The 57,671-nt window shown below is 68.2% G+C and carries 50 protein-coding genes and 1 pseudogene (1 of these 51 running past the window's edge); 19 read left to right on the top strand and 32 right to left on the bottom strand.

The features are described from left to right. Positions 1-283: 283 nt before the first annotated feature. Genes CA982_RS08590 through CA982_RS08625 form a run of 8 tightly spaced genes read right to left on the bottom strand, consistent with a single transcriptional unit; the run spans position 284 to position 9,058 of the window. A complete protein-coding gene (locus CA982_RS08590) occupies positions 284-1,285 on the bottom strand; it encodes a 2-hydroxyacid dehydrogenase (protein ID WP_086534927.1) in 1,002 nt (333 codons plus the stop codon). A 6-nt stretch (positions 1,286-1,291) separates the two neighbouring features. Beyond that, positions 1,292-2,650, bottom strand: a complete 1,359-nt coding sequence (locus tag CA982_RS08595) for an enolase C-terminal domain-like protein (protein WP_086534928.1) — start codon at positions 2,648-2,650, stop codon at positions 1,292-1,294. A 20-nt stretch (positions 2,651-2,670) separates the two neighbouring features. After that, a complete protein-coding gene (locus tag CA982_RS08600) occupies positions 2,671-3,390 on the bottom strand; it encodes a sulfite exporter TauE/SafE family protein (protein WP_086534929.1) in 720 nt (239 codons plus the stop codon). Positions 3,391-3,421: 31 nt separating this feature from the next. Beyond that, positions 3,422-4,501 carry an ABC transporter ATP-binding protein gene (locus CA982_RS08605; protein ID WP_244176180.1) on the bottom strand — a complete coding sequence of 360 codons (1,080 nt, stop codon included), beginning with the start codon at positions 4,499-4,501 and terminating at the stop codon, positions 3,422-3,424. After that, complete coding sequence (locus tag CA982_RS08610) at positions 4,494-5,513, bottom strand: ABC transporter ATP-binding protein (RefSeq protein WP_086534930.1); 1,020 nt, start codon at positions 5,511-5,513, stop codon at positions 4,494-4,496. The genes CA982_RS08605 and CA982_RS08610 overlap by 8 nt, the downstream gene beginning before the upstream one ends. Beyond that, positions 5,510-6,508, bottom strand: coding sequence for an ABC transporter permease (locus CA982_RS08615; protein ID WP_086534931.1), 999 nt, complete (start codon positions 6,506-6,508; stop codon positions 5,510-5,512). Before CA982_RS08615 ends, CA982_RS08610 begins: the two co-directional genes overlap by 4 nt. Before the next feature lie 31 nt (positions 6,509-6,539). Then, a complete protein-coding gene (locus CA982_RS08620; protein WP_086534932.1) occupies positions 6,540-7,466 on the bottom strand; it encodes an ABC transporter permease in 927 nt (308 codons plus the stop codon). A gap of 17 nt (positions 7,467-7,483) precedes the next feature. After that, positions 7,484-9,058 (bottom strand): ABC transporter substrate-binding protein, encoded by a 1,575-nt coding sequence (locus tag CA982_RS08625; RefSeq protein ID WP_086534933.1) that lies wholly within the window; start codon positions 9,056-9,058, stop codon positions 7,484-7,486. 370 nt (positions 9,059-9,428) lie between these two features. Between CA982_RS08625 and CA982_RS08630 the strand changes: the two genes are divergently transcribed. Then, a complete protein-coding gene (locus CA982_RS08630) occupies positions 9,429-10,466 on the top strand; it encodes a 2-hydroxyacid dehydrogenase (RefSeq protein WP_086534934.1) in 1,038 nt (345 codons plus the stop codon). Next, the gene (locus CA982_RS08635) at positions 10,466-10,861 is read left to right on the top strand and encodes a universal stress protein (protein ID WP_086534935.1); all 396 of its coding nucleotides are present in this window, start codon (positions 10,466-10,468) and stop codon (positions 10,859-10,861) included. The genes CA982_RS08630 and CA982_RS08635 overlap by 1 nt, the downstream gene beginning before the upstream one ends. 122 nt (positions 10,862-10,983) lie before the next feature. Here the strand turns inward: CA982_RS08635 and CA982_RS08640 are convergent, their stop codons facing one another. The 4 genes from CA982_RS08640 to CA982_RS08655 all read right to left on the bottom strand — a co-directional run bounded on the left by CA982_RS08640 (position 10,984) and on the right by CA982_RS08655 (position 15,908). Beyond that, positions 10,984-11,877 (bottom strand): LysR family transcriptional regulator, encoded by an 894-nt coding sequence (locus CA982_RS08640; RefSeq protein WP_086534936.1) that lies wholly within the window; start codon positions 11,875-11,877, stop codon positions 10,984-10,986. Positions 11,878-11,992: 115 nt separating this feature from the next. Further along, complete coding sequence (locus CA982_RS08645; protein ID WP_244176181.1) at positions 11,993-13,333, bottom strand: glucarate dehydratase family protein; 1,341 nt, start codon at positions 13,331-13,333, stop codon at positions 11,993-11,995. Positions 13,334-13,339: 6 nt separating this feature from the next. After that, complete coding sequence (locus tag CA982_RS08650; RefSeq protein ID WP_086534937.1) at positions 13,340-14,272, bottom strand: 5-dehydro-4-deoxyglucarate dehydratase; 933 nt, start codon at positions 14,270-14,272, stop codon at positions 13,340-13,342. A gap of 25 nt (positions 14,273-14,297) precedes the next feature. Then, on the bottom strand, positions 14,298-15,908 hold the full coding sequence (locus CA982_RS08655; RefSeq protein WP_086534938.1) for an aldehyde dehydrogenase (NADP(+)): 1,611 nt from the start codon (positions 15,906-15,908) through the stop codon (positions 14,298-14,300). A gap of 419 nt (positions 15,909-16,327) precedes the next feature. Here CA982_RS08655 and CA982_RS08660 point away from each other — a divergent pair, with 419 nt between their 5' ends. The 6 genes and pseudogenes from CA982_RS08660 (at position 16,328) to CA982_RS08685 (ending at position 20,740) form a co-directional block, all read left to right on the top strand. Next, entirely contained in the window at positions 16,328-16,927 is a 600-nt protein-coding gene (locus CA982_RS08660) for a DUF8020 domain-containing protein (RefSeq protein ID WP_086534939.1), read from the top strand. Between the two features lie 319 nt (positions 16,928-17,246). Further along, positions 17,247-18,482, top strand: coding sequence for an alkane 1-monooxygenase (locus tag CA982_RS08665; RefSeq protein WP_086534940.1), 1,236 nt, complete (start codon positions 17,247-17,249; stop codon positions 18,480-18,482). Then, positions 18,479-18,628, top strand: a pseudogene (locus CA982_RS08670) (rubredoxin); the annotation flags it as partial. The gene CA982_RS08665 and the pseudogene CA982_RS08670, both read left to right, overlap by 4 nt. Before the next feature lie 131 nt (positions 18,629-18,759). Next, a complete protein-coding gene (locus CA982_RS08675) occupies positions 18,760-18,939 on the top strand; it encodes a rubredoxin (protein WP_058251790.1) in 180 nt (59 codons plus the stop codon). Then, the gene (locus CA982_RS08680; protein ID WP_086534941.1) at positions 18,936-20,141 is read left to right on the top strand and encodes an NAD(P)/FAD-dependent oxidoreductase; all 1,206 of its coding nucleotides are present in this window, start codon (positions 18,936-18,938) and stop codon (positions 20,139-20,141) included. Before CA982_RS08675 ends, CA982_RS08680 begins: the two co-directional genes overlap by 4 nt. After that, positions 20,138-20,740 carry a TetR family transcriptional regulator gene (locus CA982_RS08685; RefSeq protein ID WP_086534942.1) on the top strand — a complete coding sequence of 201 codons (603 nt, stop codon included), beginning with the start codon at positions 20,138-20,140 and terminating at the stop codon, positions 20,738-20,740. The genes CA982_RS08680 and CA982_RS08685 overlap by 4 nt, the downstream gene beginning before the upstream one ends. Before the next feature lie 3 nt (positions 20,741-20,743). On the opposite strand, the gene CA982_RS08690 is transcribed toward CA982_RS08685, so the two are convergent. Next, complete coding sequence (locus CA982_RS08690) at positions 20,744-22,228, bottom strand: phospholipase D-like domain-containing protein (protein WP_086535070.1); 1,485 nt, start codon at positions 22,226-22,228, stop codon at positions 20,744-20,746. A gap of 106 nt (positions 22,229-22,334) precedes the next feature. Between CA982_RS08690 and CA982_RS08695 the strand changes: the two genes are divergently transcribed. The 7 genes from CA982_RS08695 to CA982_RS08725 all read left to right on the top strand — a co-directional run bounded on the left by CA982_RS08695 (position 22,335) and on the right by CA982_RS08725 (position 29,968). Continuing rightward, a complete protein-coding gene (locus CA982_RS08695; protein ID WP_244176182.1) occupies positions 22,335-22,994 on the top strand; it encodes a CHAP domain-containing protein in 660 nt (219 codons plus the stop codon). Between the two features lie 5 nt (positions 22,995-22,999). Then, a complete protein-coding gene (locus CA982_RS08700; RefSeq protein WP_086535071.1) occupies positions 23,000-23,632 on the top strand; it encodes a DUF2461 domain-containing protein in 633 nt (210 codons plus the stop codon). A 165-nt stretch (positions 23,633-23,797) separates the two neighbouring features. Continuing rightward, positions 23,798-25,213, top strand: a complete 1,416-nt coding sequence (locus CA982_RS08705; RefSeq protein ID WP_086534944.1) for an FAD-binding oxidoreductase — start codon at positions 23,798-23,800, stop codon at positions 25,211-25,213. A 34-nt stretch (positions 25,214-25,247) separates the two neighbouring features. After that, positions 25,248-26,243: an antibiotic biosynthesis monooxygenase gene (locus CA982_RS08710; protein ID WP_086534945.1), complete on the top strand. Its 996-nt coding sequence runs from the start codon at positions 25,248-25,250 to the stop codon at positions 26,241-26,243. A 10-nt stretch (positions 26,244-26,253) separates the two neighbouring features. Next, complete coding sequence (locus CA982_RS08715; protein ID WP_086534946.1) at positions 26,254-27,507, top strand: multidrug effflux MFS transporter; 1,254 nt, start codon at positions 26,254-26,256, stop codon at positions 27,505-27,507. Positions 27,508-27,551: 44 nt separating this feature from the next. After that, positions 27,552-28,949, top strand: a complete 1,398-nt coding sequence (locus tag CA982_RS08720) for an amidohydrolase family protein (protein WP_086534947.1) — start codon at positions 27,552-27,554, stop codon at positions 28,947-28,949. An 89-nt stretch (positions 28,950-29,038) separates the two neighbouring features. After that, complete coding sequence (locus CA982_RS08725) at positions 29,039-29,968, top strand: antibiotic biosynthesis monooxygenase (protein WP_086534948.1); 930 nt, start codon at positions 29,039-29,041, stop codon at positions 29,966-29,968. Positions 29,969-29,976: 8 nt separating this feature from the next. Here the strand turns inward: CA982_RS08725 and CA982_RS08730 are convergent, their stop codons facing one another. After that, the gene (locus CA982_RS08730; RefSeq protein ID WP_086534949.1) at positions 29,977-30,384 is read right to left on the bottom strand and encodes a YchJ family protein; all 408 of its coding nucleotides are present in this window, start codon (positions 30,382-30,384) and stop codon (positions 29,977-29,979) included. A 94-nt stretch (positions 30,385-30,478) separates the two neighbouring features. Here CA982_RS08730 and CA982_RS08735 point away from each other — a divergent pair, with 94 nt between their 5' ends. Further along, the gene (locus tag CA982_RS08735; RefSeq protein WP_086534950.1) at positions 30,479-30,706 is read left to right on the top strand and encodes a dodecin; all 228 of its coding nucleotides are present in this window, start codon (positions 30,479-30,481) and stop codon (positions 30,704-30,706) included. 17 nt (positions 30,707-30,723) lie between these two features. On the opposite strand, the gene CA982_RS08740 is transcribed toward CA982_RS08735, so the two are convergent. After that, complete coding sequence (locus CA982_RS08740; RefSeq protein WP_244176184.1) at positions 30,724-31,614, bottom strand: alpha/beta fold hydrolase; 891 nt, start codon at positions 31,612-31,614, stop codon at positions 30,724-30,726. Between the two features lie 95 nt (positions 31,615-31,709). Here CA982_RS08740 and CA982_RS08745 point away from each other — a divergent pair, with 95 nt between their 5' ends. The 3 genes from CA982_RS08745 to eutC all read left to right on the top strand — a co-directional run bounded on the left by CA982_RS08745 (position 31,710) and on the right by eutC (position 34,665). After that, complete coding sequence (locus CA982_RS08745) at positions 31,710-32,324, top strand: TetR/AcrR family transcriptional regulator (RefSeq protein ID WP_086534952.1); 615 nt, start codon at positions 31,710-31,712, stop codon at positions 32,322-32,324. A 128-nt stretch (positions 32,325-32,452) separates the two neighbouring features. Then, complete coding sequence (locus tag CA982_RS08750) at positions 32,453-33,862, top strand: ethanolamine ammonia-lyase subunit EutB (RefSeq protein WP_086534953.1); 1,410 nt, start codon at positions 32,453-32,455, stop codon at positions 33,860-33,862. Then, positions 33,859-34,665 carry an ethanolamine ammonia-lyase subunit EutC gene (eutC, locus tag CA982_RS08755; RefSeq protein ID WP_086534954.1) on the top strand — a complete coding sequence of 269 codons (807 nt, stop codon included), beginning with the start codon at positions 33,859-33,861 and terminating at the stop codon, positions 34,663-34,665. The genes CA982_RS08750 and eutC overlap by 4 nt, the downstream gene beginning before the upstream one ends. A 394-nt stretch (positions 34,666-35,059) precedes the next feature. Here eutC and CA982_RS08760 read toward each other — a convergent pair whose 3' ends face one another. The 17 genes from CA982_RS08760 to hisI all read right to left on the bottom strand — a co-directional run. After that, positions 35,060-35,374 carry an SHOCT domain-containing protein gene (locus CA982_RS08760; protein WP_086534955.1) on the bottom strand — a complete coding sequence of 105 codons (315 nt, stop codon included), beginning with the start codon at positions 35,372-35,374 and terminating at the stop codon, positions 35,060-35,062. A gap of 46 nt (positions 35,375-35,420) precedes the next feature. After that, complete coding sequence (locus tag CA982_RS08765; protein ID WP_086534956.1) at positions 35,421-35,882, bottom strand: DUF6325 family protein; 462 nt, start codon at positions 35,880-35,882, stop codon at positions 35,421-35,423. Between the two features lie 47 nt (positions 35,883-35,929). Beyond that, entirely contained in the window at positions 35,930-37,759 is a 1,830-nt protein-coding gene (locus CA982_RS08770; protein WP_086534957.1) for an AMP-dependent synthetase/ligase, read from the bottom strand. Positions 37,760-37,867: 108 nt separating this feature from the next. After that, a complete protein-coding gene (locus CA982_RS08775; RefSeq protein WP_086534958.1) occupies positions 37,868-39,853 on the bottom strand; it encodes an ABC transporter ATP-binding protein/permease in 1,986 nt (661 codons plus the stop codon). Between the two features lie 221 nt (positions 39,854-40,074). Beyond that, positions 40,075-40,560: a hypothetical protein gene (locus CA982_RS08780; protein ID WP_086534959.1), complete on the bottom strand. Its 486-nt coding sequence runs from the start codon at positions 40,558-40,560 to the stop codon at positions 40,075-40,077. 48 nt (positions 40,561-40,608) lie between these two features. After that, positions 40,609-41,487, bottom strand: coding sequence for an acyl-CoA thioesterase (locus CA982_RS08785; RefSeq protein ID WP_086534960.1), 879 nt, complete (start codon positions 41,485-41,487; stop codon positions 40,609-40,611). A 78-nt stretch (positions 41,488-41,565) separates the two neighbouring features. After that, positions 41,566-42,990, bottom strand: coding sequence for a pyruvate kinase (pyk, locus tag CA982_RS08790; RefSeq protein ID WP_086534961.1), 1,425 nt, complete (start codon positions 42,988-42,990; stop codon positions 41,566-41,568). Between the two features lie 169 nt (positions 42,991-43,159). After that, complete coding sequence (locus CA982_RS08795) at positions 43,160-44,665, bottom strand: glutamate synthase subunit beta (protein WP_086534962.1); 1,506 nt, start codon at positions 44,663-44,665, stop codon at positions 43,160-43,162. Continuing rightward, positions 44,658-49,229 (bottom strand): glutamate synthase large subunit, encoded by a 4,572-nt coding sequence (gene gltB / locus CA982_RS08800; protein ID WP_086534963.1) that lies wholly within the window; start codon positions 49,227-49,229, stop codon positions 44,658-44,660. The genes CA982_RS08795 and gltB overlap by 8 nt, the downstream gene beginning before the upstream one ends. 439 nt (positions 49,230-49,668) lie before the next feature. After that, positions 49,669-51,447 (bottom strand): prolipoprotein diacylglyceryl transferase, encoded by a 1,779-nt coding sequence (gene lgt / locus CA982_RS08805; protein ID WP_086534964.1) that lies wholly within the window; start codon positions 51,445-51,447, stop codon positions 49,669-49,671. Positions 51,448-51,526: 79 nt separating this feature from the next. Beyond that, complete coding sequence (gene trpA / locus CA982_RS08810; RefSeq protein ID WP_086534965.1) at positions 51,527-52,336, bottom strand: tryptophan synthase subunit alpha; 810 nt, start codon at positions 52,334-52,336, stop codon at positions 51,527-51,529. Further along, positions 52,333-53,679, bottom strand: coding sequence for a tryptophan synthase subunit beta (trpB, locus tag CA982_RS08815; protein ID WP_086534966.1), 1,347 nt, complete (start codon positions 53,677-53,679; stop codon positions 52,333-52,335). The genes trpA and trpB overlap by 4 nt, the downstream gene beginning before the upstream one ends. Before the next feature lie 62 nt (positions 53,680-53,741). Next, the gene (trpC, locus tag CA982_RS08820; protein ID WP_004019826.1) at positions 53,742-54,560 is read right to left on the bottom strand and encodes an indole-3-glycerol phosphate synthase TrpC; all 819 of its coding nucleotides are present in this window, start codon (positions 54,558-54,560) and stop codon (positions 53,742-53,744) included. 163 nt (positions 54,561-54,723) lie between these two features. After that, positions 54,724-55,524 carry a TIGR02234 family membrane protein gene (locus CA982_RS08825; protein ID WP_086534967.1) on the bottom strand — a complete coding sequence of 267 codons (801 nt, stop codon included), beginning with the start codon at positions 55,522-55,524 and terminating at the stop codon, positions 54,724-54,726. Next, positions 55,521-57,095 (bottom strand): anthranilate synthase component I, encoded by a 1,575-nt coding sequence (locus CA982_RS08830; RefSeq protein WP_086534968.1) that lies wholly within the window; start codon positions 57,093-57,095, stop codon positions 55,521-55,523. Before CA982_RS08830 ends, CA982_RS08825 begins: the two co-directional genes overlap by 4 nt. After that, positions 57,092-57,271 carry a tautomerase family protein gene (locus tag CA982_RS08835; protein ID WP_005196179.1) on the bottom strand — a complete coding sequence of 60 codons (180 nt, stop codon included), beginning with the start codon at positions 57,269-57,271 and terminating at the stop codon, positions 57,092-57,094. The genes CA982_RS08830 and CA982_RS08835 overlap by 4 nt, the downstream gene beginning before the upstream one ends. A gap of 76 nt (positions 57,272-57,347) precedes the next feature. After that, on the bottom strand, positions 57,348-57,671 hold the 3' portion of the coding sequence (gene hisI / locus CA982_RS08840) for a phosphoribosyl-AMP cyclohydrolase (protein WP_086534969.1). It continues 78 nt past the right edge of the window; the window shows 324 of its 402 coding nt (coding positions 79-402); its start codon lies off the right edge, out of view; its stop codon occupies positions 57,348-57,350.

Genomic DNA, 57,671 nt, shown 5'->3' on the forward strand with positions numbered 1-57,671 from the left:
GAGCGAGCTTGCGACGTCACCCCGCCCCCTGAGGAGCGAGCTTGCGAGCGTCACGAAGGGTCTTGGTGAGAGGCGTGGCAGACCCTTCGTGACGCGCCCTCCGCAAGCTCCGGACGCTCCTCAGGGAGCAGTGGGACCGCGGCCCTCCGCAAGCTCCGGACGCTCCTCAGGGAACGGTCGGTGACGCGGCGCCTCCGCAAGCTCCGGACGCTCCTCAGGGACCAACCGGGCCACCGCTTGCACTCCTGATTTCACGAGCAGAGGAAATCTGCCCTCGTCGCGATCAGGGTGGTGTGACCACGCGCAGGATGTCTCGCCCGGCCAGCAGCCGGGAGATGTTGTCGGTGACGTCGCGCACCCGGCCGACGAAGGTGTCGCGTGTGACCCCCGAGATGTGCGGGGTCATCAGGACATTCGGCAGCTCGGCGAACGGCAGGTCCGACGGTGCCGCCTCGTCACCCGCGGTCGGATAGCGGTACCAGACGTCGATCGCGGCCCCGCCGATCACTCCGTCGCGCAATGCCTCGAACAGATCCTGTTCGACCACGAGCGGGCCGCGGCCCACGTTCACCAGCACACCCGACGGCCCGAGCCTGCGCAGGTGTGCGGCATCGATCATGCCGGTGGTGCTCGGCGTCAGCGGCGCGGAGACGACCACGACGTCGGACTCCGTCATCAGGCGGCCGAGATCGGCGGTGTCACCGTGCCATTCGAGTCCGGAATCGTCGGCCACCCGGCCGGACCCAGTCACCGCACAGGCCCGCGCGCCGAATGCGCCCAGCAGGTCCGCGGTCCGCCGGCCGATGTGGCCGAAACCGACGTAACCGACCATGGCCCCGCGGAGGGTCTGGGGTTGCGGCACGCCGTCGCGATAGACCGCCGACGCCCACACCCCCTGCCGCAGAGCCGCGTGCTGGACGAGCAGGTCTCGGCGCACCGCCACCACCGCGGCGGCAATGTACTCGGCGATCGAGTCCTCGTGGTGAAATGTGTTGGCCACCAGGGTGTGCTTGGGGAGATCGTCGAAACTCACCTTGTCGGTACCGGCACCGCCGGTGAGCACCAGCCGCAGCCGCGAACCCGCGCGAGCCATCGACGGGGTCACCCGACCGCCGATGTAGACATCGGCGTCGGACAGATCCGCCACGAGCGCGGCCTCGTCGAAGACCGCGTGCCAGGAGGTGTCCACGCCGACCGGCAAGAGGCTCTCCAACAACTCGCGGTGAGGTGCGAAGTTGCGTTCGCCCACCACGACCTTCAGACCATGATTGCGCGATTCCGCCACGACGTCTCAGCTCCGCACGAGTGCGGGCCGTTTGCTGTCGAAGGTCCAGTCCGGGATCAGGAACTGCATTCCGATCGCGTCGTCCCGGGCGCCGAGCCCTTCGGTGCGGTACAGCTGGTGGGCGGCGTCCACCTGCTCCATGTCGAGTTCGACGCCGAGTCCTGGCCGGTCGGGAATCGTGAGGTGACCGTCGACGATCTCGTACGGCTCGGTCGTGAGGCGCTGTCCGTCCTGCCAGATCCAGTGGGTGTCGATCGCGGTGATCTCGCCCGGCGCGGCAGCGGCCACATGCGTGAACATGGCCAGCGACACGTCGAAGTGGTTGTTGGAGTGCGAACCCCACGTGAGCCCCCAGGCATCACACAGTTGCGCGACGCGCACCGAGCCGGCCATGGTCCAGAAGTGCGGGTCGGCCAGCGGGATGTCGACCGCGTTCGTCCGGATCGTGTGTCCCAGTTCGCGCCAGTCGGTGGCGATCATGTTGGTCGCCGTCGGCAGCCCGGTCGCGCGTTTGAACTCGGCCATCACCTCACGACCGGAGAACCGTCCCTCCGGCCCCACCGGGTCCTCAGCATAGGCGACCACATCGCGCAGCCGTCCACCGATGCGGATCGCTTCGTCGAGCAGCCAGCCGCCATTGGGGTCGAGCGTCACCCGCGCCGTGGGGAAGCGCTCGGCGAGCGCCGTGACCACGTCGGCCTCCTCGTCGGGCGACAGCACGCCGCCCTTCAGCTTCAAATCAGCGAAGCCGTAGCGCTTCTGGGCGGCCTCGGCGAGGGCGACCACACCGTCGGCGTCGAGAGCCTCTTGGTGGCGCAGGCGCATCCAGTCGTCGGTCTCGTCGGCACCGTCGACATAGTCCAGCGTTGTCCTGGTGCGGTCCCCTACGAAGAACAGGTAGCCGAGCGCGGCCACCCGGTCTCGTTGCTGTCCCTCGCCGAGCAGCGCCGCCACCGGCACACGGAGGTGCTGGCCGAGGAGATCCAACAGCGCTGATTCGACGGCGGTGACCGCGTGGATCGTGACGCGCTGGTCGAAGGTCTGATCTCCGCGCCCGCCCCGGTCGCGGTCGGCGAAGGTGCGCCGGATGTCCTGCAGGACGGCGTTGTACTCACCGATTCCGCGTCCCTCGACGATCGGCCGGGCATCGTCGAGGGTGGTGCGGATCGGTTCGCCGCCCGGGACCTCGCCGACACCCTGATTGCCGTCGGAGTCGGTGAGGACCACCAGGTTGCGCGTGAAGAAGGGCGCGTGCGCGCCGGAGAGGTTGAGCAACATGCTGTCCCGGCCGGCGACGGGGATCACCCGCATCTCGGTGACGACCGGGGTCGTCGTGGCGGACGGCGTCGGAGTCGCTGTCGTCATGGTTGGTCCTTTCGAGAGTGTCAGAAGAAGAGCTGCTGGCCGATGAGCAGGGCCGCGCCGATGGCCGACACGGTGATCGACACGATGCGCAACCGGTTCCGATCGAGCAGCCGGTTGACGAAACGAGACGCGACGAAGCCGAGGACGACGATCGGTGTCAGTGCGACGAAGGCCCAGAGGATCTCCGCGCGGAGACTGCCGGTCGCCGCCAGGGCGGCCAGCGACATCAGACTCCCGACGAGGAAGAACGCACTCATGTTGCTGCGAACATGTGCGCTCTCCTCGCCGGAGTACACCAGTGCCATGGGTGGGCCGCCGATGGACGTTGCCGTGCCGAGTAATCCGGACGCGGCTCCCGCAGTCGCCAGGTTGCGGCGCACGGGCGCCGGCCGCCATCCGACCGACGCGACCGCCACCCCGCCGAGCACGACGGCGGCCAGCAGCAGCGACAGCCCGCGGGTCGGTAGCCACACCAGTAGCAGGGCGCCGGCGATGGTTCCGGGCACTCGGCCGATCAGGGCCCACCCGGTACCGCGCAGGTCCAGGCTCCCCCGCTCGCGGATCACGACCAGCAAGGTCACGGTCGTCGCGGAGGCGATCAGCATGCCGGGAAGCAGCGTCGGCGCCACCAGCGCGACAACCGGCGCGGCGAGCATGCCCATCCCGAAGCCGATCGACGCCTGCATGCAGGACGCCAGGAACACGGCGACGGCGATGATCACGCATGCCACGACGCTCACGCGAGCAGGGTATCCATGCTGTCCGGCGCGCTCATGCCGCCGGGGCGGGCATACCCAGTCCGACCCGCCCGCGTGGGTGGTAGCACTCGGCGACGTGCCCGGGCTCGTGCTGATCCGTGACCGCCGGCGGCAGAGCGGTCGCGCAGACGTCGGTGGCATGGGCACAGCGCGTTCGGAACCGGCAGCCCGACGGCGGGTTGAGCGGCGAGGGCACCTCACCGCTGAGAAGGATCCGCTCACGGCGGTTCTCGGCGTCGAGCGTGGGAGCCGCAGACATCAGTGCCTCGGTGTACGGATGCGCGGGATGGTCGAAGACGGCCTCGGTGCTGCCCGTCTCGACGATCCGGCCCAGGTACATCACCGCGACCCGATCGGCCACATGACGGACCACGGACAGGTCGTGCGAGATGAAGATGTAGGAGATGTCGAGTTCCTGCTGGAGTTCGTTGAGCAGGTTCAGCACCTGTGCCTGTACCGAGAGATCCAGGGCCGAGACCGGCTCGTCGCAGATGATCACCTCGGGATCGAGAGCGAGCGCGCGGGCGATCCCCAGTCGTTGGCGCTGACCGCCGGAGAACTCCTGCGGACTGCGGTGTTCGTCGCTCGGCCGCAGCCCGACGAGGTGCAGCAGTTCACGCACCCGAGCGGCCCGGTCTCGCTTGCGCGGGTACAGATCCCGGTGGGTGCGCCAGGGCTCGCCGATGATCTCGGCCGCCGTCATCCGGTTGTTCAGCGAGGCATACGGATCCTGGAACACCATCTGCACCTTGCGACGCAGGGCGAGCAGGTCCTTGCCCTTGAGTCGGTAGGGGTCGGTGCCGTCCCAGCGGACGGTACCGGTGTCGGGGCGCTCGAGCATCATCAGTGTCCGAGCGAGAGTGGACTTCCCGCAACCGGATTCGCCGACCAGACCGAGCGTCTCGCCACGACGGAGTTCGAGATCGATCCCGTCGAGTGCCCGCAGTTGCTTGCGGCCGCCCTTCCCGGACACCGCGAACGTCTTGCCGACGTCGCGCACCTCGAGGACCCGGCTGGCGCCGAGTGACGCCTCGCCTTGTCCGGCGCTGTCCGTGGTCGAGGTCGTGGCGAACCTCGTCGTGGTCTCAGGCATTGTCGATCTCCTCCGAGAAGTGGCACGCGGCGGCACGGCCGGCGCCGGTGGCCGTCAGCGTCGGGCGTTCCTGGACGCACTGTGCCCGAGCCAGCGGGCACCGCGCCTGGTAGACGCACCCCCTCGGGATGGAGTGCAGGTCGGGCGGGGTTCCGCCGATCGACTTGAGGTCGGCGCCGCGCTCGGCACTGACGGGCACCGAATCGAGGAGTCCCTTGGTGTACGGGTGTTTCGGACTGCCGAAGACCTCGGCCACCGGTCCGGTCTCGACGACGTTGCCGGCGTACATGATCGCGACGCGGTCGGCCTGCTCGGCGACGAGCGCGAGATCGTGGGTGATCAGGACGACCGCCATGTCGTGCTCGGTGCGGAGTCGACCCAGCAAGGCCATGATCTGAGCCTGCACCGTCACGTCGAGCGCGGTGGTGGGCTCGTCGGCGAGCAGCACCTTGGGACTCAGCGCGACCGCCATCGCGATCAGCAGACGCTGCCGCATGCCGCCCGAGAACTGGTGGGGATAGGAGTCGACCCGGGACTCCGGTTCCGGGATGCCGACGTGACGCATGAGCTCGATCGCCTCGAGACGGGCCTTCTTCCTCGACATCCGGCGGTGGATGCGGAACGGTTCGGCGAGCTGGGTGCCGACCGGATACACCGGGTTGAGTGCGGTCAGCGCGTCCTGGAACACGATCGCGAGTTCGGTGCCGGCGACGTCTCGCCGCTTCGACGGTGACGCGGAGACCAGGTCGACGGAGTCGAGGGTGATCGACCCGTCGGACACCGAGGCGATCGGGTCGAGCAGGCCGACGAGCGCCTGTGCGGTCATCGACTTACCGCACCCCGATTCGCCCAGGAGCGCGAGGGTCTCGCCGCGACGGGCGCGGAAGGAGACGTGATCGACGGCGCGGACGGTGCCGGTGGGGGTCCGCAGATCGACGGTCAGGTCGACGACGTCGAGTGCGATCCGATCGTCGGTGCCGGCGGCGGGCCGGTCGAGGGCAGGAGCACTCATCGCAGCGCCTTTCGTGAGGAGAAGAACCGCTTGCGCGCGTTCGGGGTGGTCAGTCGCCACCGCTGTCCGGGATCGGTCGCGATGCGCGCCCACGCGGCCAGCATCGTGGCCGACACGGTCGTGATGACGATGGCCAGGCCGGGGAAGAAGGACAGCCACCACGCTGTCTGCAGGTAGGTGCGGCCCTGCGACACCATCAGTCCCCAGCTGATGTCGGGCGGCTGGATGCCGATGCCGAGGAACGACAGCGACGACTCGGCGAGCATCACGTAGCAGAAGTCGAGCGTGGCGACGGTGAGCAGCGTGGGCAGCAGGATCGGCAACACGTGCCCGCGGAGGATCGCACCACTGCTCGCGCCGAATGTCCGTGCCGCGTCGACGAACACACGGCTCTGCAGTTCGGCGGATTCGGCGCGTGCAGTGCGCAGGTAGATCGGGATGCGGGTGATCGCCAGCACCGCGATGATGTTGGCGGCGCTCGGCGAGAACACATACAGGATCACGACGGCGAGCAGCAGGGACGGGAAGCTCATGATGACGTCGGCGATGCGCATCGCCGTGGTCTCCCGCCAGCCGCGGTGGTAGCCGGCCCACATGCCGATCGCCGAGCCGACGACGCACGAGATGATCACCGCAGGCAGGGAGACCATCAACGTTGTCTGACACGCGACGATGAGTCGGGCGAGCATGCTGCGGCCGAGCGGGTCGGTGCCCAGGATGTTCATCCAGCCCGTGTCCAGGTTGAACGGCGGCAGATTCGACTCGTCGAGGTTCTGGTCGGTGGCGGCGTCGCCGACGAGCCACGGACCGAATATCGCGGTGAGCAGGACCAGGGTCAGGATGCCCGCCGCGACGGTCGCGAACTTGTCGCGGAACAGCAACCGCCACAAGGGCAGCTGGCCGGCGGGAACCTTCTTGGTGGCGACGGAGTCGCCGGTGATGTCGGTCGAGGCGACGGGACTCGTCGTGTCGACGGGATCGGTGACGATGGACATGGTGTCAGTACTCCTCGATGGTCGCCGGCGCCTAGACCGTGGCCTTGTCACGAACGCGTGGGTCCAGCAGTGCCAGGCCCGCGTCGATGACGATGTTCAGGATGAAGATGCTGATGGCGGTGAGGAGCACCGCTGCCTGCAGAACCGCGAAGTCGCGCTGCAGAATCGAGTCGATCATCAGCTTGCCGATGCCGGGCCATCCGAAGATGGCCTCGACGATGACCGCACCGTTGATGAGGCCGACCGCGAGGTCGCCTGCGACGGTGAGGGCAGGGGCGGCCGCATTGCGCAGGGCGTGATGGGTGACGATCCGCAGATCCCCCGCCCCCTTGCTCCGCGCCACCTTGACGTAGGGAGCCGACAGCGCAGAGACCATGGCACCGCGCACGACCTGGGTGAGCACGCCGAGTGGCCGGATCATGAGGGTTGCAATGGGGAGGACCCAGGCCAGCATCCCACCGGTACCCGACGTCGGCAGCCAGCCGAATACGACTGCGAAGATCCAGATCCCGGTGATCGCGAACCAGAAGTCGGGGACGCTGGCCGCGGTCATCGACAGCAGGCTCGAGAACCGGTCGGCGAGCGAGTTCGGCCGGTAGGCCGCCCAGCAGCCGATGATGATCGAACCGAGGATCGACAACACCAGCGTGACGAAGGCGAGCTGCAGGGTGGCCGGAAATGCCCGCAAGGCCATGCCTGCCGCCTCCTGACCCGTCTTGAGGGACTCACCGAAGTCGAGATGGAAGACGCCGGCGAGGTAATCGGTCATCTGTTGCCAGATCGGCTTGTCGAGACCGTTCGCCGCCGCGAACTCGGCACGCTGGTCCGGGGTCGCGGAGACGGGCAGGTAGAGATTGGTGGGGTCGCCGGTCAGCCGAGCCATGAAGAACACGCCGAACAAGACGATGATCAGCGGGATCAGGCTGGTGAACATCCGGCGCCGGAGGAAGGTGAGCATCGGTCATCGCCTCTGTTTCAGTCGTTCTGGGCTGGCGCGTGGGTCATCTCGGCGAGACGCATTTCGTCGCCGGTGGCCGAATTGGGCTGGTAGGCAACACGGCTCGCTTTCGCGAGGACGGCTTGCATATGTGCGATGTAGGCGTACTGCCGGATCTCGCGCGGCTCGGCGGCCAGGACGGCGGCAAGCGCGTTCTGGCGTGCGGCTCCGGTCAGCGCCTCGGCCGAGCGGATCTGCTCGTCGTAGGCCGGAGTGCCGTACGTGCTCTGGTAACCGTCGGACAGCATGTACTGGTCCAGGGTGAACTGGGTGTCACCAGCCTGGTTGCCGTGCATGATCATCAGCAGCACCGGACCTGAACCGGGCACGAAAGGCCTTGTCTGATATTGCATCTGGCCGGACGTGTCCATCATCTCGATCTTGACGTCCAGACCGATCTTGCTGAGCGTGAACTGGAGGTTCTCGATGGTCTCGTTGATCTTGGGGAACTGACCGGTGCGGCCGATGAGCCGGATGGTCCGGTCGACAGGCACCCCGTCTGCCCGTGCTTCGTCGACCAGCTCTCTCGCACGGTCGAGGTCGTAGGGCGTCGGGGTGAGCCGATCGTTGTACCCGACGATGCCCTTGCCGACCAGCTGTGCCGCGGGGATGCCGAGGCCCTGGAACAGCGCGTCGACGATGCCGTCCCGGTTGACGGAGAGGTCGATGGCCTCGCGCACCCGGTAGTCGTTCAGAGGCGCGTCGGTGGCCTGCATACGCAGCGCCGTCGTCTCGTTGTTGGTGTAGGCGATCCCGAGGTCGCCGGCCCCGTCTTCGGGGCCGAGCGATGTGGCGACATCCGCCTCGTCGTTGGTGACCATCGCGGCCCGGACGCTGCCTTCGCTGCGCCACTGATACACCGCGCGGGTGAACTCGGGGGCATCGCCGTGATAGTTGGGATTCGCCGTGAGCGCGACCCGCTGTCCGGAGTCCCAGAAGTCGACCATGTAGGGTCCGGTCCCGATCGGGACCCGCACCTTGTCATCGTCGACGGTGGTGCGCGGGACGATCTCGATGAAGGACAGGCGCAGCGGAAGGATCGGGTCGGGGGTCTCCGTGCGGACCTCGATGGTGTTCGGGTCGACCACGGTCACCTCGCGGGTGCTGTCGTCGAAGACATAGCCGTTGACGTCGCAGCCGATCGCCCCGTTGAACGTGCGTCGGATGGAGAACGCGGCATCCTCGGCGTCGAACGGTTGCCCGTTGCTGAATCGGATACCCGTGGCCGTGGTGAGGCGCCAGACATCCGGTTGCACCTGGGTCCACTCGGTCGCCAGACTCGGCTCGAGTGCGCCGCTGCTCGGATTTCGTTCGATCAGCGGCTCGGTGATGTTGGACCGCACGACGACGCCGGTCGCCGTGAGCGAGGCGTCGCAGGGTTCCAGGGTGGGCGGCTCTTGGGGCAGGACGATGCGCAGGGTGTCCGGGGAAGCGCTCTCACTGGCGGTCGTGTTGGCGACGCTGCAACCGCCGGCCGCGAGAACGGCCACCGCGGACAGGGCCAGCAGGCACCCGGCGGGGCGCTTCCGGGATCGCAGGACTGCGATCAGCATGGGGACCTCCGTTGAGAGAAAGACTGCGAGTGATCTCGCGGTGGGCTCGACCGCGTTTGTGACGGTAGACACACGCTATGAGCGTCGGAATGACGGCGTCAACAGCGCAAAAGCCCAGGAAACGGCGGTTTCGGCGGGTTTTTGCCCCACCCGGAATGCACCCGAGTCGGCCCCCGGATCGCCAGAAAGGGCCGCTGACCTGACCGTTCTCCGCTCCGACGTTCCGCCTTCCGAATCGACGGCGCCAGATCCATACTGTTTGAGTATCGATCCATGTTATTTGCGTGTTGGACAGGTATCCGTGGGCGCTTCTAGCGTGGAACGCATCCACCGAAGGACCGGCTGTGTCCTGCACTCCTGGAGGTCAATCATGACGAGCAGTTCGGCCGGAACCACGACCGCACCGGAAACCGTTGCACCAGAGACTTTGTCGCTAGAGCGCGGCTCCGTGCTGCGCGTGGGCCCCCTCAAACCCTCGCTCGAGGAGCGCCTCGCCGACACCTATGGCGCCGAGCGGCTACCCGACGACGAGACGCGGGCCTCCTTCCTCGACCGCTCCGCCGATGCGGTGACCGCGGTCGTGACCTCCGGGCGGACCGGGGTCGACGCCGACCTGATGGCCGCGCTGCCCAACCTCGGGGCCATCGTCCACTTCGGCGTCGGATACGACACCACGGACATCGCCCGGGCACGTGAACTCGGCATCGGTGTCAGCAACACCCCGGACGTCCTCACCGACTGCGTCGCCGACACCGCCGTCGGACTGCTGCTCGACACGATGCGCGGATTCTCCGCGGCCGATCGGTTCGTCCGCGCCGGGCGCTGGCCCCTCGAAGGCAACGTTCCGCTCACCCGGAAGGTATCCGGCACCGACGTCGGCATCCTCGGGCTCGGCCGGATCGGCTCCGCCATCGCTCACCGCCTCGACGCCTTCGGCTGCCTCATCGCCTATCACAACCGCAGCCCGGTGGCAGAGGCCCCGTACCGCTATGCGGCGTCGCCGGCCGAGCTCGCCGCGCAGGCAGATGTGCTGATCGTGGCCGCCGCAGGCGGAGCGAACACACATCATCTCGTCGACCGGAACGTCCTCGAGGCGCTGGGCCCCGACGGCTTCCTGATCAACGTGGCCCGCGGCAGCGTCGTCGACGAGAGCGCGCTCGTCGACCTGCTGCAGCACGGCCGGCTGGCCGGCGCCGGCCTGGACGTGTTCGCACACGAGCCGGAGGTACCCGAAGCGCTGCTGTCCATGGACAACGTCGTGCTGCTCCCCCACCTGGCGAGCGGCACTGTCGAGACCCGAGCCGCCATGGAAGAACTCACCCTCGCCAACCTCGAGTCGTTCCTGCGGACCGGCGACCTGTCGACCCCGGTTGTCGCCCCGAATCCCGCACTGCGAAAGGCCGTCTGATGTCCGTCGTGCTCAGCTACCTCCCGACGCCCGAAGGTCGCGGCGCACTTCCGTTCGGCTTCGCCGAGGCCCGCATGCGTGGCACGGACGTCGTGGTCGTGGCGGATGGTGACAACGCCTCGTCGCCCGAATTCCTGGTCGACCTCGAGAACGCGCGCGACGTGGCCCAGGCCGGCGAGGTGGACTACCGCGTCGCCGAGAACGATCCGGGTCTGTCGCATGCCGATCAGCTCATCGACGCGTCGTACGACGACGCGGCAGAGCTCCTGGTGATCGGCCAGCGACGGCGTTCACCGGTCGGTAAACTGTTGACCGGCAGCGTGGTCCAGCGTGTGCTGCTCGACGCCCAGTGTCCGGTCGTCGCGGTCAAACCACCCGTACGCGCCGCAGTCTGACCGGGCCCCTCCGTCGCGGATCTCCGACGCACAGTCGACGGGATCCGACGCACGGTCGACGAAATCGGACGCACGGTCGACGGGATCCGACGCACAGTCGACGGGATCGGTGGAGGGCGCCGTCAGATCCACTCCCGTTCGGGGAGAACATCAGTCATCAACCGGGCGAGCGCCGGGTTGGCGTTGTCGGCGCGCCAGGCGATGTTCATCTGTACGGGCCGGTCGCGGATCGCGGTCACCTCTTTGAACACCACTCCGTCGGGGTGCATGGTCATCGCCGACTCCGGCACCAGTGCCATCCCCAGACCGGAATGCACCAGAACGAGCATGGTGTGCACCTGGGTGACGTACTGGACATAGCGCGGTGAGGCCCCGACCGCCGTGAAGGTGCTGATCAACAACTCGTTGAAGTACCGCGCGTCCGTGGGCGAATACATGATGACCGCCTGACCGTCGAAGTCCTCGATCGCCAGGTGCTCGACATCGGCGAACTCGTGGTCGGCGGGCAGCGCGGCGACCAACCGTTCATGATGCAGCGGACGAGAATTCACGCCCGGCCGAGAGATCGGCGGACGGACGATGCCGAGATCGAGGTCCCCGCGGACCAGGGCCTCCACCTGCGAGACGGTGACCATCTCCCGCAGCACCAGCCGCACGTCCGGCAGCTTCTCGCGGGCGGTCTGCATGAGCCGGGGCAACACCGCCCGCGCCGAGGCCCCGGTGAAACCGATGTTCACGGTCCCCAGATCGCCCGCCGGCACCCGTCGGACGGTCAGAGCCGCACCCTCGGCGAGCGCGACGATCCGCCGCGCGTCGGGCAGAAAGGCCGCGCCGGCCGCGGTGAGCGACACGGCCCGGCTGCTGCGCTCGATCAGCTGGACCCCGAGTTCGTGCTCCAGCTGTTGGATCTGCCGACTGAGCGGGGGTTGCGTCATGTGCAGTCGCTCGGCCGCCCGGCCGAAATGCAACTCCTCGGCGACCGCGATGAAGCAGGACAGGCGCGACAGAGAGAACATCGATCCACTTTCGGCATCGTCGCCCCGCGATTTGCGGGGTGGTGTGGATGACGCTAACCCACGGCGGCGGTGCTCGTCGGTATCTTCACCACCGCGGCGGTGCTCGTGGGTACGTTCACCACCGCGGGCTGGAGTTCACGAAGCCCGGATCGATGGACTGCATGTAACCGGTGTCGTCCCGATCTCGGATGCCGCAGTCGAGGTACTGCTGGTGCAGCGCCGCCAGCGACTCCTCGTCGAGTTCGACCCCCAGCCCCGGACCGGTCGGGACGGGCACCGCACCGTCGACGATGCGAAGGGCGCCCGGCTTGACCACATCCTCGGTCTTCCACGGCCAGTGGGTGTCACAGGCGTAGGTGAGATTGGGCGTCGCTGAGGCGAGATGCACCATCGCGGCCAGGCTGATGCCCAGGTGCGAGTTCGAATGCATCGACAGACCGAGTCCGAAGGTCTCACAGATGCCACCGAGTAGGCGCGATCTCTGCAGACCACCCCAGTAGTGGTGGTCGGACAGCACGACGGACACCGATCTCTTCCGCACCGCGGGTTCGAGATGGTCGAAGGCGACGACACACATGTTGGTCGCGAGCGGCATGGTCGCCCGCTCGGCGACCCGGGCCATCCCCTCGAGTCCGGGGGTCGGGTCCTCCAGATACTCGACGATGCCGTCCAACTCGGCTGCGACGCGCAACGAGGTCTCCACGGTCCACGCCGCATTGGGGTCCAGGCGCAGCGGCACGCCGGGGAACTCGGCGTGCAGCGCCTTGATCGCGGCGATCTCCTCGTCGGGGTCGAACACGCCGCCCTTGAGCTTGATCGCGGTGAACCCGTACCGGTCGATCATCCGGTGTGCCTGCCGGATCAAACCGCCCGGGTCGATCGCCTCGCCCCATCCGTCCGGGAGGCCGTTGGTACCGGCTGCGCCGGGGTGGGCCGCCCATTTGTAGAACAGATACGCACTGAACGGCACCTGGTCCCGCACGCGGCCACCCAGCAGGTCACTCACCGGACGACCAAGGGTCTTGCCCTGGATGTCCAGACAGGCGACCTCGAACGGCGAGAAGACCCGGTCGGTGGTGCTGGCCGTGGTGATCATCCCGGCCACCCCGTCGCCACCGGTCACCGCCAGCGTCGAGATCCGGGCGTCGATCGCGTCCCGGAGACGGTGGAGCGCAAAGACGTCGAGGCCGATGATCGCCTCGGCGGCGGCCTCCATCCGGGTGAGATGCGCGGTGTCGGCGTAGGTCTCGCCGAGTCCGCGCACGCCACCCGACGTCTCGATCACGATGATCGCCCGGAGTGCGTAGGGCTGGTGGACACCCACCGTGTTGAGCAGCGGCGGATCGACGAACGCGACCGGGGTGACGGTCACCTTCGTGATCGTGGTGTCGGTCCGCCGCGGACCGGCGACAGCGGTACGCGCAACCGGCGCGGCGTCGATCGTCTTCGTCGGCATGGCTACTCAGACCGCGGCCGGAGCGGCGAGCGCGGTTGCCAGGACCGCCCGGCCCGCGGCGGTGATCCGCTCGAGCTCGGCCTGATGCTCGGGCGTCGGCTGGACCAGCGGCGCACGCACCGGGCCCGCCTCGATCCCCTCCATCGTCACACCGTGCTTCACGAGTGCGACGGCGTATCCGGGGACGGTGTTGCGCAGACGGACCAAGGGATGGAAGAACTCTCGGAGCAGCGCCTCGGTCAGCTCGACGTCACCGGTCTCCAGCGAGTTGTAGAAGGCCAGGGCCAGTTCCGGGGCGAACGCGAACGTCGCCGACGAGTAGAGGGTGACACCGAGGGCGCGGTAGGCCTGTTGCGTGATCTCGGCGGTGGGGAGTCCGTTGAAGAACAGGAATTCCTTCCTGTCGCCCAGCGCCTCCTTCACCGCGATCACGATGCGCGACACGTTGTCGAGGTCACCCGTGCCGTCCTTGAACCCGATGACGGTCGGCAGCTCGGCGACCTCGATCGCCGACTCCTCGTCGAAGACCGCGTTGCCACGGTTGTAGACGATCAGCGGCAGATCGGTGGCCGCGGCGACAGCTCGCGTGTACTCGGCGAGGCCGGCGGGCGGCATCGTCACCAGGTACGGCGGCAGCAGCAAGATGCCGTCGGCGCCATTGGCTTTCGCACTCACCGCGAACTCTTTGGCCTGCACGAGCGAGCCGCCGGCACCGGCGAACACCGGGACGCGGCCCGCGACGGTCTCGACCGCGCATCGGACGATCCGGCCGAATTCCTCGAGTCCGAGCGCGTGGAACTCGCCGGTGCCGCAGGCGACGAACACGCCGCCGGGGCCGGCCGCCACCCCACGATCAATGTGTTCGGCGAGGCGCCGGTAGTCCACCTCACCGCTGCTGTCGAAAGGTGTGACGGGAAAGAACAGGACGCCGTTGAGCATTGGGACTCCTTGAATGGGATGTGGTTCAGTCGCGGATGAGTTCGCCGTCGACACGGCGCCAGATGTGTTCGGGGTTGCCGTCGGCGATCGGTTGCGGCAGCAGAGCCGCCGGAACGTCCTGGTAGGCGACCGGGCGCAGGAATCGTTCGATGGCAAGCGACCCGACGCTGGTGGTTCGGCTGTCGGAGGTCGACGGATACGGTCCGCCGTGGACCATGGCGTGTCCGACCTCGACACCCGTCGGCCAACCATTGAAGAGGATTCGGCCGGCCTTGAGTTCCAGCGCCTCGAGGAGGCCGCGGGCATTCTCGTGGTCGGAGTCCGCGGCATGGACGGTCGCGGTGAGCTGGCCTTCGAGCTCGGCGGTCACCTCGCGCACCTGCTGCAGGTCCCGGCACCGCACGACGAGGCTCGACGACCCGAAGATCTCCTGCTGCAACGTCTCCGACGCGAGGAAGGTCTCGGCGTCGGTGCCGAAGAGCGCGGGCCGGCATGTATTCGGCCCGGTCGACTCCTCGGACCGAGCCAGAACGTCCGCGGCGGAGACGAATTCGTCCACCCCCGACGCATAGCTCGCAGCGATTCCCGGGGTCAGCATCGGCGTCGGCGTCGAGGAGGAGATCGCTTCGGCGGCCGCGGCGACGAAGGTGTCGAGGCCGGGGCCGTCGACGGCGATGACGAGACCGGGGTTGGTGCAGAACTGTCCCGACCCCATCGTCAGGGAGGCCACGAACGCACGGCCGAGGCCCGCCGCGTCGTCGCGGAGTGCACCGTCGAGCGGGAAGACGGGGTTGATCGAACTCATCTCCGCATACACCGGGATGGGTTCGGGTCGCGACGCGGCGGCGGCGACGAGAGCTGTGCCACCCGAACGTGATCCGGTGAAACCCACCGCCTTGATGCGCGGGTCGGTGACGAGCGCGATGCCGAGCTCGCGACCCGTGCCGTACAGCAGCGAGAACGTGCCCGCAGGCATACCGGTGGCGGCGATCGCATCGGTGATCAACCGTCCGACCAGTTCTGAGGTCCCGGGGTGGGCGTCGTGCGCCTTCACCACGACCGGGCACCCGGCCGCGAGCGCCGACGCGGTGTCGCCGCCGGCGACCGAGAACGCCAGCGGGAAGTTGCTGGCGCCGAACACCGCCACGGGACCGAGCGGAATCTTGCGCTGCCGGATGTCGGCACGCGGCAGTGGCGTGCGGTCCGGTCGCGCGGGGTCGATCCGCGCGCCGTGCCAGCTGCCCTCCCGCAGCACCGAGGCGAACAGACGCAGCTGACCCGACGTCCGTCCGACCTCGCCGGTGATCCGCGCGGCCGGGAGCCCGGTCTCGGCGACGGCGCGCTCCACCAGGACCTCGGTTGCGGCGTCGAGATTGTCGGCGATCGTCGAGAGGAAGTGCGCCCGGTCCTCGGACGAGGTGGCCCGGTACGGCCCGAAAGCAGTCGCCGCGGCCGCAGTGGCACGGACGACGTCGGTCTCGTTTCCGTGTGCGTAGGCCGGCAACAACCGCCCGCCGATGGTCGGGTCGATGCCATGGATGGCACTCCCGGAGCCGGTCACCCGTTCGCCGGCGATGATGAGCTGACCGGTGAGGTCTTGCGTGCTCAGCGGTGCGGGTCGGTGCGCAATGGTCATCGTGGTCCCATCCCTTGTGAGTTGGCGTCTGCCGAGGTGGCCGTACCGAGGTGGCGCCCCGAGCACGGTGTTGTCTGTCCGCGATGACTGCCACTGTCGGCGCCGGCCTCGCCCTGAGTTCGGCCTTGTCACGACCGTAGGTCCGGCCATCCATTCATGTCCAAGTCAATTACTGACGCCATCAATACACGTGCTGAATCGATGCAGATGGGTGACACGTCCGAGGATGGGCCGGCGCCCGCTTCCACGTGTCATCCGGACGATCCACGCCGGGGCTCATGCTTCACCGTCGACGACCCGTAGTGAGACAATCGCAGCGCCGAACCCGACATAACGCACATTCGCCGAGCCACGGTTTCTGTGCCGATCGTCGGACCGGGCACCCACCCCCCACTCGACGAAAGCGGAATCCAGAACCGATGAAGCGCATTCGCCTCCTCGCCGTCATGGCCCTGGCCATCTCGGCACTGACCATCTCCTTCGGCACCGCCAACGGCACCCCCGCACCTGCGGTGCCGTCCCACCACTCGATCGCCTCCGCCGACGGGACCTCCATCGTCTCCCAGTTGCGCAACGCGACATTCGTCGCGGGCGACCGGGAGCTCCAGGTCCTCGACGCGCGCGGACGGACCATCGAACGGATCGGGCTCGTGCTGCCGTTCGACGGGGCCGCGGTCCCGGTGCGGGCACAGGTCTCCGCCGATCGCACCCAGGCGACGTTCACGCCGATCCTCTCCCCCGAGGCGCGCGCTGCGATCGCGGCCGGCGTCCGCCCGGCATCGGCGAAGAAGGACCGGGCCTACCAGCAGATGATCTGGCACATCACCAACGGCTGGAACCGCGGCGGAAACGTCACGACCGCGATCGGCGCGCTCGCCGGCCTCGTCATCGGCTGCATCATCATCGTCGGCTGTGTCTGGGGCGCGGGCGTCGGCGCTGCCATCGGCGCGGTCATCGGCATCAACAACGGCGATCCCCGTGCCGGCCAGTCGATCCTGGACTGGATCAACACCCCGTAGCGGCACCGTCCTGCCCGATGCCCGCCGGGCATCGACCCGAATCCCCGATCCTTGTTTCCAGGGTCGGGGATTCTTTGTCCAGCCCAGAGCCCCCCGGCGAGCCCGCCGGCCTCCGATGGGATGGAGTTCACCGGCGTCGAGCACTGCGCACAGCCAACGGGAAACGACGCACAGTCAACGAAAATCGACGCACAGTCGACGAAGACTCCCGCTCACTCGTCGCTCGCTTTACAAATCAGCTCTAGTGTCTAGACAACAGACATTGACTCGGTTAATGTCCAGTGCTGTACATCACAGCCCCGTCCAGACAGGAGTGCGCATGAGTACCGCACCGACCCCATCCACCGCGGACGACCCGCACGTCGAATGGAAGGACCGCAAGCGCCATCTGTGGTTGCTCGGCCTGATTCCACCGACGTCGGTCTTTCTCGCGATGGTTCTCGTCGCCGGGTTCAACGCCATCGGCCACGGCCTCGACGTCGTGTCGCCGGTGTGGTGGTGGATCGGGCCGATCCTGGTCTACGTCCTCCTCCCCATCCTCGATGTGTTCTTCGGGCCCGACGGATCGAATCCGCCCGAGGAGCTGATGGAGCAGTTGGAGAACGACAAGTACTACCGCTACTGCACCTACATCTACATCCCGTTCCAGATCGCGAGCCTCGTGATGGCCTGCCATCTGTGGACGGCCGACGACCTCAGCTGGCTCGGCATCGACGGCGGGCTGGGTCTGGCATCGAAGATCGGACTGGCACTGTCGATCGGCGCAATGGGCGGAATCGGGATCAACACCGCCCACGAACTGGGTCACAAGAAGGACGACCTCGAGCGCTGGTTGTCGAAGATCACTCTCGCCCAGACCTTTTACGGTCATTTCTTCATCGAGCACAACCGCGGTCACCACGTGCGGGTCGCGACGCCCGAGGACCCGGCCAGCTCGCGGTTCGGAGAGTCGTTCTGGCGCTTCCTCCCCCGCAGCGTCTGGGGAAGCCTGAAGTCCTCGGTCGAACTCGAACGCAAGCGACTCGAGCGTGCGGACAAATCCTTCTGGCACCCGAGCAACGACGTCCTCAATGCCTGGGCGATGTCGGTCGTGCTGTGGGGTGCGCTCACGGCGATCTTCGGCTGGGAGATCCTGCCGTTCCTGGTGATCCAGGCCGTGTACGGCTTCTCGCTGCTGGAGACCGTGAACTATCTCGAGCACTACGGTCTGCTGCGCCAGAAGACCACAACCGGGCGCTATGAACGATGCACACCCGAGCACAGCTGGAATTCCGATCACATCTGCACGAACATCTTCCTGTACCACCTCCAGCGGCACAGCGATCACCACGCGAATCCCACCCGGCGGTACCAGACCCTACGCAGCTTCGACGGCGCCCCGAACCTGCCGAGTGGGTACGCGAGCATGATCACGCTCGCCTACTTCCCGCCGGTGTGGCGGGGCGTGATGGACAAGCGGGTGCTCGACCACTACGACGGAGACGTCGAACGCATCAACATCGCACCGCACCGCCGCGAACGCGTCCTCGCCGAGCACGGGGTGTCCCCGCGATGAGCACATTCCGTTGTCCGGTATGCGATTACGTCTACGACGAGACGGCGGGTGCACCCCGTGAGGGATTCCCGCCCGGCACCGCCTGGGCCACCATCCCCGACGACTGGCCGTGTCCCGACTGTGGCGTGCGCGAGAAGATCGACTTCCTCGGCGCCGGGAGCGAAGCGAGCGGGCCGAATCACCTCGGCGCCGGGAGCGAAGGGAGCGGGCCGAATCACCTCGGCGCCGGGAGCGAAGCGAGCGGGCCGAATGATTCCAGCGAAGGGAGCACCGTGCGATGAATTTCAAGCTTTTCCGTTGCGAGGTATGTGGTTTCGAGTACGACGAGGAGCTCGGCTGGCCGGAAGACGGCATCGAACCGGGCACGCGCTGGGCCGACATCCCCGATGACTGGAGCTGCCCGGACTGTGGTGCGGCGAAGGCCGACTTCGAGATGGTCGAGGTGGCTCGCCCATGAGCGCCGTTCGCGCCGGCGCCTCCGGAAACGTGTCGGTGGTGATCGTCGGCACCGGTGTCGCCGGCATCACCGCTGCAGAGACGCTGCGTGGCAACGGCTTCGACGGAACGATCACCCTGTTCGGGGAGGAGCCACAGCTCCCCTACCGCCGAACGGCGCTGAGCAAGAACCTCGTCGTGGGCGACCTGTCGGACGCCAAGATCACGCTGCGTCCGCCCGGATACTGGTCGGAGCGGGGCATCGACATCGTGACCTCGACGCGGGTCGTCGACGTCGACACCTCGTCACGTCTGGTCCGCCTCGCCGATGCCACCGAGGTCCACTACGACGCGCTGGTGCTGGCCACCGGCGGACGGGCCCGGCGAGTGCCCGGCGGGTCGTCGTCACCCTCGTCGTTGCGCACCCGTCGCGATGCGGAGGGACTTCGGGAGGCGATCGCGGACGGACCGGTGGTCATCGTCGGCGGTGGACTGATCGGTCTGGAGATCGCCGCCGCTGTGGCGACGGCCGGTGAGGGATCGCGTGTCACGGTGGTCGAACGCGGGTCGTCGTTGCTCTCACGCGTCGTCCCGGCGTCGGTGGCCGAGGCGGTGGCGGCCCTGCATCGTGAACGCGGTGTGCGAATCCTCACCGGCGCGGAGCCCACTGCAATCGAGGCGCACTCGGTGACACTCGCCGACGGGCGCACCTTGACGGGGACGGTGATCAGCGCGACCGGGATGGAGCCCGAGCTCGAATTGGCCCGTAGTGCAGGTCTTCCCGTGGATCCGGCCGGAGTCGTCGTCGACGATTCGCTCCGAACGGGCGTGCCCGGCGTCTACGCGGCGGGCGACGTCGCGGCGCGTCCGCATCCGCTCACGGGAGCGCCGATGCGTGCGGAGCAGTGGCTCACGGCGACCGAGCACGGCAGACTGGTCGCCATGACGATCGCCGCCGACCTCGGATCGGACGCCGACACCTCGGCTCCCGTGCCGCGTGTACCACTGGCCTGGACCATGCAGTACTCCACGAACTTCCAGATCGTCGGGTGGCCGACCTCTGGCGATCGCGTGGACGTCGAGCTCGACGACTCCAGTTCGGTCGTCCGGACCTTCGCGGGTGATCGACTCATCGGCGCTGTCTGCATCGGACGAGGAGCTTCCGGGCGCGCCCTCCGCGCCGAGATCGAATCCGCGCTCCAGCCTGCCGGCGTCGGCGGATGACGACGCGCAACTACGCCGAGGACAGCAAGGCCCTGTTGCGCAACTCGTTGCTCGACGGATTGCACGACCTGCTGCTGGACCGGGACTGGGCAGCGGTGCGCATGTCCGACGTCGCCGCCGCCACCGGGGTCAGTCGCCAGACCGTCTACAACGAGTTCGGGTCCCGTTACGGCCTCGCGCAGGGGTACGCGGTCCGGCTGGCGGGTCGTTTCGCCGGCCATGTCGCGGACTCGCTGGCACGTTCTGTCGACGACGTCACCGAAGCCCTGCACAAGGGCTTCGGTGAGTTCTTCGCCGGGGTCGCCACCGATCCGCTGATCGCCTCGCTGCTGTCCGGCGAGGCCAAACCCGATCTGATGAAGCTGATCACCACCGACGCCGCACCGATCATCACCACCGCGGCCGACCGGCTGGCGGAGGCCTTCCGCCAGTCCACGTGGCTGTCCATGCCCGAGTCCGACGTCGTCCGGATCTCACGTGCGATCACCCGGATGGCACTGAGCTACATCGCCATGCCGCCGGAAGGCGATCGGGATGTCGCGTCGGACCTCGCCGCCATCATCGCCCCGGCCATCGAGGCGGCCCGAGAACGCGTGTGACGGTCAGCGGCGCAGCAGACTCCGCGTGCCCCGCCGGATGACCGCGCGATAGATCCGATCGATCGTGCCGACTCGCGCGTCCTCGGGGTCCACGAGTTCGTTCTCCGCGATGAGAGATTCCTCGCCGTCGATCGTCTCGCGATCGAAGGCCGCAAGTGTCCGGCCCGGTCCGGTCAGTCGGTCTATGGCCCCGACAAGAGAATCCCCCTGTGCCACAGCGTCGTCGAACACCTCGTGGCCGACGCCCAGATGCTCGGACAGCAACCGCGTACGCATGGACAGGATGGTCGACCGCAGGGTCCGGTCCGCCGGATCCCGCGGATCGGCTTCGATCGCGACGTCACATTCACTGTCGAATCCCAGCGACCGGTTGTTGAGGTTCGAGGACCCGATGCGCAGGAGCACGTCGTCGACGATCAGCACCTTGGCATGCACGTAGATCGGGTCGCCGTCGGCAGTCACCGGGTAGTAGGCACGGAATCGGTCGTACTTGTCCGCGCGCCACAGCAGTTGCAGGAGTTTGTGCCGCGCACCGTCCATGGCGAGTCGCTCGACCGGGCTGTCCGCGTGCCGCGGCAGCACCACGACGATCTCGGGGCCGCCGGGCTCGGCAAGTCGTTCGGCCAGGGCTTCCGCGACCTCCCGGGCCGCCAGGTACTGACTCTCGACGTAGATGGTCCGGCGGGCCGCGGCAAAAGCCGCGCGGTACAGGAGCCGGATCTCCTCGACCTGGGGCCGGTGGTCGTACTGCGGGATCGTCCGCGCCACCGCGACGTCACAGTCGGTGAACGTCACGTCGAGGTCCGTCGGCCAGATGTCGGGGCCGTCGGTGTCGACGAGGGGCTTGAGGCATTCGCCGGTGGCGGCTTCCCAACGGTCGAGTGCGACCGAAGCGACCACGCGCGCGGCGTCGCCGTCGAGGGCGACGGTGACATCGTGCCACGGGCCGTGCGGCCGCCCGTCGGGGTCTCGACGGAACTCGTTGTGCGACAGATGTTCCGAGGTGTCCCATCGGTCCACCGTCATGTCGATGCCGCCGCAGAAGGCGAACTGGTCGTCGATCACCGCGATCTTCTGGTGATGGGCGGCGGAGACAGGGTGCGCGGCGTCGATGCGGTAGTGCAGACGGCGACCGGTGAGCAGATCCTGGACGAACGGTGGCGCGACCCCGCGCAGGATTCCGGTGAACGCGCCGGTGCTCCAGCGCAGGACGTGGATCTCCAGTTCGGGACGGGTGTCGATCAGCCACCGCAGAAAGTCACCGAGTACGTCGGGGACCTCGTCGTCGTGGGTCGTGGGGTCGAGCCTGATGCGGGTGTCGACATCCCACCCGATGAGGACGATTCGCCGGCGTGCCTGCAACAACGCCGACTTCGCATGCAGAAAGTAGTCCGCCGCGTCGACGATGCAGGCGACGCGGTCCGCGGTCGCGATCTCCCGGCACGTGTCCCCGGCACGCAGGATCGGCTCGTGCGCTGACTCGTCCACCGCGTTCACTCCTCGAATCGCCTTGGGCCCCCCGACCGGCGTCCCATTGTGCCAAGGCACCGTATCGCCCCGGGCGAGGCCGGGTCGCCGCCGGGCGGCGCGCGCGATGCCTACACTCGTCGAGGTGAGCGCCGACACCACCGCCGACCGACCCGAGGACGCTGCCGCGCGCACGCGCCCGACCCGCCGTCGCGGGCGCCGGACGGCGATCGCCGCGGCGTTGGTCGTGGTCGTCCTCGCCGGCGTCGGCCTCGTCGCCTGGCGGGCCGTGCCCGAACGGTGGTTGCCGTGGGACACCGCCGAGTTTCCCCGGATCGACGAATCCGAACTCACGCCGGGGCAGGTCCGGATCGTCGAAGCGGTCCGACACGAACACGCCGCCCAGCGCCCGGGGACGTTCTTCTCCGAGGGCACCGACGAGCCGTGGTGCGCGAACTTCGTCAGCTGGATCATGCGGGCGGCGGGCAGTCCGCTGGTCAACCCCCATTCCGGTCACTGGCGCATCCCCGGTGTGTACACGCTGCAGGAGTACTACGAGTCCGCCGACCGGTTCGAACCCGTCGGCGACTACACACCCCGGGTGGGGGACGTCGTCCTCTACGACCGGTCGTCGGGGTTCGGGCAGCACACCAACATCGTCGTCGCGGTCGATGGTGAGACCGCCGTCACGGTGGGTGGCAACGAGATGGGGCGCATCCGGATCCACTCGCTGGACTGGCGATCCGACGGCGGTGTCGTCGGTTTCGGTCGCGGCCTCCCCGGGTGACGTCGATGGACTTCACCGGTTTTCCCGAGGCCGCACTCGACTTCTACGACGATCTGGAGATCGACAACTCCAAGGTGTTCTGGGAGGACCACAAGGACGTCTACCGCTCCGCGGTCGCCGAGCCCATGAGGGCCCTGACCGATGCGCTGGCCGACGAATTCGGTCCGGCCAAGATCTTCCGGCCGCATCGCGATGTCCGATTCTCGAAGGACAAAGCACCGTACAAGACCCATCAGGGCGCGTTCGTCGCCGTGGCCCCGGCCACCGGGTACTACGTCCAGATCGGTGCACCCGGCGTCCACGTCGGCGCCGGGTTCTATGAGGCCTCTCCGGCCCGGCTCGCCGAGTTGCGCAGGTCGATCGATCACGGCCGGAGTGGTCCCGAACTCGAACGGCTCCTCCGTCGTCTCACCGCGGACGGCTGGGAGATCGCCGGGGACCGCCTCAAGACCGCGCCGCGGGGATACGACGTCGCCCACCCGCGGATCGAACTGCTCCGCCACCGATCGTTGTCGGTCGGCCGGGACTACGGATTCGACGAGATCATCCATTCGCCGGAACTCGTGGATCGCATCCGCCGTGACTGGCGGGCGGCAGTGCCCCTCGTCGAGTGGATCGCGGTCCGCACGAACAGCTGAGCCCGAACCGCGGAGACCGTCCGTACCGGTCCGCGCGGACCAATTCACGACGAGTTCTCCGGTTTGGCGCGCGCATGCGGATGCGGCGGGGTGATACTTGCGCTGACCGCGTCCGATTGCACATCCAGCAGCTTGGACGATCACGAGCACCGGGGCGGACGGCCGATGACGACCCTTTTCGACGGCATCACCGCCGAGCTCGAGGCCGCGCTTGCGGGGCGCGTGCATCGACCCGGGTCCGTGGGTTATCGAGAATCTCTGGCGCGCATCTTCTTTCCCGATGCGTCTCGCCGCAACCCGCCGTGTGTGGTGCACCCCCGGGACACCGCGGAGGTGGCCACGGCGATGCGGATCGTCTCGGCCGGCGGCGGTCGCGTCACCGTCCGCGGGGGCGGGCTCAGCTCCACCTGCGTCGACGATTCCGCCGTGCTGATGGACCTGTCGGTTCACCTCACCGGGATCGACGCCCGCGACGGACACGTCCGGGTCCAGGGCGGCGCCACCGTCGGCGCGGTGCTCGAGGCACTGAACGGGACCGGGCGGGTCATCCCGGTGGGCATCGTCGGTCTGGCCGGGTTCGGCCTCGCCACGCGCGGGGGCGTCGGATACCTCACGCGGAGCGCCGGACTCACCATCGACCATCTCGTCGAGGTCGAACTCGTCCGCCCCGACGGCGAGGTGGTCCGGCTCGATGCGGACAGCACCGGCACCGAGGCAGACCTGTGGTGGGCGGTGCGCGGATGTGCCCCGAGCTTCGGCGTGGTCACCGCGGCGGAACTGCGCACGGTGGCGCAGGGCCCGGTGCACATCGACCGTGCGGTGGTCGAGCTCGATGCGCTGGCCGACTACTTCGCGGTCGCGCCCACGCTCCCCCGGCATTCGACGATGGGCGCGGTCCTCGGGTTCGCCGACGAGGACGGCGAACCCGCGCTCCTGGTCTACACCGCGTGCCGCGGTTCCCGGGCGACCGATCTCGCCGAGGCGCGCGAAGCGACCGACTCCGTGGTGGCCGGTTGCTCCCGTCCGCCTCGCTTCCGGTCGCAGACCGCGGGCCGCTATCTGAGCGGGCTGCCCGAATTCGCCCTCCCCGGCCCGGGCGGCACCGATCCGCCGCCGATCCGGGCACCCGGCCCCGCCACGTCGTCGGAGCGCGGGCACTTCTTCGGAAAGTCGGTGTTCGTCGGCCCGACGCTCGGGCCGGACATCGCCGACGGATTGCGTGACGCGATCGCCGCCGCCCCGACCCGTGCGTGCCGGATCGATTTCCAGCACACCGGCGGTGCCCTCGCCGACGTCGACGACGCGAGTACGGCCTTCTGGGGTCGGGGCGGTGAGTGGAACGTCCCGCTGAACGCCATCTGGTCCGACGACGACGCCACCGAGCGGTGCGAGACCTGGGCCCGCGCCGCCCTCGATGTGCTGGCCGCGGACACCCTCGGCGTCTACAGCGTCGAGCTCCGCCCCGGATTGGCAGAGACCGAGCGGGAGATCGAGGCGGCGTTCGGCGGCAACCTCGAGCGTCTCCGCGACCTCCGGGACCGCATCGACCCCGGCCGGGTACTGGGGGTTCTGCCGCTCTGATCGCCCACCCGCCCGAGACCACGTCGGAGGATCCATGACCAACGAGATCTCTCGCCCCGTGACGGGGCGGAAGTCCGGAGCGCCCGAGGGCGCTGCGACCCTCATCATCGGGCAACGCGTCCACGCGGGTATGGACGATCGCTACCGCGAGTGGTTCGGGAAGATCGAGACTGCGGCCGCTCGGTTCCCCGGCTTCGTCGGATCGAAGCTGCGGGCGCCCGATCCCAGTCAACCGGACTGGACGGCGATCTACGGGTTCGACTCGGTCAGCCACCTCCAGGACTGGCTCAACAGCGCCGTCCGGCTCGACCTCGTCGACGAGGGCAAGCCCCTCTTCGACGGCCCGGCCACCGCCCAGGTCCTGGCGCCGGGCACCGCCGAGCCCGAGACCCTGGTCACCGTCGTGGTCTCGCACCGGGTCGCCGAGTCCAAGGTCGACGACTTCCTGGTGTGGCAGCGACAGGTCGACGCCGCCGAGCACCGCTTCCCCGGATTTCGTGGCACCGAACTGTTCCGGCCGATCCCCGGCGTCCAGGAGGAGTGGACGATCTCCTACCGCTTCGACACCGCCGAGCACCTCGACGCCTGGCTGACGTCCGGTGAGCGAGCCCAGCTCCTGGCCGAGGCCGACGACTTCGGCGACTTCACCCTGCGCCGGATCGACCACTCGTTCGGCAACTGGTTCTCCCACGGCGACGACGACGCGCCACCGCCGTCGAACCTCAAGACCTCCGTGGCGGTCTGGGTCGGCCTCTACCCCACGGTGGTGTTCCTCACGCTGATGACCGCGCCGCTGGGAATGCCGCTGTGGCTGGGCATGCTGGTCGGGAACCTGTTGTCCAGCTTCGCGATGAGCTACATCACGATGCCCTACTACGTGAATCGCGTGCTGGGCTGGTGGCTGCAACCGAAGTCGACAGCGCCCCAACCCCGGACCAATCTCCGGGGCGCAGTGTTCATCATCGCGCTCAACGCGGCCTGGGTCGCGATCTTCTACCTGATCACGGTGCAGGTCTGGACGCTGCCGTGAGTGCGTCGCCGTGACAACCGGTATCGCCGGACCTCGCTCCGGTCGGGTCGTGGGCATCCTGCTGTGCGTGGTCCCGCTCAGCCAGATCCCCCTCGACATCTACACGCCGGCGATGCCCGACATGGTGGCGGACCTCGCGTCCACCTCGACGGCGGTGCAGGCCACCGTCGCTGCCTACATGGTGGGTCTCGCCGTGGGTTTCATCCCCGTCGGGGTGCTGGCCGACGCCTGGGGACGGAAGCGGGTTCTGACGGTCTGCATCGGCGTGGTGATCGTCGCGAGCCTCGCCTGTGCGGTTGCGACGACGGTGCCGCTGCTGCTCGGCGCCCGCTTCGTCCAGGGATTGGGCGCGTGCGCGTGCATGGTCCTCGGCTACGCCATCGCCGCCGACTGCTTCCGCGGCAAGAAGCTCACCTCGGTCGCCGGATTACTCGGCGCCGCATGGGGTCTCGCCCCGGTCATCGCGCCGGCCGTCGGCGGTGTCCTGGCGCAGTTCCTGTCGTGGCGACTCATCTTCGTCCTCATCGCCACGATGACGGCCGCGGTCGGCGTGCTGGTCGTCGCAGCTCTGCCCGAGACGCTCGCCCCGGCCGATCGTGTCCCCGTCGCCGTGCGCGCCACGTGGCGGAACTCCGCGTCGATCGCGACCCACCCCGTCTTCGTCTGCTTCGTCGCCGTCTTCGGCCTGATGGCGGCAGCTCAGCTCGCATTCGGGGTCGCCGGCCCGTTCCTCTATCAGTCGACGCTCGGATTCGCGCCGGCTGCATACGGTCTGATCGCGCTGTGCGTGGGTGGCGCGAACCTCGTCGGCGAACTGGCGTGCAGCTGGTTCGCCACCCGGACGTCGACGCGCCGGCTGGCGTACAGCGCCTTCGCCGTGTTCGGCGCGGGAACGGCGGTGATCCTGACGTCGGCACTCACCGTAGGATCCAACGCGTGGGCGCTCACCATCGGCGCCGCACTCGCCCTGGCCGGATGCGGCATACTGTGCCCACAGATGTACGGCCTCGCGTTGGGACTGTTCACCAAGAATCTCGGGTTGGTCGGTGGAATCGCCACCGCCGCCTCCTATCTGATCGTCTCGGCGGCACTCACCCTCGTGGGCGTGCTCCCCGAGACGTCCCCGGCGCCGCTGGGCTGGTTGTACGCCGGGTGCGGGCTGGCCGGGGTCCTCCTGCTCGGGTGGGCGACCTCCACCCGGCGACGGACCGACGATCAGACCGTCCCGACGGCGCCGAGAACAACTGACCCACAACGCCTCTGACCTCTCGATAACGACAACCGCAGCACACCAACCGAGGAGCACCGATGACCGACACCGTCCACTACGGACACATCTTCCATCTGGCCGGTAGTCCGGCTGTCACCGAGGCGGTCGACGCACTCGTCTCGATACCCGACGGGGCACTGGTCGTCGGCGACGACGGCACGATCAAGTTCGCCGGCGAGAAAGCCGACCTCCCGGCCGAGTTCGCGTCCGCGGAATCGCACGAGCATCCGAACGGGTATCTCATCCCGGGCTTCGTCGACACCCACATCCACTTCCCGCAGACCTACGCCGGCGATTCCTACGGCGGCGGGCAACTACTCGAATGGCTCAATCTCTGCATCTTCCCGTCCGAATCCAAGTTCGCCGACCCCGAATTCGCCCAGGCAGCTGCGGTCGAGTTCACCAGACGACGGGTCGCCGCGGGGACGACGGCCATGATGGTCTTCGGTTCCGCGTTTCCCCACGCCCAGGATTCCCTGTTCACCGAGACCCAGAAGGCCGGGCTGCGTATCGTGGCCGGCCGCGGCATCCAGACCGTCGGTGGGGACACCGCCAAACCCCTGCTGACCTCGGAGGAAGAGGCGATCCGCCTCACCCGGGCCGAGATCGACAAGTGGCACGCCGCCGACACCGGCGACTACCGGACCGCGTTGCTGCACGTCGCGATCGTGCCGCGGTTCTCGCTGTCGGTGACCACCGAGACGCTGAAGAACCTCGGCGACCTGTACGACGAGTACCGCGACCAGGGTGTCTACGTCCACAGCCACCTCAACGAGAACAACCGTCCCGGCACCGGAGAGGTGGACACCACCAAGGAGGTCTACCAGGTCGACTCCTACCTCGACACCTACGACGGCAAGTTCCTGCCCGGGTCCCAGGTCGGCGGCAAGAGTCTGCTCGGTCCGCGGACCATCCTCGCGCATTGCGTGCACTGCCAGGATGCGGAGCTGGCGCGCATGGCCGAGACCGGCACCTCGATCTCGCACTGCCCCGTGTCCCAGTTGTTCCTCGGCTCGGGCACGATGCCGTGGAAGCGGACCGTCGCGGCGGGTGTGAACATCTCCGCCGGAACCGATTTCGGCGGTGGCGACGAATGGCTGATCCCGCGCGTGCTCGGGGACGCGTTCAAACAGCACATCACCGAACCCGGAGACGCCGGAGTGTCGATGCACCCGGCCGAGATGCTGTTCATCGGGACCGTCGGCGGCGCCCGCGCGCTCGACATGGAGGACCGCTTCGGCAACTTCGATGAGGGCAAGGAAGCCGATTTCCTCGTCATCGAACCCGTCGACGCCCTGAAGTCGACCCTGGACAACGCCGTCCGCTCCGACGATGCCGATCTCGCCCGCGACCAGACCCTGTTCGGCCTGCTGATGGGCCTCCGCGAATCATCCATCGCCGAGGTCTATGTCCAGGGACGTCGGGTCACCGTCTGACCGGCCGCCAGAACCCATCCCGGCAGGACACGACGATCGTCACCGCACACGACGCCACCGACACCGCAGGCACCACCGCGATCATCGCGGTGTCGGTGTTCCACGCCGCCACCGGCGATTTCGCGGAGTGGGCCGCGACTCTCGCCGCCTCGGCCAGCGACTCCGACGGCTGTCTGGGTGTCGCGATCTCGGTGGTGACCGACGGGCATTTCGATCCGGCGGTCGCGACCACATTCGTCGACGAGGACGCCCTGGACCGGTGGCTCGCCGGTCCGCGCCACCGTGCGGCGCTCGAGGCCGGACGAGCGCTTGGCTGGCTACCGGCGACGCCCGTTCTCGAGCTCGTCGACGGTCAGTCGCCCCCGCCCGGTGTCGGCGCGTTCCGGCACGACATCGTCGCCGGCGCAGTCGGCGACTTCGTCGCCGCCCAGCACGTGTTGACCGATGCGGCAAGCGACTTCGGCGGCTACGAGGGCACCGCGTTGTTCGTCGACGACCAACACGAGACGTCGCTGTCGGTGTTGCGGTTCCGCACAGACCGGCAGCTGGCGGCCTGGGTGTCGTCGAGCCGACGCAGTGAAGCGCTGGCCGGGCTGCGGTCGAGCCTCACGCACGATTTCGAGACGATGGCCAGCACGACCGCCTTCGGCACCACCGTGCGCACCGACCGCGGCCGGATACTGCAGACGCCGAACTGGAAGTCGGCGATGATGGTGCTGCTCGTGCTGTACCCGACGGTGATGACACTCTCGAGGTTTCTCGGCCCGACACTCGACCGCTTCGGCGCGGAGCCGTGGCTGGCGTTGTGGCTGAGTCAGGTGGTCAGCGTCTCCCTCATGCAGTGGTGGCTGATGCCGTGGGCGTCACGCCCCTTCCGGCGATTCCTCGACCCGGTCGACGGAAACAACTGGCGCAGCAACATCGTGGGGGCGGGCGCGGTCCTGCTCCTCTACCTGGTGTGCCTGACGGTGTTCGCCAACGTCACATGGCTGCAGTTCTGGGACTATGCCGACGCCTGAGTGCTGAGTCATCCGATGATTCCGTCCACATAGACCCATCGGCCCTCGAATCGGGTGAAACGACTGCGCTCGTGCAGGGAACCCCGCTCCGGGCCTCGTCGGTACAACGCGGTGAAGGTCACCTCTCCCTCGGCGTCGAAGGGCGACCCGGCGGCAGTCGACTCGATGTCGAGGCGATACCAGCGCACCGACTCGTCCAGATCCAGTGCGTCGGGACGGGTGTCAGGATGCCAGCTGACGAGAAGGTGGTTCCGATCGCCGAGCGCGAAAGCGGTGAAACGCGAACGCATCAACGCCTCGGCCGTGGGTGCGGCACGCTCACCGGCGAGAACGGGTCCGCAGCAGTCGCCGAGGACGAGACCCGACAGACACGGGCACCTCGCGGAGACGTCTCGGTTTGCCGATTCACTGGTCACCTCCCGATCATAGGGGTAGACAGGAGGAGCGGCCGTCCGCGCTGCGGACCCCCGCACCCCACGCCCGAAGGTTCTCACGATTGGAGCGGTTCCCTTGTCGGACAACGTGTATCGAGTCATCGAAGTGGTCGGTTCCTCGGCCTCCGGCACCGACGACGCCATCCGGAACGCGATCGCCCGGGCCTCGGCGACCGTCAATCATCTCGACTGGTTCGAGGTCACCGAGACCCGCGGCCACATCGAAGACGGCCAGATCGCCCACTTCCAGGTGACGCTGAAGGTCGGCTTCAAGATCGAGGGGTCCGGCGACGCGACACCGTGATCGTCACGGCGCGTTCCTCACGGCCCGGATCTCGCCGCAGTGAGGAACGCGCCGATCTCGGCGGCAACGGTCCGCGGGTCGTCGAGCATGGGCAGGACCGCGGCGCCCGGCATCGGGACGTACCGACCGCGGGGTAGGAGTTCGGCGAGCCGCGGCCCGTGGGCGGGCGGCATCACGCGATTGTCGGGCGACCACAGTACGAGGGCCTCACCGTCGAAGCCGGACAATGCCTCGGTCCGGCGGATGAGTTCCGCAGCATCGAAATCGGTCGTGGTGTACTTCGTGACGTCGCGGCGGATCCGGGGGTCGGTCAGCACCGGAGCCGTCCAACGCCGCATCTGGTCCGCGTCGACCGGGCCGTTGACCATCCAGCCCCACAACAGGGGCAGCCGCCGCAACCACCCGATGCGCAACTGCCATGCGGCCAGAGATATCCCGCCGGGCAGACGCGTGGCGAGTGTTGCCATCTTCCCGGGCAGTCCAGGCGGGAAGTTGTCGAATGCCTCACACGGCAGGATGATCAGCCGACCGACTCGCTGATCGAGGCCGAGCGCGGTGAGGAAAAGCGCCCCGCCCCAGTCCGAATGGACGAGCGTCACGTCATCGACATCGAGCGCCTCGAGGACTTCGGCGACGAGCCGCACCATGCCGTCGAGCGTCAGGTCGGCGTCGGCGTCGAGGGGGACCCGATGCGACCCCAGTGGCAGGACCGGTCGGATGTACCGGAACCCATTGGGCAGCAACGGGATCACCGCATCCCACACTTCGTGGTCCATGAGCAGGCCATGCAACATCACGACCGCCGGTCCGGCGCCGTCGTCCGCGTATTCGATGACCCCGGTCGGCGTGTCGACGCGTTTCATCGTCGTCAACCGATCCGCTCTCGTCGTGTGGTCGTCGTGTCTCATGCCGATCTCCTTCAGTGGGATGCCGAGCGTGGGATACCCGGGCGTGCAGGTGCCCGAGGTGTCTAGAACGATCACTCTAGAACAGATGCTCTAGGATGGCCAGGGTGAAGACGGATGAACGCATCGTGGTGGCGATGACCGAGCTACTTCGCAGGCAGGGGTATGCCGCGACCGGGATCAAACAGGTCGTCGACGCGGCCGAGGCACCGATCGGATCGATCTATCACCACTTCAGCGGCGGCAAGCGCGACGTCGCGGCGGCGGCGTTGCGACAGTCCGGCGCGGCATACGGCGAGCTCGTCGGGATGTTGCTGGCCCCCTACGACGACATCGCCGCAGGGATCGAGGCGGCTTTCTCCTCGGCGGCGGACACCATCGCCGAGAGTGATTGGCTCAACATGTGTCCCGTCACGACCGTCGCCGGCGAGGTCGCCGACACCGAGCCGGCGCTCCGGGCGGTCGCCGCGGAGATGATCGACGGATGGGTGGCGCTGGGTACGGCGTTGTATCGAGATCGCGGATTGCCCGAAGCGGATGCCCACGCTCTGATCCTCGCTGTGGTGGCAGCGCTCGAGGGCGCCTTCATCCTCGCTCGCACGCAGCGGTCGACGGCGCCGATCCTCGCTGCCGGTCGGGCGATGGGCGCCTACGCGAGGTCGCTGACGATCGGCCCGGAGAACATGGGGTCCACCGTCGGCGCGCCCGCCTGATCCGCCGATATCGGACGGCCCGCGCGATGCCTGGCACGGTGCGCGTTCGGCATGCGCCGCCACGGAACCGAACCTAGACTTCGGGGGACCATGACGCGCGATCAATCCCCTGCCGGCCGGGGCATCCGATGAGGTACAGCCAGACCATCGCCGGCACCACCCATGAGTTCGACGGCCTCGTCGAACTCATGGCGAAGGCCACCCCACGCCGGTCCGGCGACGAGCTCGCCGGTTGCGCCGCGGACTCCGATGCCGAACGCGCAGCTGCCGCATGGCAACTCGCAGATGTACCGCTCAGTCGCTTTCTCGACGAGCCCCTGGTGCCGTACGAATCCGACGAGGTGACCCGGCTCATCGTCGACACCCATGACCGGACCGCGTTCACCGAGATCGCCCACCTGACCGTCGGCGGGTTCCGCGACTGGCTGCTGGAGATCGCGTCCCGTTCCGACGCCGGCGAACGGCTCGCCCGCGTCGGCGCCGGACTGACCCCGGAGATGGTGGCCGCGGCGTCGAAGATCATGCGGAACCAGGACCTGATCCTGGTCGCGGCGGCAGCCCGGGTGACGTCGGCCTTTCGCACGACCATCGGACTGCCCGGCCGGATCGCCACACGCCTGCAACCCAACCACCCGACCGATGATCCGCGCGGCATCGCCGCGGCAACCCTCGACGGTCTTCTGATGGGGTGTGGCGACGCCGTCATCGGAATCAACCCGGCGTCGGACTCGCCGCGCGCGACGGCAGATCTCCTGCACATGCTCGACGACATCCGACAGCGTTTCGAGATCCCGATGCAGTCGTGCGTGCTGTCGCACGTCACGACCACCGTCGACCTCATCGAGCGGGGGGTGCCTGTCGATCTCGTGTTCCAGTCGATCGCGGGCACCGAGGGCGCGAACAAGGGGTTCGGGGTGACGCTGGATATCCTGCGCGAGGCCGACGAGGCGGGACGTTCGCTGGGTCGCGGGACCGTCGGCGACAACGTGATGTACCTGGAAACCGGTCAGGGATCGGCACTGTCGGCCGGCGCGCACCTCGGGACCGGTGGCAAACCGGTCGATCAGCAGACCCTGGAAACGCGCGCGTACGCGGTGGCACGGTTGTTGAGACCACTACTGATCAACACCGTGGTGGGCTTCATCGGACCCGAGTATCTCTACGACGGCAAACAGATCATCCGTGCCGGACTCGAAGATCATTTCTGCGGCAAGCTTCTCGGACTGCCGATGGGTGTCGACGTGTGCTACACGAACCACGCCGAGGCCGACCAGGACGACATGGACACGCTCCTGACACTGCTCGGCGTCGCCGGCGCCGCGTTCGTCATCGCCGTCCCCGGAGCCGACGACGTCATGCTCGGCTATCAGAGCCTGTCGTTCCACGACGCGCTCTACGTGCGGGAGGCGCTCGGACTGCGACCGGCCCCCGAGTTCGAGTCCTGGCTGGCGCGTCTCGGCATGGCGGACGGTGGCGGGCGCATCCTACCGGTGGATCCGGGCGAGTCTCCCCTCTTGCCCCTGGCAGCCGGCCGATGACACCGGCCGAGCCCGCAGCGGCGGGCGATCAGACTCCGCAACCCGACCCCTGGGCCGAACTGCGCCGGAGCACTCAAGCCCGGATCGGCCTCGGTCGCGCGGGTAAGTCGCTGCCGTCGCGACGGGTGCTCGAGTTCCAGGCCGCCCATGCCGCCGCCCGCGACGCCGTCCACGACCCGCTCGACGTCGCAGGGTTCGTACGATCGATCGGCGAACTCGACCTCGAACCCCCGATCGTCGTCACCAGCCGCGCAGCGACCCGCAGCGAGTACCTCCGCCGGCCCGACCTCGGTCGGATGCCCGACGATCTGTCGCAGATCCCGCGGGCCGACGCCGAGATCGGGATGGTGCTGGCCGACGGGCTGTCACCCCGGGCTCTCACCGATCACGGCCACGGACTCGTCGCGGCCCTTCTCCGCCGATTCGACGGCCGATACTCGATCGCACCGCCGGTCATCGCGACCGAGGCTCGCGTCGCCCTCGGCGATCACATAGGCGAGGCGCTCGGCGTCACCACCCTCATCGTGATCATCGGCGAGCGCCCCGGCCTCTCGGTCGCCGACAGTCTGGGGATCTACCTCACCCATCTCCCACGACCGGGACGCGCCGACTCCGACCGGAACTGCATCTCCAACATCCACCCGCCCGACGGGCTGCACTACGACGTCGCCGCACGGACGACGGCCTCGCTCATCGACGGCGCCCGGAAACTCGGACGGTCCGGGGTCGCACTGAAAGACATGTCGCGCACGGACGCACTCGAGCAGATCGACGACGCGGAGGCACTCGCGCAGGAGTCGTGATGTGCGGGTCGCTCCCTGAGGAGCGAGCGGCGCCAAGCCACTGCTCCCTGATCCGAAAGTCCCGCAATACCGCTGCTCTTTGAGGAGCGAGGGAAGCCACCCACTGCTCCCTGAGGAGCGAGGGGAGCCACCCACTGCTCCCTGAGGAGCGAGGGGAGCCACCCACTGCTCCCTGAGGAGCGAGCTTGCGAGCGTCACGAAGGGTTTCGCAACCTCGGTCGCCAGACCCTTCGTGACGCGCCCTCCGCAAGCTCCGGACGCTCCTCAGGGAGCGGGGAGTGACGCGCCCTCCGCAAGCTCCGGACGCTCCTCAGGGAGCGGAGGCGTGACGCGCCCTCCGGACGCTCCTCAGGGAGCGGGGAGTGACGCGCCCTCCGCAAGCTCCGGACGCACCTCAGGTCCCGAGGATCTTCGCCTTCTGCGCGGCGAACTCAGCCTCGGTGAGGATGCCCTGCTGGTAGAGCGCACCGAGTTCCTTCAGCGCCGAGATGGTGTCCGTCGGGCTCGGCGCGGGCGCTTGCTGGGGTGGTTGTTGCGGCGGCTGAGAGTACTGGGGCTGAGCGTACTGCTGCTGCGCCCGCGGGTCCTGGGTGGCGCCCCCTTGCTGCGCCCACCGGCTCGCCTGGCGTCGGGACACCCGATTGCTCACCGCTGTGGCGGTGCCGGAGATGACGGCGGTACGAGCGACACCGCGAAGAAGTCCTGGCATGTTCTGTTCTGTCCTCTCGAGATTCAGGTCTGTTGTCCAGGTGGCGCTACGTGGCCGGTGTCGCCGCGTCGGCGGCGTCGAGTTGCGCGAGCAGGGCGTCCACCGGAATGCGTCCCGAGGCGACGAGTTGTCCGCCGCCGTTGCGGACCGCCGTGGCGAACGGCGCCGCCCATGCGTTCTCCCAGACGACGACGGCCGCGCTGGAACCCGGCTCGATGACCGCGGCCGCCTCCGCGAGGTCGGAGTCGTCGAGCAACGAGGTCGCCGCGCCGTCGAAGATCGCGAAATCCGCCCCGAGCGAGTTGATCTCGAGCCGGGCGACGGTGCCGTCGGTGTCCTTGGTGATGAAGACGATGTCGATCAGCCGCACGATCCCACGGTCGATCAGATCGATCAGATGTGGAAGTGCCTCACCGGTCGGCTGCTTGCCCGTCCACTCGACCACGATGTAGTCGATGGGCCCGAGTTCGCGATCGGCCGTCTGGTCGACACCTGCTTGGTCGTCCAATTCCTTCTCCCTGTCTCATGCCGGCGACGTGACCCCGTCGGGCCCGATCACGACCGCAGGTCGACCACCGACCGTCCTGGTTGCGCCTGATAGAGCTCACCGATCTCATTTGCGTACTTTGTCGCAATCGGCTTGCGGCGCAACTTCATCGTCGGGGTGAGCTCGTCGCCGCCGGGGTCCCAGGCGGTCGGCACGATCGTAAAACGCTTGACCTGCTCCACGCGGGACAGTGACTGATTTCCGGCACGAATTGCCACCGCCACCTCGTCCACCACCTCAGGATGTGCGGACAACTCGGTCAGGTCGGCGCCGGACAGATCGAGTTTCTTGGCACGCGCGGCGGCGGCATCCGGATCGAGCACCACGAGCGCCGACACATAGGGCCGGGCGTCGCCGATCGCGGCCACCTGACCGATGAGCGACGACGCCGCCTTCATCGCGTTTTCGATGTTGGTGGGCGACATGTTCTTTCCGGACTCGTTGATCATGAGTTCTTTCTTGCGGTCGACGATGGTGACATTCCCGTCGTCGTCGATCGTCGCGATGTCACCCGTCGACAACCATCCGTCGGCATCGATGGTCTCGGCGGTCTTGTCGGGCTGTTTGCGATAGCCCCGCATCACCACCGGACCCCGCACGAGGAGTTCACCGTCGTCGGCGAGTTTCACCTCCATGCCGCGTACCGGGGTGCCGACGGTACCGATCCGGAGGTTGTCGCTGGTCGTCATCGTCGAGACGCCGGTGGTCTCCGACATCCCCCACACCTCGAGCACCGGGATTCCGAGACCCAGGAAGAATTTCAAGACCTCCGGCGGGATCGCGGCCGCGCCCGAGCCGGCGAACGAGACCTGATCCAACCCCAGCGCGGTGCGGACCTTGTGCAGAACCAGACGGTCCGCGAGGCCGTACGCGAGGCCGCCCGACCCCTTGCCGTCGACCCGCGCCTGCGCCGTCGACGCCCCGACCCCGAACGCCCAGCCCGCCAGCGCCTTCTTGACCGGACTGGACTCCTCGGCCAGTTTGGCCTCGATGCCCGCACGGATCTTCTGCCACACCCTGGGCACCCCGAAGAAGAAGGTGGGGTGCACGTCGGGGAGGGCGGCGGCGATCTCGCGGGGATCGGGCACCGTCGTGATCTGGATGCCGCGCATCATGTTCGCCGCATGCGAGGACACGCGGTCGGCGATGTGCGCCGCGGGCAGGTAGGAGATCGCCCGGTCGTCGAAACCCGCCTGCACGATCTCGGCGAGCGCCGTCATCTCCGCCACGATGTTGCGGTGGGTGATCTCGACCCCCTTGGGTGGGCCGGTGGTGCCCGACGTGTAGATCAGGGTCGCCAGATCGTCGGGTCGGACCGCCTGCCACGACGCGGCGAAGTCGAAACCCTCCGGCGCCGGCGTCTGTTCGACGTCGGCGAGTGAGATGGCGCCCGTGGCCACTCCGTCGACGAGGACCGTCGTGGACACGCCGGTGTTCGCCGCGGTGAGCACCGGGAGGAACACCTGCTCGGTGACGACGACGGAGTTCTCCGCATTGCCGAAGAGGTACTCGACCTGTTCGGGCGAACTCGTGTTGTAGATCGAGAACGGAACCGCCCCGAGATGGAGTGCGGCGGCGTCGACCAGGTGGAACTCCGGGCGGTTCGTCAGCATGATCCCGACGGTGTCTCCGCGTTTGACCCCCAATGCCGCCAGACCGCCGGCGATGGTCTCCACCCGGCGTGCGTATTCGGCCCAGGTGATCTCCTGCAGGCCGCCGACGGTACGGAGTGCGACGGCTTCCGGCCGCACCGTGATCGTCTGCTGGAACGCGGCGGGAAGCGTCGCCACGGCGACGCCGGTCTGGTGGGGAAACGTGATGGTCTCTGCAGCGGTCATGAGAGTCCTCGACTTGCCGAAGTGATGTGTTTCACGTCACAGTAGCGAGTGAGGGCCGGGGTCACGACCGGTTCCGCCGAATGGTAACCGGTTGGCAAAAATCCCAGATCAGGACTGTTTGTCGAGCGAAGGACCGCCCGTCAGCGATTCGAGAGTCCAGCCTCCGCCTCCGGTCAGTTCGAGAAGGTCGGTGTGATGCTGATCGGTGGTGCTCCGGTGGCTGACCGACACCAGAATCGTCTCCGGCAACTCGGTGCGGATCAGCGAGTACAGCGAGAACTCGAGGCCCTCGTCGACAGCTGAGGTCGCTTCGTCCATGAACACGGCCTGTGGACGAGTGAGGAGGATACGAGCAAACGCGACACGCTGCTGCTCGCCCGGCGAGAGCACCTTGACCCAGTCCTCCTCGTCGTGGAGTCGGCCGACGAGATGCGGGAGGAACACCTTCTCCAGCGCCGCCTTGATCGCCTCGTCACCGACGTCGTCGGGCAGGGCCGGGTAGGCGACCGCGGTCCGCAGATCCCCCAGCGGGATGTAGGGCATCTGCGACAGGAACAGGGTGTGCTCCCCCGGCGGCCGGGCGAATTCCCCGTCGATGAACGGCCACAACCCCGCCAGCCCACGGAGCAGGGTGGTCTTGCCCGAGCCCGACCGACCCTTGATGACAAGGGCGGCGCCGGGGGCAAGCGACAGGTTGAGCGCACTGATGAGGTCGTCGCCGCTCGGTGTCTTGACGTCGATGTCCGACAACGCCACGGCGCGTTCACGATCCACGGTCGTCACCTCGGGCATCTCACGCGAGCGCGAATCGGCGTCGGCGAGACCGTCGAGACGGATGATCGACGCGCGCAACGCAGTGAAATCGTCGTAGGCGTTCCGGAAGAACGACAGCGCGTCGTGCATCTCGCCGAATGCGGATGCCGTTTGGGTCATGTCACCGAGCTTGATCTGCCCGTCGAAGAAGCGCGGCGCTTGGACCAGGTAGGGAAACACCGCCGCCAGCTGCGAGGCGCCGAAGTTCCAGCCGACGAAAGCCAGCTGGACGTGGATGATCTGCCAGAAGTTCTTCACGACCGCGCGGAACCTGGTCATGAGATTGTTGTGCTCGACGCGCTCGCCGCTGTAGAAGGCGACGTTCTCGGCGCCGTCGCGGACGCGGACGAGTGCGTAGCGGAAGTTCGCGGTGAGGCGTTCCCGCCAGAAGTTCAACCGGATCAGCGGACGTCCGATGGCGAACGCGACCACGCTGGCGACGAGGACGTAGACCAGCACCAGCCACATCATCATCCGCGGGATCTCGACACCGAAGAGGGTGACGGGACCGGACAGGTCCCACAGGACGATCGAGAACGACACGATCGAGGCGCAGGCGGGCAGCACACCGTTCGTCGAGACACCGCCGCCGCCCCAGAACAGCGACGAGCCAACGGATGCCAGGTTCGTGATGTCCGCTTCGATACGTTGATCAGGGTTGTCGACGCCGGGGTGGATGTCGGCGGCCCGCCGCGACGGTTCAGCTTTGCTGCGCCCGAATCGTCTGCGCCGTAACAGCCCTGCGCTCAGATCGACAAAACGGTTGCGGTAGAAGGCGCGGCCGGCCATCCAATCGGCGGTGGCGCCCTCGGTCAGCCAGTAGCGCAGGCGGATGTCGAACGCCGCGCCCACGTAGATCTCGACCATCGTCCGGACGACGTGAACCGCGGCGAGGATGCCGAAGATCGCCATCGAATGCCAGAACGCGTCCTCGCCGATCTGGAGCATCTCCGCTCCCTGTGGCCCGCCCGCGGCGATGCCTTCCGCCGCGGTCTGCAGGGACGTGTACAGGTCGTTGCTCCAATAGCTGAACAGGACGCTGAGACGCACCCCCAGCAGCGACAGGAGCGTGAGGGCGACGACGAGTCCCCATGCCTTGACCCGGGTGTCACGACCGGTGAAGAATCCGCCGATCACACGCCACAGCGGCGTGCCCCACCGGCTGAACCGCGACAGCAGGTATCCGATCACGAGGATGGCGGCGGCGGAGATCGCGAACGCGATGGCCAACCACTTCAGACTGGCCCACACCTCGTTGCCCCAGTCGATGCTGTACTCCACGCACACTCCTCGCTACGGACGCCACGACGGACATCCCGGGTTCGCCATCTCGGACCGGTGTCATCGAGGTACCGGCCGCCGCAACGGGTTCGGTGACTCCGATGATGATCCGGCGCAGTTTAACCCGCCGTTCACCCGGTGTCCGGACAACCGCGTCGGCGTCTCGTGGAGCGATGTCGGGGGACGCGCCGATTGTCGGATTTCGTCCGGGATCGGGTGTCTCAGCCCAGCGGCCGGAGGACCACACCCTGCTGGAGGGCCGCGGTCGAGATCGACTCCGAGAAACGACTGTCGGCGTCGCCGACGGTCACCAGATAACCGGCGTCGGTGTATTCGACACCGCTCACCTCGAAAGTGAGTCGGCAACCGTCGTCGCCGCGGAGGAACACCGACAGCGTGGTGGTCGCCACCTCCCCGCCGGCGGCGTCGTAGAGGACGACCGGCGCGCCGCGGGCCAGGGCGCCGCCACCCGGCAGCGCGGCGACCTCTGTCGAACAGTCCGCGACCACCCCGCCCTTGGCGGTGAACTCCGGCGTCGTCAGGAGGCCGGCGATGACCGCGACGCCCACGATGACCGCGAAGACGACCATCGCGATCGAGGTCGTGACGATGACCGGGACCCGCGTGCGCCGCTGCCACGTCCGCCGCGGGAGGGCCGGGCCGGGGTCGAGCCACATCTCGTGCGCGGGGCCGTACCCCGGTGTCATGGATTCGCGCCGCTCAGGATCCATCGGCGTGCCTACAAATCGGCGGGGTCACTTCTTGGGCGGGAAGTACTTGATGAGCGCTTCCTGCACGACCGATGTCGCGAGCGTGCCGTCGCGCATCCAGAACCGGCCCGAACCCATTCCGCGCGACCCGGTCGCGACCGGCGAGCGCGTCGCGTAGAGCAACCAGTCGTCGAACCGGAACTCACGGTGGAACCACATCGAATGATTGACGGTCGCGGCGAACAACCGATCCATGCCCCAGGACAGGCCATGGGTGGTGATGATCGAGTCCAGCACCGTGGTGTCCGAGGCGTAACACATTGCGGCGACGTGCATCACGGGGTCGTCGGGCATCGTGCCGTCGGCCTTCATCCACACCCGGTTGTCGGTCAGCTTCTCCCCCGCGTCCTTCGCCTTCCAGCTCGGGTCGTTGGCGAAGCGGATGTCGATGGGATGCAACGCATTCACGAAGGTCGCGATGCGGTCCTCGTAACCCTTGAAATGCTCACCGAGAGGTGGCAACTCCTCCGGGTAGGGCACCTGCGGGATCTCCACCGCATGCTCGAGCCCGGAGGTGTTGTCCTGGAAGGCGACCAACATGGTGAAGATCTCTTCGCCGTTCTGCTTGGCCGTCACCTGACGGTTGGCGAACGACCTCCCGTCGCGGAACCGATCGACGTGATACTCCATCGGTTCGGTGACGTCTCCGCCCCGGATGAAATGCGCGTGCAGGGCGTGGATGGGCGGGTTGCCCCGGCTCAGGCTCCGCGCCGCCGCGACAACACCCTGACCGAGCAGCTGACCGCCGAACGTCCGGGCGGTGACCTGCTCCGGGTGGTGCCCGATGAACAGGTCGTCGCCCTGACGTTCGACGTCGAGCAGCGCGAGTAGTTTCCCGAGATCTCCGGCCTGGTCCACGGTCATGCCTCACACCCTAGTGGTGTGTCCCGAGAACCCGACCGTCGCGGCTGGTACACCGCCCCGAACTCCGAGCGAACGAGGTCAGTGGTCCTGCTCGCCGATCCGGTGCACGTGGATGAGGTTGGTCGAACCCACCGTGCCGGGCGGGGCGCCGGCGACGATCACCACGACATCGCCCTCGCTGAGTCGGCCGATGCGGAGCAGCTGATGGTCGACCTGGTCGATCATGTGGTCGGTCGTGTCGACGTGGTCGACGATGAACGTCTCGGTCCCCCAGCTCAGCGCGAGCTGACTGCGCACCGCCTGCGTCGGGGTGAAGGCCAGCAACGGGAGACGCGAGTGCAGACGTGCCAGCCGACGCACGGTGTCGCCGGACTGGGTGAACGCCACGAGTGCCTTGACCTCGAGGCGTTCGCCGATGTCGCGCGCCGCGTAGGAGATGACGCCTCGCTTGGTGCGCGGCACATGGGACAGTGGCGGCACGTCGCGGGGGCCGGTCTCGACCGCGCGGCAGATGCGATCCATCGTCCGGACCGTCTCCAGCGGATGCTTGCCGACCGAGGTCTCCCCCGACAGCATGACCGCGTCGGCGCCGTCGAGCACCGCGTTGGCGACGTCGGATGCCTCGGCGCGGGTCGGACGCGAGTTCTCGATCATCGAGTCGAGCATCTGCGTCGCGACGATCACCGGCTTGGCGTTCTCGCGCGCCATCTGGATGGCCCGCTTCTGCACCAGCGGCACCTGCTCGAGCGGCAGCTCGACACCCAGGTCGCCGCGGGCGACCATGATCGCGTCGAAGGCGAGGACGATGGCCTCGAGGTTCTCGATGGCCTCCGGCTTCTCGAGTTTCGCGATCACCGGGACCCGGCGGCCGACACGGTCCATGACCTCATGGACCAGCTCGATGTCGGACGGGCTGCGCACGAAGGACAGCGCGACCATGTCCACGCCCAGACCCAGCGCGAATTCGAGGTCGGCGATGTCCTTCTCCGACATCGCGGGCACCGAGACACTCATCCCGGGAAGGGACAGTCCCTTGTTGTTGCTGACCGGTCCGCCCTCGGTCACGGTGCACACGACGTCGTTACCCTCGACCGCGGACACCGCGAGACCGACCTTGCCGTCGTCGACGAGCAGCCGATCTCCGGGACTCGCGTCCTCGGCGAGCTGCTTGTAGGTGGTCGAGACGCGATCGTGGTCGCCCACGACGTCCTCGACGGTGATGCGCACCTGCTCACCGGTCTCCCAGACGGTCGAACCGTCGCAACCGTCGAAACGGCCGAGTCGGATCTTGGGTCCCTGGAGATCGGCGAGGACGCCGACGGCTTTCTCGGTCGTGTCCGACGCCTTGCGGACGCGCGCATAGACGGCCGCATGGTCCTCATGCGTGCCGTGGCTGAAGTTCATCCGGGCCACGTCCATGCCGCTTTCGACGAGCTCTTTCAGACGCTCGTCGCTCGCGGTGGCCGGGCCCAGGGTGCAGACGATCTTGGTTCGGCGTGTCACAAGAACACCTTAGTCCTCATCGACCGTGCATCTCCATGTCGCCGACGACTCGTCACCGGGACGCCACCGACTGTTACCGCTGGTGGCAGCCCGCTACCGCCGAGTATGAACTTTACTTAACTTGTTGCGGCCGCGCGTGTTCGGCGAGGGCCGCCGGGTCTCACCGCCGTCAGCGCACCGACAGCGGCAGGGACGCGGGCCGTACCGGTGAGGGCAGATCCGATTCGCCGACGAGGAACTCGTCCACCGCGCGCGCGGTCGACCGGCCTTCGGCGATCGCCCACACCACCAGCGATGCGCCACGGTGGGCATCCCCGCAGACGAACACGCCCGGGGCGTCGGTCTGCCAGTCACTCCCGCAGGAGATGACGCCGCGGCGGTTCGGTTCGATCTCCAGATCGTCCAGCAGGCGGCCACCGCGCACGCCGGCGAAACCGATCGCGAACAACGCCAGCTCGCAAGGGATCTCGAACTCCTCGCTCACCGGCGTGATCTCCCGGCGACCGTCGGCGTCCCGGGTCACCTCGACCTCGGCGAGCACCATGGTCCTGACGTTGCCCGCGTCGTCACCCTCGAATCGCTGCACCGCGACCTGGTGCAGCCGATCGCCGCCCTCGTCGTGCGCGCTCGAGGTCCGCATGATCAGCGGCCAGGTCGGCCACGGGGACCGTTCGTCATCGCGCTCCCCGGGTAGTTCGGGGTTGTAGTCGAGTTGGACCACGGAGGCGGCGCCCTGACGGTGCGCCGTGCCCAGGCAGTCGGCACCGGTGTCGCCGCCGCCGATGATCACCACGTGCTTGCCCGCCGCGGTGATGGACGCCGGGCCGTCGCCCTCGCACTCCTTGTTGGCGGGCACGAGATGCTCCATGGCGAGGTGGATGCCGTTCAGCTCCCGGCCCGGCACCGGGTTGTCACGCGCCTCCATCGCACCGATCGCCAGGACCACCGCGTCGTGGGTCGCGCGCAGGTCGGCGACCGAGAGATCGGTCCCCACATCGCAGCTGGTCACGAACGTCGTTCCCTCCGCGCGCATCTGGGCGATACGCCGGTCGATGTCGGACTTCTGCAGCTTGTATTCCGGGATGCCGTAACGCAGCAACCCGCCGAGACGGTCGTCGCGCTCGTAGACGGTGACATCGTGGCCGGCCCGGGTGAGCTGTTGTGCCGCAGCCAGACCCGCCGGACCGGACCCGACGACCCCGACCGACCTGCCGGTGGTGGACTCGGGCGGCTCGGGCCCGATGATGCCCTCGGCCCATGATTCGTAGGCGATCGTCTTCTCGATCCGCTTGATGGTCACGCTGCCGCCGGTGGCCTGCTCCGAGATCGACAGCACGCAGGCGGCCTCGCACGGCGCCGGACACACCATCCCGGTGAACTCCGGGAAGTTGTTGGTCGCGTGGAGCCTGCTGCTCGCCGCATCCCACCGGCCACGCCGGACCAGGTCGTTCCACTCCGGGATGAGATTGCCCAGCGGGCAGCCCGCGGTGCCGGAGTGGCAGAACGGGATGCCGCAGTCCATACACCGACGGGCCTGCCCGCTGACCTCGTCGAGGACCTTGATCGGGTTGTCGGCGTGCTCGTACACGTCGTCCCAGTCGTGGACGCGCTCGGCGACGGGCCGGTACTTCGCTTCCTTCTTCGGGACTTCCAGGAATCCGCGCGGGTCAGCCACGTGCCGCCTCCATGATCGCTGAATCGACATCGCGCCCTTCGGCTTCGGCCATCCGGGCCGCGTCGAGGACACGCTTGTAATCGGTCGGCATCACCTTGGTGAACGCCAGGCAGCGCCGCGGCCAGTCGGCCAGGATCGACGCGCCGATCGCGGAACCGGTCAGTTCCGTGTGCGTGGCGATGGTGCGCTTGAGCCAGGCCAGGTCCTCCGGGTCGGGACGCAGGAGTTCGACCATGGCCATGTTCACCTTCGCCTGATCGAGATCGTGCACGAACGCGATGCCGCCGGACATGCCCGCCGCGAGGTTCCGTCCGGTCGGCCCGAGGACGACCACCCGACCACCGGTCATGTACTCGCAGGCGTGATCGCCCACCCCTTCCACGACGGCGGTCGCGCCGGAGTTGCGCACCGAGAAACGTTCACCCACACGACCTCTGAGGTACACCTCACCCGATGTCGCGCCGTACAGGATCGTGTTGCCGGCGATCACCTGGTCCTCGGCGACGAACAGCGCGTCGGGGTTCGGCGTGACGACGATCTTCCCGCCGCACAGCCCCTTTCCGACGTAGTCGTTGGAGTCGCCGGTCAGCCGGATCGTGACGCCGGGCGGCAGGAACGCACCCAGCGACTGCCCGGCCGAGCCCTCGAGCCGCACCGTGATCGTGTCCTCGGCGAGGCCGTCGGCCCCGTACCGGCGCGTCACCTCCGAACCGAGAAGGGTACCGACCGTTCGGTTCACGTTGCGCACCGGCAATTCCAGGGTCACCGGGTGGGCGTCCTCGAGCGCGCCTTCGGCGAGCTGGATGAGGGTCTGGTCGAGCGCACGGTCGAGGCCGTGTTCCTGGCCACGCACCCGACGACTCGGACCCTTGTCCTCGACCTTGCGGAAGATCGGGCTGAGGTCGAGCCCCGTGGACTTCCAGTGCGCGACCGCGGTGTCGGTGTGCAGGCGCTGCGACTGTCCGATCGCGTCGTCGAGCGTTCGATAACCCAACCGCGCCAGGTACTCCCGGACGTCTTCGGCGATGAACCGGAAGAAGTTGGCCAGGTGGTCCACCTGCCCGGTGAAGCGCGACCGCAGTTGGGGGTTCTGCGTCGCGACGCCGACGGGGCAGGTGTCCAGGTGGCAGACCCGCATCATGATGCATCCGGCGACGATCAGCGGCGCGGTGGAGAAGCCGTACTCCTCGGCGCCGAGCAGGGCCGCGGTGATCACATCGCGGCCGGTGCGCAGCGCGCCGTCGCACTGCACCGTGATGCGGTCGCGCAGGCCGTTGAGCATCAACGTCTGTTGGGCGTCGGCGAGGCCGATCTCCCACGGCGTGCCGGCATGCTTGAGGGAGGTGAGGGGCGACGCGCCGGTCCCGCCGTCGTGCCCGGAGATCAGCACCACGTCGGCGTGCGCCTTCGAGACCCCGGTCGCGACCGTGCCCACACCGACCGCGCTGACGAGCTTCACATGGATGCGCGCCTGCGAGTTCGCGTTCTTCAGGTCGTGGATCAGTTGTGCGAGATCCTCGATCGAGTAGATGTCGTGGTGCGGCGGCGGCGAGATCAACGCGACACCCGGCGTCGAATGCCGCGTCTTGGCGATCCACGGATACACCTTGTAGGCCGGGAGTTGGCCGCCCTCACCCGGTTTGGCCCCCTGCGCCATCTTGATCTGGATGTCGGTGGCGTTGATCAGGTAGTCGCTCGTCACGCCGAACCGACCGGACGCGACCTGCTTGACCGCACTGCGTCGTTCGGGATCGTAGAGACGATCCACGTCCTCGCCGCCCTCCCCCGAGTTCGAGCGGCCGCCGATCCTGTTCATCGCCATCGCGATGGTCTCGTGCGCCTCCGCGGAGATCGAACCGTAGCTCATCGCGCCGGTGTTGAAACGCTTCATGATCTCCTCGACCGGCTCCACCTCGTCGAGTGGGACCGGTTCGCGCGCATCGAGATCGAACTCGAACAGTCCGCGAAGGGTGCCCCCCTCGCGCGAGAGCCGGTCCACCTCGTCGGAGTACTTCCGGAAGATCTCGGCCCGGCCGGTCTTGGTGGCGTGCTGCAACAGGAAGATGGTCTCGGGCGAGAAGAGATGGAGCTCGCCCTCACGGCGATACTGGTATTCGCCGCCGACCTCCAGCCGACGATAGACCTGCTCGGTGGGATTCTCCGGAAAGGCCCGGTGGTGGCGGATCCGCACCTCCTCGGCCAGTTCGTCGAGTCCGACGCCCTCGATGCGCGACACCGTTCGGGTGAAGTACTCACGCACCACCTCCGACGACAACCCGACGGCCTCGAACGCCTGCGCGGCGGTGTAGGAGCTGATGGTCGAGATCCCCATCTTGCTCATCACCTTCAGCACTCCCTTGCCGAGCGCCTCGAGATAGTTGCCGATCGCCTTGGCGCGTGTCACCCCGGTCAGCTCACCCTGGGCGATCAGGTCCTCGATGGTCTCCAGCGCCAGGTAGGGGTTGACCGCGGCCGCACCGAATCCGATGAGGGTGGCGATGTGGTGGACCTCGCGGGCATCGCCCGACTCCACGACCAGCGCGACCCGGGTCCGCTCCTTGGTGCGCACCAGGTGATGGTGCACGGCCGAGGTGGCCAGCAGCGACGGGATGGGCGCGTGCTCGGAGTCGGTCAGCCGGTCGGAGATCACCAGGGTCGTGTGTCCCTCGGCGATCGCCTGACTGGCCCGCATCCGCAGGTCCTCGAGTGCCGCCGCGAGACCCGCGCCGCCCTCGGACACCTCGTACAGGGCGCGCAGCACCTTCGCCGACAGTCCGGGATTGTCGCCGTCGTCGTTGATGTGCACGAGCTTGGCCAGTTCGGCGTTGTCCAGTACCGGCCAGTGGACCATGATCTGCCGGCACGACGCCGCGGTCGGCCGGAGCAGGTTCTGCTCCGGACCCATCACGCGACTCATCGACGTGACGATCTCCTCGCGGATCGCGTCCAGCGGCGGATTGGTGACCTGGGCGAACAGCTCGACGAAGTAGTCGTAGAGCAGTCGCGAACGCTGCGACAGGACCGCGACCGGGGTGTCGGTGCCCATCGACCCGAGCGGTTCGTAGCCCGACGCCGCCATCGGGGTCAGGAGCACACGCAGGTCTTCTTCGGTGTAGCCGAACGAGATCTGACGACGCACGACGGTGTCGTGGTTGGGCTGGAAGACGGGCCGGTCGGGCAGGGTCGCGATGTCGAGGAGCCCGGCGTGCAGCCACTCGTCGTAGGCCTCGGCGTTCATCAGCTCACTCTTGAGCTCCTCGTCCGGGATGATCCGCCCCTGCGCGGTGTCGACGAGGAACATGCGACCGGGCTCGAGACGACCCTTGCTGATGACCTCGTCCACCGGGACGTCGAGAACACCCGACTCGGACGCGAGGATGACCCGACCGTCGCGCGTCTGCCACCACCGGCCGGGGCGCAGGCCGTTGCGGTCCAGGACCGCGCCGACGACCGTGCCGTCGGTGAACGTGACGCAGGCCGGTCCGTCCCACGCCTCCATCAGCGAGGCGTTGAACTGCAGGAACGCCCGGCGGCGGGGGTCCATGTCGGGCACGTTCTCCCACGCTTCGGGCACCATCATCATCACCGCGTGGTGGACGTCGCGACCACCCAGGTGCAGCAGTTCCAGAACCTCGTCCAGCGATGCCGAATCGGAGGCCTCGGGCGTGCAGATCGGGAACGCGCGCTTGAGATCTCCCGGGATCAGGTCGGTCTCGAGGAGGGCCTCGCGGGCACGCATCCGGTTCCGGTTGCCCCGGACGGTGTTGATCTCGCCGTTGTGCGCCACGAACCGGAAGGGGTGCGCGAGCGGCCACGACGGGAACGTGTTGGTGGAGAAACGCGAGTGGACGATGGCGATGGCGCTGAGGCAGCGGTCATCTCGCAGATCCTCGTAGTACAGCGGCAGCTGCATCGTGGTGAGCATGCCCTTGTAGACCATCGTGCGGCTCGACAGCGACGGAAAGTACAGGCCGGTGCCCGCCGCGTCGATCTCCGGGGTCACCCGTTCGGCCTGCTTGCGGAACGGATAGATGAAGCGATCGAGCGCCAGGCCGGCGATGCGTTCGGTGCCGGGGGCCGGGTCGACGGTGACGAACAGCTGCATCATGTACGGCATGCACGCGACGGCGGTTCCGCCGACGTCGGCGTGTTCGTGGTCCACGGGGAGATCGCGCCAGCCCAGGACGGTGATGCCCTCGTCGGCGGCCAGAGCCTCGACCCGCTCGATCGCGGCCCGGCGGAGGTCGGGGTCCATGGGCAGGAAGCAGGTGCCCGCGGCATAGCTGTTCGACCCGTCCGCGGCGGGGTCGGGGAGGTCGAAGTCGACGGAGTCGCGCAACAACTCGTCGGGCAGCTGGATCAGGATTCCCGCACCGTCGCCGCTGTTGGTCTCCGCGCCGGCCGCACCGCGGTGCTCGAGGTTCTCCAGGGCGAGCAGACCATCGGCGACGATCGAATGCGAACGGCGGCCGTGGATGTCGGTGACCATGGCCACGCCGCAGGAGTCGACCTCGGTCTCCGGGTCGTACAGACCCTGCTTGACCGGGAGCGCAGAAAACAGCATCACTACCTCCACTCGAACCGGAGAACGGTTCGCTGCTGAGTGTCCAATGGGACAGCACTGGCCCGTGGAGCATTGCGCGGCGCGCGAATGACCGTGCCGAGATCGGTACCGGGCTGAGTCAGAACCGTTGAGCGCCTGATGGGCTCTGGAACGGTCGGTACCGGGCGGAGGGATCGCGCACCGTGAGATCCGATCCTATCCGAACACCGACGCAGGCGTCGTCACCTGCGACCTGTGACCCTGCCGACGAACTACCGGGGCCCTGGGCGGCGTGAACGAAGAGTTCGTCCATCTCAGCGTGCGCGAAGGGCAATCTGCCCTTCGCGCATGCTGAGGTGGACGGGTTTGCTCACTGACCGGGGTATGCGGCGACTCATCGACGCTCGGCACGATATCGACCGAGCCCGAGTCGCGGATCAGCTCGTGGCAGGGCCGAGCGTCAGGACTTGTCTCCGTCGGACGAACCGGCACCGGCGCCCGGTGTGGTGTCGGTGTCGGTGTCGGTGTCGGTGTCGGTGTCGGTGTCGGTGTCGGTGTCGGTGTCAGTGTCGGTGTCGGTGTCGGTGTCCGACTCCTCGGTGGGATCGGCATCGTCGGTGACTGCGTCGGTGTCCGGTGCTGCGTCGGGAACCGAATCGGTGGTCGAGTCGTCGGCCGACTTCTCGACTGCGTCCGTAACGTCTGTGTCGACTGCGTCCGTAACGTCTGCGTCCGTATCGTGGTCGGCCTCGGAGACCGCGGAGTCCACAGTCTCGTCGGCACCCGGTTCGTCCGCCGGCGACGTCGCCGTCTCCGTCTGAGCCGGTGCTCCGGTCTCGGTACCGGTCTCGGACGCCGAGGTCGTCTCCTCGTCGGCTCCGCGGTTGTCGGCGGGCGCGACCCCTTCTTCTGTGGGAGTCCCGGGATCCGAGGTGGTGTCCGACTCGGCCTCGTCGACTGCTTGATCAGCTGGCTCTTCGACCGGATCCTCGACACCGGTCTCGACGGCGCCCTCGCCCGGTTCGACCGGACCGTCGGCAACCGGCTCCGATTCGGTCGCCGACTCCGTCTCCGGTTCGACGCCCACCTCCGCATCGCTGCCCGCGGCCACGGTCGTTGCGGCAGTGACCGAGTCATCGGTGCCGGCGGTGTCGTCCGTGGACGGCTCCCCCGCCTCACCCGACGTCCGACCCGGGTCGTCGGTGTCGAACAGCGACGAGCCCGCCGTGCCCGTCGCGCCCGTCGCGACCCCGCCCGCAGCAACCGAACTGGTCTCCGGTTCGGCATCTTCGTCGTACCAGTCGTCGACGTACCCGGCGACGCCCTGTTCGGCGAGCTCCGCGGCACGGTCGTCGTGGTACATCTCCAGTCCCTGCTCGCGTCCCTTGGGCGCGACCACGAAGTAGATGATGGCGGCGAGGAACACCAGCGCCGCGGTGAACAGGTTGGGCCGGATGCCCGCGATGTCGTTGGCGACGGCGGCGCGGTCGTCGCGGAGCAGTTCCACGAAGAACCGGCCGAGGCAGTAGCCCGCGACGTACAGCGCGAAGAGTCGGCCGTGCCCGATGCGGAAGTACCGGTCGACGACCACCAGGAGGACGACGATGAGGACGTTCCACAGCAGCTCGTACAGGAAGGTCGGGTGGACCACCGCGACCACAACTCCGTTGGAGACGCCGTCGATCAACCCGGGATCGGAGTACCCCGCGGCATTCTGCCGTTCGTAGATCTCCAGGCCCCACGGCAGCGTGGTCTCGCGACCGTAGAGCTCCTGGTTGAAGTAGTTGCCGACTCGACCGATGGCCTGTGCCAACAGGATCGGGGGTGCGATGGCGTCACCGAAGGCGGGCAGGCGAATCCCGCGGCGACGGGCGCCGATCCACGCGCCGACCGCACCGAGTGCCACCGCTCCCCAGATACCGAGACCACCGTCCCAGATCTTCAGGGTGTCGATCGGTTCCTTCAGGGCGTCGGCACCGAAATATGTCTTCCAGTCGGTGATGACGTGATAGAGCCGGCCACCGATCAGACCGAACGGCACCGCCCAGATCGCGACGTCGAGAACCTCGCCGTCCTGGCCGCCGCGCGCCATCCACCGGCGGTTGCCCCACCAGACGGCGACGATGATGCCGACGATGATGCACAGCGCGTATGCGCGCAGCGGAAAGGGTCCGATGTCCCACACACCCTGGGGCGGACTGGGGAGGTAGGCCAGCATCGTCGAGGTCGGCGCGATCACGCTGCCACCCTAACCGACCGGCCGCTCCGCTCCCCTCGTCGACCGGACCCGCCGCGCCGATCGGGGGTGAGCGTTCGGATCAGACCGATGCCCGACGCGAGCGGACGCCCTCGGCCAGTTCGGACACCAGGGAGGCCAGCCGTTCCTGGCCGGCGTTCGCCGCGGTCACCAGGGCCGATCCGACGATGACCCCGTCGGCGTACGACGCGATCTGCGCTGCCTGTTCCCGGTTCCGCACGCCGAGCCCGACGCCGATCGGGATGTCGGAGTACTCGCGGACCCGCGCGCACAGCTCGGGTGCCATGTCCGACACGGCATCCCGCGCGCCGGTCACGCCCATCGTGGACGCCGCGTAGACGAAACCGCGGGACGCGTCGACAGTGAGGGCGATGCGCTCGTTCGTCGAGGACGGCGCGACCAGATAGATGCGATCGAGACCGTGCCGATCGGCGGCCTCGTGCCACTGCGCCCCCTCTTCGGGGATCAGGTTCGGGGTGATCAGACCCGCGCCGCCGGCCGCTGCCAGATCGCGGGCGAAGTTCTCGACGCCGTACTTCAGGACCGGGTTCCAGTAGCTCATCACCACCGCGTTGCCACCGGCGGACGTGATGGCCTCGACCGCGGTGAACACGTCACGGACACGCACACCGTTGGTCAGTGCCTGGTCGGCGGCGTCCTGGATCGTCGGGCCGTCCATCACCGGGTCGGAGTAGGGCACGCCGACCTCGATGATGTCGCAACCGGCGTCGACCATCGTCCGGAACGAGGTCAGCGACTCCTCGACGGTCGGGAAACCGACCGGGAGGTAACCGATCAGCGCACTGCGGCCCTCGTCCCGGCAGCGGGCGAACACGGGGCCGAGCTTCGACGGGATCGACTGTGCGCTCATGCCTGCTCTCCGGGTTTCTGGACGTCGGCCGATGCCGAGAGGGTGGCCTCGTCCTGCGACGGCGGTGCGTCGAACAATCCGAACCAGCGTGCGGCGGTGTCCACGTCCTTGTCGCCGCGGCCGGACAGGCTGACGACGATGATCGAGCCCTCCCCCAGCTCCTGCCCGAGCTTCAGTGCGCCGGCGACCGCGTGTGCCGACTCCACCGCGGGGATGATCCCCTCGCGGCGGCTGAGCAGCGCGAGGGCGTCCATCGCCTCGGTGTCGGTGATCGGCCGGTACTCCGCACGCCCGGTGTCCTTGAGGTAGGCGTGCTCCGGGCCGACGCCCGGATAGTCCAGACCCGCAGAGATCGAATGGGATTCGATGGTCTGTCCGTCGTCGTCCTGCAGCAGGTACGAGTAGGCGCCCTGGAACGCGCCGGGTGTCCCGCCGGTGAATGTCGCGGCGTGCCGGCCGGTCTCGACGCCGTCGCCGGCCGCCTCGAACCCGACGAGCCGGACACCCTCGTCGTCGATGAACGGATGGAAGATGCCGATGGCGTTGGAACCGCCACCGACACAAGCGGTCACCGCGTCGGGCAGGCGTCCGGCCTTCTCCAGGATCTGGACACGGGTTTCGAGCCCGACGATGCGCTGCAGATCGCGGACCATGACCGGGAACGGATGCGGCCCGGCAGCGGTGCCGAAACAGTAATACGTGTTGTGCGCGTTGGTGACCCAGTCCCGCATGGCTTCGTTGATGGCGTCCTTGAGGGTCGCCGAGCCGTTGTCGACGGCGATCACCTCGGCGCCGAGGAGACGCATGCGGGCGACGTTGAGCGCCTGCCGGTCCGTGTCGACCCGGCCCATGTAGATCACGCACTCGAGGCCGAGGAGCGCGCACGCGGTGGCGGTGGCGACCCCGTGCTGGCCGGCGCCGGTCTCGGCGATGATGCGGTGCTTGCCCATCCGCTGGGCCAGGAGTGCTTGTCCGAGAACGTTGTTGATCTTGTGTGAACCCGTGTGGTTCAGGTCCTCGCGCTTGAGGAAGATGCGTGCCCCGCCGGCGAACTCGGACAACCGCTTCGCCTCGTACAGCGGCGACGGACGTCCGGCGTAATCGCGCTGCAGACGGTCGAGTTCGGCGAGGAAATCGTCGTCGGCGCGGACCTTCTGGAAGGTCGTGGTGACCTCGTCGATGACGGCCATCAGCGCCTCGGGGACATGACGCCCGCCGTACACCCCGAAGTGGCCCTGCTCGTCGGGTTCGACCGAGGTGCGGGTGGTCAGTCCGACGCTCGCGGTCGGGAGCGGAGCGGCCCCGGGGGAATCGGTACGGGCGGAATCAGGATGAGCGGTCACTTCAACTCACAGACGATCGGGCCGACAGGATCACGCGGACCGATACCGGCCCGGACGCATTGTCAGCGAACAGGTTTCGGGCACGACGGGTGTGTGCCCGCGGTGACGAGCTCACGGACCGCGGCACGCGGGTCACCGCTGGTGACGAGGCCTTCGCCGACGAGTACCGCGTCTGCGCCGGCACCGGCGTAGGCCAGCAGATCGGCGGTGCCGCGCACACCCGACTCGGCGATGCGGATGGTCTCGGTCGGCAGACCGGGCGCGATACGCGAGAAGGTGTCGCGCTCGACCTGGAGGGTCTTGAGGTTGCGTGCGTTGACGCCGACGACCGAGGCGCCGGCTTCCAGGGCACGGCTGGCTTCTTCCTCGGTGTGCACCTCGACGAGCGCGGTCATGCCGAGGCTCTCGGTGCGGTCGAGAAGCGAGGCGAGCACGTTCTGTTCGAGGGCCGCGACGATCAGCAGGATGACATCGGCTCCATGGGCGCGGGCCTCGTGGATCTGGTACGTGCCGACGATGAAGTCCTTGCGCAGGACCGGGATGTCCACGGCCGCGCGAACGGCGTCGAGGTCGGCGAGCGAACCGCGGAACCGGCGTTCCTCGGTGAGCACGCTGATGATGCGTGCACCACCCTCTTCATACGCGCGGGCGAGTTCGGCCGGGTCGCCGATGCTGGCGAGTTCGCCCTTCGACGGGCTCGCGCGCTTGACCTCGGCGATGACGCCGATTCCGGGCTGGCGCAGTGCCGCCAGCGCATCCTTGGGTGCGGGAGCCTTGGCCGAGGCCGCCTTGACCGACGCGAAGTCGACCACGGCCTCGCGAGCCGCGACGTCGGCTTTCACTCCCTCGATGATCGATTCGAGAACGTTGGGCACGCTCACAGCGACTTGCTCCCTTCTCCCTCGACGTGTGATCTCAGGGTAGACGGGCGGTTCGGGCCGGGTGCGGCCGGGTTGGCCGATCTGTGACCTCGGACCGCCGGTGGGTGCCCGGCGCGCTCCTGGGCCGGACGGCGAGTTCACGGATCCGACGTCCGGGCGTGGGTCAGCGGCGGTCGGGATCGGTGGGATCGGTCGGATCGATGCCGGTGTCGAGCGCGTCCCACATCATGCGCTCGTTGGCACCGGGCGGCGTCGGGTCGGCGTCGGCGGCCCCCGGCTTTCCGGGGTCGGTACCGGGCTCGGTCGGTGCCGTGTCCGCCGCCGTCGTCCCGGCGTCGGTCTGGATGGCCTTGCGGCGCTCGTAGTCGGCGAAGATCTCGGTCTCGATCTCCTCGCGCCGGGCGGCCGGCGTCGTGTACTTCGACGACCTGGTCGCGCCCTTCGCGACGCGCAGCAGCGCCACCGCTGCGCCCACGGCGCACAGGGTGCCGGCGAGCACGACGAGTGCCGCCAGGGTGTTGGTGTCGACGTAGAGCACCACATAGCGATCGGGGATGCTGCCCGCGTCCGCCGCATAGTCCGAGTCGGTGCCACCGGTGATCAGCGAGATCGCCGGGAACGCGGCCAGGACGCCACCCACCGCGACCAGGATCGCGACGACTCGGAGGGCCCAGCCGCGCACCGACAGCGCCGCGAGGATGCCCGCCAGGTAGACCAGCGCGAGCGGCGTGAGCCAGGGACTCCAGTCCCCGCCGTTGACCTCGAACGCGCGCTGCGGGGACAGCCCGTCCTCGGCGGAGACGGTGGCCCAGGTCATCCGGCTCGCACCCCAGAAGGCGGCTGCGGCAGCCGCCATCAGCAGAGCCGCGATGACCTGCAGGCGGCGGACGGACTTGCGGCGCAACGCCTCCGCGTCGGGCCCGGATCCGGCTCCCGGTTCGGCTCCTGATTCGGCAGAGGTCATGAGGTCTCACCCACCCGTCGCATCGTCGACGCGGCGGCCACGGCGTTGAGCACCGCGGTGGCCTTGTTGCGCGCCTCGTTGTATTCGTACTCGGGTTCGCTGTCGGCGACGACGCCACCGCCGGCCTGGACGAACGCCTTGCCGCGTGCGAGCAGTGCCGTACGGATCGCGATCGCGGTGTCGGCGTTGCCGGCGAAGTCGATGTAGCCGACGATCCCGCCGTAGAGGCCACGGCGGGTCATCTCGTGTTCGTCGATGAGCTCCATCGCCCGCACCTTCGGGGCCCCGGTGAGCGTTCCGGCCGGGAAACAGGCCGTCACGGCGTCGAGGGCGTGCTTGTCGTCGCGGAGGGTTCCCGACACGGTAGAGACGAGATGCATGACGTGGCTGTAGCGCTCGATGTGCCGGTAGTCGCTGACCTTGACCGTGCCGGGCACGCACACGCGGCCGAGATCGTTGCGACCCAGGTCCACCAGCATCAGGTGTTCGGCGTTCTCCTTCTCGTCCTCGATCAGCCCCTTGCCGAGCAGCTGATCTTCTTCCTCGGTCGCGCCGCGCCAGCGTGTCCCCGCGATCGGATGCGTGGTCGCGACCCCGTCGGCCACGGTGACGAGTGCCTCGGGGCTGCTGCCGACGATGGTGAAGGGCTTGCGCGCGATCGCGTCGGGTGAGCCGGTGTCGCTGTGCTCCTCGGTGCCGGGCATCCGGAGGAGGTACATGTACGGACTCGGGTTGGAGGCGCGCAGGACTCGATAGACGTCGAGCGGGTCGGCGTCGGAGTCCATCTCGAAACGCATCGACGGCACGACCTGGAAGGCCTCGCCTGCCTCGATCTCGCCGACCAGATCGGTGACGATCTCGCTGTACTCCGCAAGCGAGCGCTGCGCGGCGAACTCGGGGCGCGGACGGTCGAAGGTCGACACCGTCGACGGGGCGGGGGCGGCGAGCGCCTCGGTCATCCGATCGAGCCGGGCAAGGGCGTCGGCGTAGGCGTGCTCCACCCGGTCGTCGGAGCCGTCCCAGTTGACCGCGTTCGCGATGAGGGTGATCGTCCCCTCGTGATGGTCGACCGCGGCGAGGTCGGTGGCCAGCACCATCATCATGTCGGGGAGGCCGAGGTCGTCGACGGTGGTCTCGGGCAGCCGTTCCAGCCGGCGGACCATGTCGTAGGCCATGAAGCCGACGAATCCGCCGGTCAGCGGCGGCATCCCGGGGAGCGGGTCGGTCTGCAGGACCCGCAGCGACTCGGCGAGGACCTCCAGCGCGTCGCCGCCCTCGGGTGCGCCGACGGGCACCGAACCCCACCAGTGCGCCTGGCCGTCGACGACGGTCAGCGCCGACGGCGCACCGGCGCCGATGAACGACCATCGGGACCACGATCGTCCGTTCTCCGCGGACTCCAGCAGGAAGGTCCCCGGACGGTCTCCCGCGAGTTTGCGGTAGGCCGACAGCGGCGTCTCGGAGTCGGCGAGGACCTTGCGCGTCACCGGCACGACGCGGTGATCGCGCGCGAGATCGAGGAACTCCGGGAGAGTCGTCGTGGCGGCCGCGCCGCCGGTGGTGGCAGTCATCCGAGCGGCTCGCCGCCGACGCCCCACTGAGTGCGCGGGACCTCCGTGATCGTCACCCAGACCGAGTCGGGGTTCTTGCCGGTCGCCTTGGCGTAGGCCTCGGTGACCGCCGCGATCGTCTCGCGTTTCACGCGATCGGACAGTCCCGGCGTCTGCGAGATCTGGATGAGGGGCATGGACGCACCGCCTTTCGAAGGTCTCGAGCTGTGGCGTGGTCCCGGGAGGTCTCCCCCGGGACTCGTGTTTGGGGTTCTATTCTGCTGTGCCCGGCAAGCGCTGCCCGGTGTCGGCCCCGGAACCGGATGCGGCGTCGATCCCGAATGTCAATGACTCGGTGTCGAAGCAACTGTGGTTGCCGGTGTGGCATGCCGCGCCGACCTGGTCGACCACCAGCAGCACGGTGTCCCCGTCGCAGTCGATCCGGGCGTCGTGCACATACTGCGTGTGCCCGCTGGTCTCCCCCTTCACCCAGTACTCCTGGCGCGACCGCGAGTAGTAGGTCCCCTTTCGGGTGGCCAGCGTGCGCTCGAGCGCGACGTCGTCCATCCAGGCCACCATCAGCACCGTGCCGGTGCT

It is taken from the genome of Gordonia lacunae, assembly GCF_002149015.1.
Classification (GTDB): domain Bacteria; phylum Actinomycetota; class Actinomycetes; order Mycobacteriales; family Mycobacteriaceae; genus Gordonia; species Gordonia lacunae.

Bases quoted from the DNA above. Each gene is read 5' to 3' on its own strand.
- CA982_RS08740 (WP_244176184.1), bottom strand. From the start codon at position 31,614: ATGAGACACGACGACCACACGACGAGAGCGGATCGGTTGACGACGATG.
- CA982_RS08680 (WP_086534941.1), top strand. From the start codon at position 18,936: ATGAGCGCCGTTCGCGCCGGCGCCTCCGGAAACGTGTCGGTGGTGATC.
- CA982_RS08825 (WP_086534967.1), bottom strand. From the start codon at position 55,524: ATGACCTCTGCCGAATCAGGAGCCGAACCGGGAGCCGGATCCGGGCCC.
- CA982_RS08760 (WP_086534955.1), bottom strand. From the start codon at position 35,374: ATGCCAGGACTTCTTCGCGGTGTCGCTCGTACCGCCGTCATCTCCGGC.
- CA982_RS08770 (WP_086534957.1), bottom strand. From the start codon at position 37,759: ATGACCGCTGCAGAGACCATCACGTTTCCCCACCAGACCGGCGTCGCC.
- eutC (WP_086534954.1), top strand. From the start codon at position 33,859: ATGACACCGGCCGAGCCCGCAGCGGCGGGCGATCAGACTCCGCAACCC.
- CA982_RS08655 (WP_086534938.1), bottom strand. From the start codon at position 15,908: ATGACCATTGCGCACCGACCCGCACCGCTGAGCACGCAAGACCTCACC.
- CA982_RS08630 (WP_086534934.1), top strand. From the start codon at position 9,429: ATGACGAGCAGTTCGGCCGGAACCACGACCGCACCGGAAACCGTTGCA.
- CA982_RS08610 (WP_086534930.1), bottom strand. From the start codon at position 5,513: ATGAGTGCTCCTGCCCTCGACCGGCCCGCCGCCGGCACCGACGATCGG.
- CA982_RS08625 (WP_086534933.1), bottom strand. From the start codon at position 9,058: ATGCTGATCGCAGTCCTGCGATCCCGGAAGCGCCCCGCCGGGTGCCTG.
- CA982_RS08745 (WP_086534952.1), top strand. From the start codon at position 31,710: ATGGCCAGGGTGAAGACGGATGAACGCATCGTGGTGGCGATGACCGAG.
- CA982_RS08660 (WP_086534939.1), top strand. From the start codon at position 16,328: ATGAAGCGCATTCGCCTCCTCGCCGTCATGGCCCTGGCCATCTCGGCA.
- CA982_RS08605 (WP_244176180.1), bottom strand. From the start codon at position 4,501: ATGCCTGAGACCACGACGAGGTTCGCCACGACCTCGACCACGGACAGC.
- CA982_RS08595 (WP_086534928.1), bottom strand. From the start codon at position 2,650: ATGACGACAGCGACTCCGACGCCGTCCGCCACGACGACCCCGGTCGTC.
- CA982_RS08830 (WP_086534968.1), bottom strand. From the start codon at position 57,095: ATGACTGCCACCACCGGCGGCGCGGCCGCCACGACGACTCTCCCGGAG.
- CA982_RS08635 (WP_086534935.1), top strand. From the start codon at position 10,466: ATGTCCGTCGTGCTCAGCTACCTCCCGACGCCCGAAGGTCGCGGCGCA.
- CA982_RS08675 (WP_058251790.1), top strand. From the start codon at position 18,760: ATGAATTTCAAGCTTTTCCGTTGCGAGGTATGTGGTTTCGAGTACGAC.
- CA982_RS08640 (WP_086534936.1), bottom strand. From the start codon at position 11,877: ATGTTCTCTCTGTCGCGCCTGTCCTGCTTCATCGCGGTCGCCGAGGAG.
- CA982_RS08685 (WP_086534942.1), top strand. From the start codon at position 20,138: ATGACGACGCGCAACTACGCCGAGGACAGCAAGGCCCTGTTGCGCAAC.
- CA982_RS08650 (WP_086534937.1), bottom strand. From the start codon at position 14,272: ATGCTCAACGGCGTCCTGTTCTTTCCCGTCACACCTTTCGACAGCAGC.
- gltB (WP_086534963.1), bottom strand. From the start codon at position 49,229: ATGCTGTTTTCTGCGCTCCCGGTCAAGCAGGGTCTGTACGACCCGGAG.
- CA982_RS08785 (WP_086534960.1), bottom strand. From the start codon at position 41,487: ATGACCGTGGACCAGGCCGGAGATCTCGGGAAACTACTCGCGCTGCTC.
- CA982_RS08615 (WP_086534931.1), bottom strand. From the start codon at position 6,508: ATGTCCATCGTCACCGATCCCGTCGACACGACGAGTCCCGTCGCCTCG.
- CA982_RS08780 (WP_086534959.1), bottom strand. From the start codon at position 40,560: ATGACACCGGGGTACGGCCCCGCGCACGAGATGTGGCTCGACCCCGGC.
- trpA (WP_086534965.1), bottom strand. From the start codon at position 52,336: ATGAGCGCACAGTCGATCCCGTCGAAGCTCGGCCCCGTGTTCGCCCGC.
- CA982_RS08720 (WP_086534947.1), top strand. From the start codon at position 27,552: ATGACCGACACCGTCCACTACGGACACATCTTCCATCTGGCCGGTAGT.
- CA982_RS08705 (WP_086534944.1), top strand. From the start codon at position 23,798: ATGACGACCCTTTTCGACGGCATCACCGCCGAGCTCGAGGCCGCGCTT.
- CA982_RS08665 (WP_086534940.1), top strand. From the start codon at position 17,247: ATGAGTACCGCACCGACCCCATCCACCGCGGACGACCCGCACGTCGAA.
- CA982_RS08710 (WP_086534945.1), top strand. From the start codon at position 25,248: ATGACCAACGAGATCTCTCGCCCCGTGACGGGGCGGAAGTCCGGAGCG.
- CA982_RS08750 (WP_086534953.1), top strand. From the start codon at position 32,453: ATGAGGTACAGCCAGACCATCGCCGGCACCACCCATGAGTTCGACGGC.
- CA982_RS08645 (WP_244176181.1), bottom strand. From the start codon at position 13,333: ATGCCGACGAAGACGATCGACGCCGCGCCGGTTGCGCGTACCGCTGTC.
- CA982_RS08620 (WP_086534932.1), bottom strand. From the start codon at position 7,466: ATGCTCACCTTCCTCCGGCGCCGGATGTTCACCAGCCTGATCCCGCTG.
- CA982_RS08700 (WP_086535071.1), top strand. From the start codon at position 23,000: ATGGACTTCACCGGTTTTCCCGAGGCCGCACTCGACTTCTACGACGAT.
- CA982_RS08695 (WP_244176182.1), top strand. From the start codon at position 22,335: ATGCCTACACTCGTCGAGGTGAGCGCCGACACCACCGCCGACCGACCC.
- CA982_RS08835 (WP_005196179.1), bottom strand. From the start codon at position 57,271: ATGCCCCTCATCCAGATCTCGCAGACGCCGGGACTGTCCGATCGCGTG.